At 64.6% G+C, this 54,803-nt stretch carries 60 protein-coding genes (2 of these 60 only partly in view); 38 read left to right on the plus strand and 22 right to left on the minus strand.

Annotated elements, in window-relative coordinates; translation table 11 throughout:
• Positions 1-44 carry the 3' end of an alpha/beta fold hydrolase gene (locus tag AC1DSJ_RS08445; protein ID WP_441371270.1) on the plus strand. The gene continues 733 nt to the left of window position 1, outside the view, so only the last 44 of its 777 coding nucleotides appear in the window; its start codon lies beyond the left edge, outside the window; its stop codon occupies positions 42-44.
• A gap of 106 nt (positions 45-150) precedes the next feature.
• Here AC1DSJ_RS08445 and AC1DSJ_RS08450 read toward each other — a convergent pair whose 3' ends face one another.
• Both AC1DSJ_RS08450 and AC1DSJ_RS08455 read right to left on the minus strand, forming a co-directional pair.
• Positions 151-996 (minus strand): bifunctional transcriptional activator/DNA repair enzyme AdaA, encoded by an 846-nt coding sequence (locus AC1DSJ_RS08450; protein ID WP_441371271.1) that lies wholly within the window; start codon positions 994-996, stop codon positions 151-153.
• 94 nt (positions 997-1,090) lie between these two features.
• Complete coding sequence (locus AC1DSJ_RS08455; RefSeq protein WP_441371272.1) at positions 1,091-1,828, minus strand: glutamine amidotransferase; 738 nt, start codon at positions 1,826-1,828, stop codon at positions 1,091-1,093.
• Positions 1,829-1,997: 169 nt separating this feature from the next.
• Here AC1DSJ_RS08455 and AC1DSJ_RS08460 point away from each other — a divergent pair, with 169 nt between their 5' ends.
• The 3 genes from AC1DSJ_RS08460 (at position 1,998) to AC1DSJ_RS08470 (ending at position 4,714) form a co-directional block, all read left to right on the plus strand.
• Entirely contained in the window at positions 1,998-2,435 is a 438-nt protein-coding gene (locus tag AC1DSJ_RS08460; protein WP_054425824.1) for an NfeD family protein, read from the plus strand.
• A 133-nt stretch (positions 2,436-2,568) separates the two neighbouring features.
• Positions 2,569-3,495: an SPFH domain-containing protein gene (locus AC1DSJ_RS08465; protein ID WP_156336837.1), complete on the plus strand. Its 927-nt coding sequence runs from the start codon at positions 2,569-2,571 to the stop codon at positions 3,493-3,495.
• Positions 3,496-3,520: 25 nt separating this feature from the next.
• Positions 3,521-4,714: a GGDEF domain-containing protein gene (locus tag AC1DSJ_RS08470; protein ID WP_175168450.1), complete on the plus strand. Its 1,194-nt coding sequence runs from the start codon at positions 3,521-3,523 to the stop codon at positions 4,712-4,714.
• 1 nt (position 4,715) lies between these two features.
• Here AC1DSJ_RS08470 and smpB read toward each other — a convergent pair whose 3' ends face one another.
• Positions 4,716-5,348 carry an SsrA-binding protein SmpB gene (smpB, locus tag AC1DSJ_RS08475; RefSeq protein WP_276325562.1) on the minus strand — a complete coding sequence of 211 codons (633 nt, stop codon included), beginning with the start codon at positions 5,346-5,348 and terminating at the stop codon, positions 4,716-4,718.
• 61 nt (positions 5,349-5,409) lie between these two features.
• Between smpB and AC1DSJ_RS08480 the strand changes: the two genes are divergently transcribed.
• The 7 genes from AC1DSJ_RS08480 (at position 5,410) to AC1DSJ_RS08510 (ending at position 10,935) form a co-directional block, all read left to right on the plus strand.
• Positions 5,410-5,844 (plus strand): type II toxin-antitoxin system RatA family toxin, encoded by a 435-nt coding sequence (locus tag AC1DSJ_RS08480; RefSeq protein ID WP_054425818.1) that lies wholly within the window; start codon positions 5,410-5,412, stop codon positions 5,842-5,844.
• Positions 5,834-6,199 (plus strand): RnfH family protein, encoded by a 366-nt coding sequence (locus tag AC1DSJ_RS08485; protein WP_441371273.1) that lies wholly within the window; start codon positions 5,834-5,836, stop codon positions 6,197-6,199. The genes AC1DSJ_RS08480 and AC1DSJ_RS08485 overlap by 11 nt, the downstream gene beginning before the upstream one ends.
• Before the next feature lie 208 nt (positions 6,200-6,407).
• A complete protein-coding gene (locus tag AC1DSJ_RS08490) occupies positions 6,408-7,562 on the plus strand; it encodes an acyl-CoA dehydrogenase family protein (RefSeq protein ID WP_342066553.1) in 1,155 nt (384 codons plus the stop codon).
• Positions 7,559-8,734, plus strand: coding sequence for an enoyl-CoA hydratase/isomerase family protein (locus tag AC1DSJ_RS08495; protein ID WP_441371274.1), 1,176 nt, complete (start codon positions 7,559-7,561; stop codon positions 8,732-8,734). Before AC1DSJ_RS08490 ends, AC1DSJ_RS08495 begins: the two co-directional genes overlap by 4 nt.
• A gap of 102 nt (positions 8,735-8,836) precedes the next feature.
• On the plus strand, positions 8,837-9,727 hold the full coding sequence (mmsB, locus tag AC1DSJ_RS08500) for a 3-hydroxyisobutyrate dehydrogenase (protein WP_054425810.1): 891 nt from the start codon (positions 8,837-8,839) through the stop codon (positions 9,725-9,727).
• A gap of 1 nt (position 9,728) precedes the next feature.
• Entirely contained in the window at positions 9,729-10,166 is a 438-nt protein-coding gene (locus tag AC1DSJ_RS08505; protein WP_342066552.1) for a PaaI family thioesterase, read from the plus strand.
• 79 nt (positions 10,167-10,245) lie between these two features.
• Positions 10,246-10,935, plus strand: a complete 690-nt coding sequence (locus AC1DSJ_RS08510) for a VIT1/CCC1 transporter family protein (protein WP_054425805.1) — start codon at positions 10,246-10,248, stop codon at positions 10,933-10,935.
• Between the two features lie 116 nt (positions 10,936-11,051).
• Here the strand turns inward: AC1DSJ_RS08510 and ygfZ are convergent, their stop codons facing one another.
• Positions 11,052-12,050 (minus strand): CAF17-like 4Fe-4S cluster assembly/insertion protein YgfZ, encoded by a 999-nt coding sequence (gene ygfZ / locus AC1DSJ_RS08515; protein WP_342066551.1) that lies wholly within the window; start codon positions 12,048-12,050, stop codon positions 11,052-11,054.
• 153 nt (positions 12,051-12,203) lie between these two features.
• On the opposite strand from ygfZ, the gene mltG reads away from it, so the two are divergent.
• The 13 genes from mltG (at position 12,204) to AC1DSJ_RS08580 (ending at position 24,831) form a co-directional block, all read left to right on the plus strand.
• On the plus strand, positions 12,204-13,409 hold the full coding sequence (mltG, locus tag AC1DSJ_RS08520) for an endolytic transglycosylase MltG (protein WP_441371275.1): 1,206 nt from the start codon (positions 12,204-12,206) through the stop codon (positions 13,407-13,409).
• A complete protein-coding gene (gene tmk / locus AC1DSJ_RS08525; RefSeq protein ID WP_054425801.1) occupies positions 13,406-14,029 on the plus strand; it encodes a dTMP kinase in 624 nt (207 codons plus the stop codon). The genes mltG and tmk overlap by 4 nt, the downstream gene beginning before the upstream one ends.
• Before the next feature lie 8 nt (positions 14,030-14,037).
• Entirely contained in the window at positions 14,038-15,090 is a 1,053-nt protein-coding gene (holB, locus tag AC1DSJ_RS08530; RefSeq protein WP_054425799.1) for a DNA polymerase III subunit delta', read from the plus strand.
• 68 nt (positions 15,091-15,158) lie between these two features.
• A complete protein-coding gene (locus AC1DSJ_RS08535) occupies positions 15,159-15,929 on the plus strand; it encodes a TatD family hydrolase (RefSeq protein WP_175168455.1) in 771 nt (256 codons plus the stop codon).
• A gap of 38 nt (positions 15,930-15,967) precedes the next feature.
• Entirely contained in the window at positions 15,968-16,867 is a 900-nt protein-coding gene (locus AC1DSJ_RS08540; protein WP_441371276.1) for an ankyrin repeat domain-containing protein, read from the plus strand.
• 209 nt (positions 16,868-17,076) lie between these two features.
• On the plus strand, positions 17,077-17,817 hold the full coding sequence (locus AC1DSJ_RS08545) for an IclR family transcriptional regulator (protein WP_054425794.1): 741 nt from the start codon (positions 17,077-17,079) through the stop codon (positions 17,815-17,817).
• 190 nt (positions 17,818-18,007) lie between these two features.
• Positions 18,008-18,751, plus strand: coding sequence for a transporter substrate-binding domain-containing protein (locus tag AC1DSJ_RS08550; protein ID WP_054425792.1), 744 nt, complete (start codon positions 18,008-18,010; stop codon positions 18,749-18,751).
• Positions 18,748-19,416 carry an amino acid ABC transporter permease gene (locus tag AC1DSJ_RS08555; RefSeq protein WP_054425790.1) on the plus strand — a complete coding sequence of 223 codons (669 nt, stop codon included), beginning with the start codon at positions 18,748-18,750 and terminating at the stop codon, positions 19,414-19,416. Before AC1DSJ_RS08550 ends, AC1DSJ_RS08555 begins: the two co-directional genes overlap by 4 nt.
• On the plus strand, positions 19,413-20,201 hold the full coding sequence (locus AC1DSJ_RS08560) for an amino acid ABC transporter ATP-binding protein (RefSeq protein WP_054425789.1): 789 nt from the start codon (positions 19,413-19,415) through the stop codon (positions 20,199-20,201). Before AC1DSJ_RS08555 ends, AC1DSJ_RS08560 begins: the two co-directional genes overlap by 4 nt.
• Positions 20,198-21,145 carry a formimidoylglutamase gene (gene hutG / locus AC1DSJ_RS08565; RefSeq protein ID WP_054425787.1) on the plus strand — a complete coding sequence of 316 codons (948 nt, stop codon included), beginning with the start codon at positions 20,198-20,200 and terminating at the stop codon, positions 21,143-21,145. Before AC1DSJ_RS08560 ends, hutG begins: the two co-directional genes overlap by 4 nt.
• Positions 21,146-21,453: 308 nt before the next feature.
• Complete coding sequence (locus tag AC1DSJ_RS08570; RefSeq protein ID WP_054425785.1) at positions 21,454-22,743, plus strand: Glu/Leu/Phe/Val family dehydrogenase; 1,290 nt, start codon at positions 21,454-21,456, stop codon at positions 22,741-22,743.
• A gap of 201 nt (positions 22,744-22,944) precedes the next feature.
• A complete protein-coding gene (locus AC1DSJ_RS08575) occupies positions 22,945-23,424 on the plus strand; it encodes a thioesterase family protein (protein ID WP_346552028.1) in 480 nt (159 codons plus the stop codon).
• 297 nt (positions 23,425-23,721) lie between these two features.
• Positions 23,722-24,831 carry a porin gene (locus AC1DSJ_RS08580; protein WP_175168459.1) on the plus strand — a complete coding sequence of 370 codons (1,110 nt, stop codon included), beginning with the start codon at positions 23,722-23,724 and terminating at the stop codon, positions 24,829-24,831.
• A 287-nt stretch (positions 24,832-25,118) separates the two neighbouring features.
• Here AC1DSJ_RS08580 and AC1DSJ_RS08585 read toward each other — a convergent pair whose 3' ends face one another.
• The 6 genes from AC1DSJ_RS08585 to AC1DSJ_RS08610 form a co-directional block, all read right to left on the minus strand.
• Positions 25,119-25,934 (minus strand): RsiV family protein, encoded by an 816-nt coding sequence (locus AC1DSJ_RS08585; RefSeq protein ID WP_054425776.1) that lies wholly within the window; start codon positions 25,932-25,934, stop codon positions 25,119-25,121.
• A gap of 31 nt (positions 25,935-25,965) precedes the next feature.
• Positions 25,966-26,742, minus strand: a complete 777-nt coding sequence (locus tag AC1DSJ_RS08590; RefSeq protein ID WP_054425774.1) for a lipoate--protein ligase family protein — start codon at positions 26,740-26,742, stop codon at positions 25,966-25,968.
• Entirely contained in the window at positions 26,739-27,014 is a 276-nt protein-coding gene (locus AC1DSJ_RS08595; protein WP_054425772.1) for a lipoate protein ligase C-terminal domain-containing protein, read from the minus strand. The genes AC1DSJ_RS08590 and AC1DSJ_RS08595 overlap by 4 nt, the downstream gene beginning before the upstream one ends.
• Before the next feature lie 26 nt (positions 27,015-27,040).
• Positions 27,041-27,505, minus strand: coding sequence for a GNAT family N-acetyltransferase (locus tag AC1DSJ_RS08600; protein WP_441371277.1), 465 nt, complete (start codon positions 27,503-27,505; stop codon positions 27,041-27,043).
• 18 nt (positions 27,506-27,523) lie between these two features.
• Positions 27,524-28,225, minus strand: coding sequence for a glutathione S-transferase N-terminal domain-containing protein (locus AC1DSJ_RS08605; RefSeq protein WP_441371278.1), 702 nt, complete (start codon positions 28,223-28,225; stop codon positions 27,524-27,526).
• Positions 28,226-28,359: 134 nt separating this feature from the next.
• Positions 28,360-29,265 carry a DMT family transporter gene (locus AC1DSJ_RS08610; RefSeq protein ID WP_054425766.1) on the minus strand — a complete coding sequence of 302 codons (906 nt, stop codon included), beginning with the start codon at positions 29,263-29,265 and terminating at the stop codon, positions 28,360-28,362.
• 124 nt (positions 29,266-29,389) lie between these two features.
• Here AC1DSJ_RS08610 and AC1DSJ_RS08615 point away from each other — a divergent pair, with 124 nt between their 5' ends.
• Positions 29,390-29,857, plus strand: a complete 468-nt coding sequence (locus AC1DSJ_RS08615) for an Lrp/AsnC family transcriptional regulator (protein ID WP_054425764.1) — start codon at positions 29,390-29,392, stop codon at positions 29,855-29,857.
• Between the two features lie 16 nt (positions 29,858-29,873).
• Here the strand turns inward: AC1DSJ_RS08615 and AC1DSJ_RS08620 are convergent, their stop codons facing one another.
• From AC1DSJ_RS08620 to AC1DSJ_RS08630, 3 genes are all read right to left on the minus strand, one after another.
• On the minus strand, positions 29,874-30,365 hold the full coding sequence (locus AC1DSJ_RS08620) for a glutathione peroxidase (protein ID WP_441371279.1): 492 nt from the start codon (positions 30,363-30,365) through the stop codon (positions 29,874-29,876).
• Between the two features lie 90 nt (positions 30,366-30,455).
• Positions 30,456-31,655, minus strand: coding sequence for a DUF1501 domain-containing protein (locus tag AC1DSJ_RS08625; protein WP_441371280.1), 1,200 nt, complete (start codon positions 31,653-31,655; stop codon positions 30,456-30,458).
• Between the two features lie 9 nt (positions 31,656-31,664).
• Positions 31,665-33,278: a DUF1800 domain-containing protein gene (locus tag AC1DSJ_RS08630; protein WP_441371281.1), complete on the minus strand. Its 1,614-nt coding sequence runs from the start codon at positions 33,276-33,278 to the stop codon at positions 31,665-31,667.
• Positions 33,279-33,586: 308 nt separating this feature from the next.
• Between AC1DSJ_RS08630 and AC1DSJ_RS08635 the strand changes: the two genes are divergently transcribed.
• Complete coding sequence (locus tag AC1DSJ_RS08635; protein WP_175168464.1) at positions 33,587-33,919, plus strand: hypothetical protein; 333 nt, start codon at positions 33,587-33,589, stop codon at positions 33,917-33,919.
• Here AC1DSJ_RS08635 and AC1DSJ_RS08640 read toward each other — a convergent pair.
• Positions 33,882-35,537: a methyl-accepting chemotaxis protein gene (locus AC1DSJ_RS08640; protein ID WP_441371282.1), complete on the minus strand. Its 1,656-nt coding sequence runs from the start codon at positions 35,535-35,537 to the stop codon at positions 33,882-33,884. The two genes, AC1DSJ_RS08635 and AC1DSJ_RS08640, sit on opposite strands and share 38 nt — an antisense overlap.
• Before the next feature lie 143 nt (positions 35,538-35,680).
• Positions 35,681-37,099 carry a deoxyribodipyrimidine photo-lyase gene (gene phrB, locus AC1DSJ_RS08645; RefSeq protein ID WP_476760298.1) on the minus strand — a complete coding sequence of 473 codons (1,419 nt, stop codon included), beginning with the start codon at positions 37,097-37,099 and terminating at the stop codon, positions 35,681-35,683.
• A 369-nt stretch (positions 37,100-37,468) separates the two neighbouring features.
• On the opposite strand from phrB, the gene AC1DSJ_RS08650 reads away from it, so the two are divergent.
• The gene (locus tag AC1DSJ_RS08650; RefSeq protein WP_054425752.1) at positions 37,469-38,917 is read left to right on the plus strand and encodes a CoA transferase; all 1,449 of its coding nucleotides are present in this window, start codon (positions 37,469-37,471) and stop codon (positions 38,915-38,917) included.
• Between the two features lie 118 nt (positions 38,918-39,035).
• Here the strand turns inward: AC1DSJ_RS08650 and AC1DSJ_RS08655 are convergent, their stop codons facing one another.
• From AC1DSJ_RS08655 to AC1DSJ_RS08685, 7 genes are all read right to left on the minus strand, one after another.
• Positions 39,036-39,572 carry a peroxiredoxin gene (locus tag AC1DSJ_RS08655; protein ID WP_175169446.1) on the minus strand — a complete coding sequence of 179 codons (537 nt, stop codon included), beginning with the start codon at positions 39,570-39,572 and terminating at the stop codon, positions 39,036-39,038.
• A gap of 134 nt (positions 39,573-39,706) precedes the next feature.
• Positions 39,707-41,224 (minus strand): adenylate cyclase, encoded by a 1,518-nt coding sequence (locus AC1DSJ_RS08660; protein ID WP_441371283.1) that lies wholly within the window; start codon positions 41,222-41,224, stop codon positions 39,707-39,709.
• A 31-nt stretch (positions 41,225-41,255) separates the two neighbouring features.
• Positions 41,256-41,420 (minus strand): hypothetical protein, encoded by a 165-nt coding sequence (locus AC1DSJ_RS08665; RefSeq protein WP_175168467.1) that lies wholly within the window; start codon positions 41,418-41,420, stop codon positions 41,256-41,258.
• A 260-nt stretch (positions 41,421-41,680) separates the two neighbouring features.
• Complete coding sequence (locus AC1DSJ_RS08670; protein WP_054425747.1) at positions 41,681-42,088, minus strand: DoxX family protein; 408 nt, start codon at positions 42,086-42,088, stop codon at positions 41,681-41,683.
• 209 nt (positions 42,089-42,297) lie between these two features.
• A complete protein-coding gene (gene dbpA, locus AC1DSJ_RS08675; protein WP_054425744.1) occupies positions 42,298-43,686 on the minus strand; it encodes an ATP-dependent RNA helicase DbpA in 1,389 nt (462 codons plus the stop codon).
• A 255-nt stretch (positions 43,687-43,941) separates the two neighbouring features.
• Complete coding sequence (locus AC1DSJ_RS08680; RefSeq protein WP_441371284.1) at positions 43,942-44,709, minus strand: IclR family transcriptional regulator; 768 nt, start codon at positions 44,707-44,709, stop codon at positions 43,942-43,944.
• Between the two features lie 41 nt (positions 44,710-44,750).
• Positions 44,751-45,482 (minus strand): GntR family transcriptional regulator, encoded by a 732-nt coding sequence (locus tag AC1DSJ_RS08685; protein WP_476760299.1) that lies wholly within the window; start codon positions 45,480-45,482, stop codon positions 44,751-44,753.
• A 214-nt stretch (positions 45,483-45,696) separates the two neighbouring features.
• Here AC1DSJ_RS08685 and AC1DSJ_RS08690 point away from each other — a divergent pair, with 214 nt between their 5' ends.
• The 11 genes from AC1DSJ_RS08690 to xsc all read left to right on the plus strand — a co-directional run.
• A complete protein-coding gene (locus tag AC1DSJ_RS08690; protein WP_441371285.1) occupies positions 45,697-46,560 on the plus strand; it encodes a fumarylacetoacetate hydrolase family protein in 864 nt (287 codons plus the stop codon).
• The gene (locus tag AC1DSJ_RS08695; RefSeq protein ID WP_346552018.1) at positions 46,553-47,551 is read left to right on the plus strand and encodes an ornithine cyclodeaminase family protein; all 999 of its coding nucleotides are present in this window, start codon (positions 46,553-46,555) and stop codon (positions 47,549-47,551) included. Before AC1DSJ_RS08690 ends, AC1DSJ_RS08695 begins: the two co-directional genes overlap by 8 nt.
• A 60-nt stretch (positions 47,552-47,611) precedes the next feature.
• Complete coding sequence (locus tag AC1DSJ_RS08700; protein ID WP_346552017.1) at positions 47,612-48,712, plus strand: cupin domain-containing protein; 1,101 nt, start codon at positions 47,612-47,614, stop codon at positions 48,710-48,712.
• Between the two features lie 44 nt (positions 48,713-48,756).
• Positions 48,757-49,248: an aromatic-ring-hydroxylating dioxygenase subunit beta gene (locus AC1DSJ_RS08705; RefSeq protein WP_054425731.1), complete on the plus strand. Its 492-nt coding sequence runs from the start codon at positions 48,757-48,759 to the stop codon at positions 49,246-49,248.
• A 22-nt stretch (positions 49,249-49,270) separates the two neighbouring features.
• Positions 49,271-50,539 (plus strand): aromatic ring-hydroxylating dioxygenase subunit alpha, encoded by a 1,269-nt coding sequence (locus AC1DSJ_RS08710; protein WP_054425729.1) that lies wholly within the window; start codon positions 49,271-49,273, stop codon positions 50,537-50,539.
• Between the two features lie 2 nt (positions 50,540-50,541).
• Positions 50,542-50,862 carry a non-heme iron oxygenase ferredoxin subunit gene (locus AC1DSJ_RS08715; protein WP_054425727.1) on the plus strand — a complete coding sequence of 107 codons (321 nt, stop codon included), beginning with the start codon at positions 50,542-50,544 and terminating at the stop codon, positions 50,860-50,862.
• Positions 50,859-52,208 (plus strand): NAD(P)/FAD-dependent oxidoreductase, encoded by a 1,350-nt coding sequence (locus tag AC1DSJ_RS08720; RefSeq protein ID WP_441371286.1) that lies wholly within the window; start codon positions 50,859-50,861, stop codon positions 52,206-52,208. The genes AC1DSJ_RS08715 and AC1DSJ_RS08720 overlap by 4 nt, the downstream gene beginning before the upstream one ends.
• Before the next feature lie 28 nt (positions 52,209-52,236).
• A complete protein-coding gene (locus AC1DSJ_RS08725; protein ID WP_441371287.1) occupies positions 52,237-52,644 on the plus strand; it encodes a nuclear transport factor 2 family protein in 408 nt (135 codons plus the stop codon).
• Positions 52,645-52,720: 76 nt separating this feature from the next.
• Entirely contained in the window at positions 52,721-53,521 is an 801-nt protein-coding gene (gene hpaH, locus AC1DSJ_RS08730) for a 2-oxo-hept-4-ene-1,7-dioate hydratase (protein WP_441371288.1), read from the plus strand.
• A 133-nt stretch (positions 53,522-53,654) separates the two neighbouring features.
• Positions 53,655-54,638 (plus strand): Bug family tripartite tricarboxylate transporter substrate binding protein, encoded by a 984-nt coding sequence (locus tag AC1DSJ_RS08735; protein WP_245636400.1) that lies wholly within the window; start codon positions 53,655-53,657, stop codon positions 54,636-54,638.
• Between the two features lie 164 nt (positions 54,639-54,802).
• Position 54,803, plus strand: a 1-nt sliver of a protein-coding gene (xsc, locus tag AC1DSJ_RS08740; protein ID WP_156336815.1) for a sulfoacetaldehyde acetyltransferase. The gene runs 1,811 nt beyond the window's last position; only 1 of the gene's 1,812 nt is visible here; only part of the start codon is in view: it crosses the right edge, with 1 base visible at position 54,803; the stop codon falls past the right edge of the window.

The following is a 54,803-nucleotide window of genomic DNA, read 5'->3' on the forward strand; positions in this document are numbered from 1 at the left end:
AGGCGTTTCTGGGGGAGGTGGCAAGGGAGATCGCCACGGCCTGACCGAGACGGACGGCGGCAAGGCGTATCGCCACGGCATGGCGGAGGCGGACGGCGGGAAGGAGTATCACCACGGCCTGACCGAGGCGGACGGCGCTCGGCGCAAGGATCAGGCCGCCTGCGCCTCGCGCGCGATCAGTTCGCGCTTGCGGTCGATGCCCCAGCGGTAGCCGGCCATGGAGCCATCGGTGCGCACCACGCGGTGGCAGGGGATGGCGAGCGCGATGTTGTTGGTGGCGCAAGCGCGGGCCACGGCGCGCACGGCACGCGGGTGTCCGATGCGTTCGGCCACTTGCGTATACGTGGCGGTAGCGCCTACCGGAATCTCGCGCAGTGCTTCCCAGACCCGGCGCTGGAAGGCGGTGCCGCGCACATCCAGGGGCAGGTCCAAGCCCCGCGATGGGTCTTCCACAAAGCCCACCACGGCGGCGACCCAGGTTTCAAATTCCGCATCCGCGCCAATCAGGCGGGCGGCCTTGAAGCGGTCTTGCAAGTTGCGAACCAGGGTTTCGGGATCGGCATCCAGGGCGATTTCGCAAATGCCGGTGTCGCTGGCCGCCACCAGCAGCGCGCCCAATGCACATTGCGCCACGGCGAAACGGATGTCGACGCCTTCGCCGTTCTTACGAAAGGCGGTGGGCGTCATGCCCAGGATGGCGGGCGCGGCTTCATAGAAGCGGCCGCTGGAATTGAAGCCGGCGTCATACATGGCGTCGGTGACGCTGGCGCTGGCTTTCAGGTGTTGGCGCGCGCGGCCGGCGCGCAGGGCGCTGGCGTAGGCCTTGGGCGTGATGCCCGTGACGGCCTTGAAGATGCGGTGGAAATGGTAGCGGCTCATGCCGGCCTGCTCGGCCAGCGTGGACAGATCGGGCGGCTGCTCGGCCTCGAGTGCACGGCAGGCGCGTTCGACGGCGGCGGCGTGCTGTTTGCTCAAGGGGGCGACGGCGGGGCTCATAAGGGACTCCTGACATGCGCGTGGAGAAATACGCTATGACTCATGGTCTCAAGCCCCGCCGCGCGCCGCACTCCGGATGTTGCGCGCCGTGCGTTCAGGCGGGCGCGTACGCGTCCAGGAAGCGGCGCAGCAGTTCGCTCGCCACCGGGGTTGCGCGCACGTTCGCCGTCAGGTCGGGCATATCCAGGTTTTCGGCAGCGTAACGGCGGCCGTAACGCTCCAGGTGGGCGCGGACAAAGTCGGGGCCGAATTCCGGGTGGAACTGGGTCGAAAACACGTTTCTGCCGATACGGATCATCTGGTGCTCGTCCAGATCCGAGCGCGCCAGCACCGCGGCGCCCGGCGGCGGTTGCAGCACAGTTTGCGCATGTAGCATCTGCGCGGGGAAGGTCGGCGGCAGGCCGGCCAGCAGCTTGTCGCCCGAGGCCTGCGGCAGCAGTTCCACCGTTTGCGTGCCCACTTCGCGGCCAGACGGGTTGTAGCCGACCTTGCCGCCCAGGGCATGCGCCAGCAATTGGTGGCCGTAGCACACGCCGAACATCGGCAAGCCTGCGGCGGCGGCGTCGCGCAGCCACGCGGCGGTGTCTTCGCTCCAGGGTTCCTTATCCGTCACCATGGCGGGCGAGCCCGTGATCAGCGCGGCGCGGTATTGCGCGGGCAACTGGGGGCGCTGGCCTTCATGCACGGCCACGATCTCGATGTCGTCCGTGGCCAAGCCGGCCGCCTTCGACAGTTGTTCGGCATAGCCGCCGAACTGGCTTTTAAGCGTGTCGTCCGGGTCCCCGGTGTGCAGGATCAGAACGGGTAGGGCAGTGGAAGTTGCAGCGGTCATGGATGCTTGATCGAAGAAAAGGCAGACGCGGAAAATCCGGGTGGGACCGCCGCGTCAGGGCACATCATAATCCAGTGCAATTGTTCATGACCGCCGCCGCCATTCCCGTTGCGTCCCGGAAATACGTACAATCCGCTCACGACTCATCCTTTCAGGCGACTTAAACACCATGTGGATTTGGTTGGGATTGGCCGCGCTGGCCCTCATCGGGGAACTGGCGACGGGTACTTTCTATTTGCTGCTGGTGGCCCTGGGGCTGGCGGCCGGCGGCGTTGCCGCGTGGTTGAACATTGGCCAGGAATGGCAGCTGGTGGCCTGCGGCGTCGTGTTGCTGCTGGGCCTGCTGGTCCTGCGCAAGACGCGTGTCCTGAAAAAGCGTGAAGTCAATTCGGCCCGCAATGTCGATGTGAATCTGGATATCGGCCAGACGGTTACCGTCGAGGCCTGGTCAGAACACCGCACCGCGCGCGTCTGGTATCGCGGCGCGCACTGGCAAGCGGAATTGGCCCCAGGCAAAACGCCGCATGCGGGCGAACACACCATCACCGAATTGCGCGGCTCGACGCTGGTGCTGACCCCAAGGGGCAAGCCGGATTCGGCGCAATAATCTCGGCGTAAAAAATGCCGGCGTAGAAATGTCGGCGCAGTAACACCGGGCCACGCTTCGCGCAGCCCGAGGCGGGCGCCCTTGCCGGCAAGCAAGGCCGCCTCCGCACTCACTCCAGGAGAAGTTCCAAATGATCATCGATACTTCCACTATCGTCCTGCTCGTTGTCGTCGCACTGGCGATTCTTATCGTCATCAAAGCGATCGCCATCGTGCCCCAGCAGCACGCCTGGGTGGTCGAACGCCTGGGCAAATTCGACCGCGTTCTGTCACCGGGCGCGGGCTTTGTCATCCCGTTTATCGAGCGCGTGTCCTACAAGCATTCGCTGAAGGAAATTCCGCTGGACGTGCCCAGCCAGGTTTGCATCACGCGTGACAACACGCAGCTGCAAGTCGACGGCGTGCTGTACTTCCAGGTGACCGATCCGATGCGTGCATCGTATGGCTCGTCGAACTACATCTCGGCCATCACGCAGCTGGCGCAGACGACCTTGCGTTCGGTCATCGGCAAGATGGAGCTGGACCGCACGTTCGAAGAGCGCGATTCCATCAACAGCAATATCGTCGCGTCGTTGGACGAGGCCGCGCTGAACTGGGGCGTGAAGGTGTTGCGCTACGAGATCAAGGATTTGACGCCGCCCAACGAGATCTTGCGTTCGATGCAGGCGCAGATCACCGCCGAGCGTGAAAAGCGTGCGCTGATCGCCGCTTCCGAAGGCCGCCGCCAGGAACAGATCAACATCGCCACCGGTGAACGCGAAGCCGCCATCGCGCGCTCGGAAGGTGAAAAGCAGGCGCAGATCAACCAGGCGCAGGGTGAAGCTGCCGCAGTGCTGGCCATTGCTGAAGCCACCGCCAAGGCCATCACGCAAGTGGCCGACGCCGTGCGTCAGCCGGGCGGCATGGAAGCCGTCAACCTGAAGGTCGCAGAACGCTATGTCGAAGCGTTCGCCAATGTGGCCAAGGAAGGCAACACGCTGATCCTGCCGGCCAACATGTCCGACGTTGGCGGCATGATCGCCTCGGCCATGACCATCGTGAAGTCCACGCGCAACACCTGACCTCGCGCCTTACCGCGCGCCGCCCATGATCGCTCCCGTTAATTTGCTTCTGATAGCAGCACTGGCGGGAGTCCTTTCTCTTTGCGTGCTGGGGTCCCTGGCTCGCAGCGGCATGGCGGGCATCCGCGAAACCATACGCGCCAACTTGCTCACGCTGTTGGCGTTTTTTACGTTCGGGCTACAGAACACGGCGGCGCCGCTGTGGTTGTCGGTGCTGGTGCCCAACGTGGCCGTCGCGCTGGCGCTGTGCTCGTATTACACGGGCGTCAGGCGGCTGCTGGGCTTAAGCGTGCCGCGGCATCTGATGATGCTGGGCTGCCTGCTGGCCCTGCCGGTGGTGCTGGTCTGCACCTATTTGGACTGGCAGATCGGGCCGCGTATCGTGGCGATGTCGTTCTTGCAGATGGGCTTCATGCTGGCCGTGGCGCACACCCTCCAGCGCAACATGCCTGCCCACCGCTCGCGCTATAGCTATCGCTTCCTGTGGGTTGCCGCGCTGATTTCGGCCCTGGTCTGCGCGCTGCGGGCGGCGGTCTACCTGTTCGACCTGGCCATTCCCCAGACCTTGCTGGAACCCACGGTCTGGAACATCACGTTCCTGACCTTGGGCGTGCTGACCATGCCGTGCCTGACGCTGGGTACGATCATGATCATTCACGATCGCATGCTGGCGGATCGCGAGCACGAACTGAATACCGACTTCCTGACCGGGCTGATGTCGCGCAAGGCGTGGTGGATGCAGGCCGAGCGCTACTGCGCGCAGGCGCTGCGCACGCGGCGGCCGCTGACCTTGCTGCTATTGGATGTGGACCACTTCAAGCGCATCAACGACATGCATGGGCACGCGGCGGGCGACGCGGTGCTGCGGCATTTTGGCCTGCTGGCCACGGTCACGCTGCGTACGGGAGATCATGTGGGCCGTGTGGGCGGCGAGGAATTCGGCGTGCTGTTTCCCGACCTGCGCAGCGACGCGGTGATGGAGGTGGCGGCCAGATTGCTGGACTCCACCCGGCGCACGCCTTGTGCGCACGGCGGCAGCACGATCTCGTACACGTTCAGCGCGGGCGTCGCGGATTGGGTGCCGGGCGAGAACTTCGAGGCCTTTTTTGAACGGGCGGATCGCAAGCTCTACGCCGCCAAGGCGGCGGGGCGCAACCGCATCGTCGGGCCGGGTGAGCCGGCCGAGGTGCTGGCGCCGCCCGTCCCGGCTGCTGCGTGAATCAATCGTCTTTGTCTTTGCGCGGCGCGCGCGTGTCGTGCTTCATGATGCGTTCTTTCTCGCGCTGCCAGTCTTTCTCGCGCGCGGTGTCGCGCTTGTCGAACAGCTTCTTGCCGCGGCCCAACGCGAAATCCAGCTTGATGCGGCCGTTCTTATAGTGCAGGTTCAGCGGCACCAAGGTGTAGCCGCGCTGCTCGACCTTGCCGATGAGCTTGCTGATTTCTTCGGCCTTGAGCAGCAGCTTACGCGTGCGCATGGCGTCGGGGTGGATATGGGTGGACGCCGTGGGCAGCGGGCTGACGTGCATGCCCAGCAGGTACAGTTCGCCATCGCGTACGATGACGTAGCTTTCCTTGAGCTGCACGCGGCCATCGCGAATCGCTTTGACTTCCCAGCCTTGCAGGACAAGGCCGGCTTCGTAGCGGTCTTCGATGAAATAGTCGTGCGTGGCTTTGCGATTGTCGATAATGCTCATAACGCCTTTTTGCTCATATTGCTTTTTTGCCCCTCGTGTCTTTTGCCCGGGGCTTGTTTTTTGCCTGAGGTTTCGCCTGGGGGGTTTGCCTGAGGGGTTTTGCCTGAGGGGTTTGCCTGAGGGGTTTGCCTGAGGTTTGATGGCCCTGTGGATACCCACATTAGGCTTAGGTCGTGCAGTGCCGGTAAAATCTTGCCATTCTAGCCATTTGCGATAGTCGATGCACAAAGTACAACGATCCGTCCTGGTGCCTTACAGCGCCGCCCAGATGTTTGATCTGGTTGCCGACGTGGAAAAGTACCCCGAGTTCATGCCGTGGTGTGGCGGCGCCGAGGTGCAAACCCGCGACGAGCACGGCATGCAGGCCTCTATCCTGATCAGCTTCGCGGGTATGAAGCAGCGCTTCACCACGCGCAACACCCACGTCTATCCCGACCGGATCGACCTTGAACTGGTGGACGGGCCGTTCTCCAGCCTGGTCGGCCATTGGGAATTCCAGCCCCTGGCCGAAGACGCGTGCAAGGTGTTGTTCACCATGGAGTACGCGTTTTCGAACCGCGCACTGGAAATGGTGGTGGGCCCGGTGTTCAACCGCATCGCCACCAGCTTCATTGATTCCTTCACCAAGCGGGCGCAGTCCAAGTATGGCGAATGAGCCGACCGCCGCGCCGCAGGTCGACGCCAGCGCTAACGTCAGCGTCAGCGTCTGCTACGCCTTGCCGGGCCACGTGTGGTTGCGCGAACTGAGCCTGTCGGCGGGGGCGACGGTGGCTGACGCCTTGGCGGCCAGCGGCTTCGCGCAGGCGTTCCCGGTGGTGCAGCCCTGGGAGCGCGGCGTGGGTATCTTTGGCCGCGCCACGGAACCCCAGGCGCGGCTGGCCGATGGCGACCGCGTTGAAATCTATCGGGGCTTGAGCTTCGACCCCAAGGAATCGCGCCGCCGCCGCGCTGAGCACCGCCGCGCCAAAACCGCCAGAAACGGCAGGGTCCGGCCGGCCGGTCTGTTGTAGGCGTGGGGGCGGGCCAGCCGCCTGTCGGACCCGGATAACCGGGTACACATTGTCATCATCGCGACAAGTGGCGCCGGGCCTTCCGGCGTAACATAGGCACCGTTTCGTACTTACGTTTACGTTAACGTCATGTCAAAATCGACGGGCTGGCGTTCACGAGACGGCAGCAACGCCAGCAGACAATACTGATGACAACAGGAGACAGGCTGTGGACTTGGAACTGACTGACGAGCAGCGCGCCTTTGCGCAAGCCGCCCGCGACTACGCCGAGGGCGAGCTCGCGCCCCATGCGGCGCGCTGGGACGCCGAAGGTATCTTCCCCCGCGAGGCCTTCGCCCGCGCTGGCGAAATGGGCTTTTGCGCCATCTATGCCAGTGAAGACATCGGCGGCCTGGGGCTGCCGCGCCTGGACGCCACGCTGGTGTTCGAGGAAATGGCGGCGGTGGACCCGTCGACCACAGCCTTCCTGACGATCCACAACATGGCCACCTGGATGGTCGGAAAATGGGGTCAGCCCGGCTTGCGCGAACACTGGGGCCCCTTGCTGGCCAGCGGCCAGAAGCTGGCGTCCTACTGCCTGACCGAACCTGGCGCCGGTTCCGACGCAGCATCCTTGTCCACGCGGGCGCAGCGCCAAGGCGACGACTATGTGCTCAACGGCGCCAAGGCCTTCATTTCGGGCGGCGGCGACACCGATCTGCTGGTGGTCATGGCGCGCACGGGCGGTGAGGGCGCCAGCGGCATCAGCGCCTTCGCGGTGCCGGCCGATAGCGCGGGCATCAGCTACGGGCGCAAGGAAGAAAAGATGGGCTGGAACAGCCAGTCCACGCGTCCCATCACCTTTGAGAACGTGCGCGTGCCGGCCGCCAATATGCTCGGGCAAGAGGGCGAAGGCTTCAAGATCGCCATGAAAGGCCTGGACGGCGGACGCATCAACATCGGCACCTGCTCGGTTGGCGCGGCGCAGGGCGCGCTGGACGCCGCCCGCCGCTACATGGACGAACGCCGGCAATTCAACCGCCGGTTGGCCGAATTCCAGGCGTTGCAATTCAAGCTGGCGGATATGGCCACGCATTTGGTCGCAGCGCGCCAGATGGTTCGCCTGGCCGCGTGCAAGCTGGATGCCGGGTCGCCGGACGCAGCCACCTACTGCGCGATGGCCAAGCGCTTCGCCACCGATATGGGTTTTCAGATTTGTCTGGATGCGCAACAGATTCATGGCGGCTATGGATACTTGCGGGACTATCCCTTGGAGCGTCTGGTGCGCGATACTCGCGTTCATCAGATTCTGGAGGGCACCAACGAGATCATGCGAGTGATCATTGCCCGCCAATTGTTGGAAAAAGGAGCCGACATAAGATGAATGCACCGGTGTTGTTCGAAGAAAGAAGCGCGGCGAACGGCATGCGGTTCGGGATTGCGACGCTGAACGCGCCGCAGACCCTGAACGGCCTGTCGCTGGAAATGGTGGACTTGCTGGCGGCGCGGCTGGACGAGTGGGCGCGCGACCCGGGGGTTGCGCTGGTCGTGCTGCAAGGCGCGGGCGAAAAGGCGTTTTGCGCAGGCGGCGACCTGCACGGCCTGTATCGCAGCATGAGCGAGAACCAGGGCAAGAACGGTTGGAGCAATGCCTATGCGCGCCGCTTCTTCGAGCACGAGTATCGGCTGGACTACCGCATCCACACCTATCCGAAGCCCGTTCTGTGTTGGGGCCATGGCATCGTCATGGGCGGCGGTATTGGCCTGATGATGGGCGCGAGCCACCGTGTGGTCAGTGAATCGTCCCGGCTGGCCATGCCCGAAGTATCGATCGGCCTGTTTCCTGATGTGGGCGGCAGCTGGCTGCTGAACCGCATGCCGGGCCGCATCGGTTTGTTCCTGGCGCTGACCGGCGCGCAGATGAATACGGCTGACGCATTTTTTGCCGGGCTGGCGGACTTCCGGCTGAACCACGCTGATTGGCCGAAGCTGCTGGCGTCGCTGGAAGAGCAGCCCTGGGCCGGGCAGGCCGGTGGCGCGTCCGAGGAAGCGATTGCACCGCGTTCGCTCAACGATGGCTTGCTGCGCCGCGCGCTGACGGCGCTGGAGCCGCAGGCGCCGCTTGAACCTGGCCACCTGCGCCAGCATTCTTTCCTGATCAACAACCTGTGCAACGGCAACCGCCTGGATGAGATCTACGAAGAACTCGCCTTGCTGAAAGACCACGCCGACCCCTGGCTGGCGCGCGCCGCCAAGACGATGCTGGCGGGCTCGCCGGGTTCGGTGCGCCTGGCCTTCGCCTTGCAGCAGCGCACGCGCCTGCGTTCGCTGGATGACGTATTCCGCGCCGAGTACATCGCCGCGCTGGCGTGCACCGCGCATGGCGATTTCGCCGAAGGCATCCGCGCCTTGCTGGTCGACAAGGACAAGAACCCGCGCTGGAATCCCGCCGTCATCGATATGGCGACGGACGGCTGGGTGCAGAAATTCTTTGAAGAGCCGTGGCCCGAAGGCGAGCCGCATCCGCTGGCCGACCTGGGTCAGGAAGGGCGCTAGCGCGCCGGCCGGTTCGGTAGAGGCGGACCGGCCACCCCGTTATGCAGATCACGATGGTTCCATACCTACAGCAATAGCAATAGCAACAGGAGACAAGACATCATGAGCAGTATTGCGTTTATCGGTTTGGGCAACATGGGCGCGCCCATGGCATTGAATCTGGTCAAGGCCGGACACAGCTTGACGGTGTTCGATCTGGTGCCAGCGGCCGTCAAGCTGTTGACTGATGCGGGGGCGCGCGCGGCGGCCTCGGCATCCGAAGCCGTCAAGGGCGCCGACGTCGTGATTTCGATGTTGCCGGCCAGCAAGCACGTCGAAGGGCTGTATCTGGGCGAAGACTTGCTGGGCAAGATTCCATCCAGCGCGCTGGTCATCGAATGCAGCACCATTGCGCCGGACTCCGCGCGCAAGGTGGCGCAGGCGGCCGACGTGCGCGGCATCGCCATGATTGACGCCCCGGTATCTGGCGGCACGGGCGGGGCGGCGGCAGGCACGCTGACGTTCATCGTGGGCGGTCAGTCCGCCGCGCTGGAACGCGCGCGTCCCGTGCTGGAAAAGATGGGCAAGAACATCTTCCACGCCGGTCCGGCGGGTGCGGGCCAGGTCGCCAAGATCTGCAACAACATGCTGTTGGGCATCTTGATGGCGGGTACGTCCGAAGCGCTGGCGCTGGGCGTGGCCAATGGGCTGGACCCGAAGGTGCTGTCCGACATCATCGCCAAGAGCTCGGGCCGCAACTGGGCCACCGAACTCTACAACCCGTGGCCGGGCGTCATGGAGCATGCGCCGGCGTCCAAGGGGTATGCGGGTGGTTTCGGCGTCGACCTGATGCTGAAGGACTTGGGGCTGGCGGCCGAAGCGGCGCTGTCGGCACGAGCGTCCATTCCGTTGGGTGAGCTGGCGCGCAATCTGTATTCGCTGCACAGCTCGGGCGGCTCGGGCAAGCTGGATTTCTCCAGCATCGTCAATTTGGTCAAGCGCGAGCAAGACTGACATGAGCGAGCATGTGTCGTCGCCTGACCCGGCCGCGCGGGTCAAGGCAAGTTTCGACCAGCAAAGCGTGATGCGCCTGCTGGGCGCCGGGCTGGATGTGGTGGAGCGGGGCAGGGTGGATATCGTGCTGCCTTACCGGGCTGACCTTTGCCAGCAGAACGGCTTCTTGCACGCGGGCATTTCCACCACCATTGCCGACAGTGCGGGCGGTTATGCCGCCTTCACGCTGTTCAACGCGGGCGAAGATGTGCTGACGTCCGAGTTCAAGATGAACTTCCTGGCGCCGGCCAAGGGCGACCGCTTCGTGGCCAGCGGCCGCGTGGTCAAACCGGGCAAGCGCTTGTCGATCTGCCAGGTGGAAGTTCACGCCTACGAAGGCGAACAGGCCACGCTTTGCGTGATAGGCTTGCTCACCGCGGTACGCGTGACGCCGCGATGAATCCGGCGCGCGGCGCGTCCTGCCCTTGACGGGGCGGGGCGCGCCGCGCGCTTGTCGCGTGTCGCTTGGGTATCGGGCAATGCCAGCAAAAGAACACCATCGAATTTTTCGCAGCAACTGGCTGCGTGCGGCCGTCTTGGGCGCCAATGACGGCATTGTGTCCACGGCCAGCCTGATCACCGGCGTGGCGGCGGCGCAGGCCACGCATGGCGCCATCCTGACATCGGGTCTGGCCGGGCTGGTTGCCGGGGCCTTGTCGATGGCGGCGGGCGAATACGTATCCGTGCGGTCGCAGGCGGATACCGAGGCGGCGGACTTGCGGATGGAGCAGCGGTCCCTGAAGGGCAACTCCGAGGAAGAACTGGCCGAGCTGATCGATATTTATGTCGAGCGCGGGCTGACGCGCGAACTGGCGGCGCAGGTGGCGCGCCAGCTCACCCAACATGATGCGCTGGACGCTCATGCGCGCGACGAACTGGGCATATCCATCCATAACCGGGCCCGTCCTGTGCAGGCGGCGGTGGCGTCCGCCGCATCGTTTGCGGGCGGCGCGGCTCTGCCGCTGGTGGTGGCCCTGATGGCGCCCGGGCCGCAATTGATTGGGTGGGTGATTGGGGCGTCGGTGCTGTGTCTGGCCGGACTCGGGGCGTTGGCCGCAGGGGCGGGCGGCGCGCCCAAAGGGCCCGCCGCGCTGCGCGTCACGATACTGGGCGCGCTGGCGATGGCGGTGACTGCCGGCGTGGGTGCGCTGTTCGGCGTCGCGGCGTAACGCTTCGGCTTGGGTGCGTAACGCTTCTTTGTGGGGGGCTACGCGTCGTTGTCGCAGCGTAACGCTTCGTGGTGGCCACCGTCGAGCCGGTGGCCACGCACCGCGCCAACTACGGCTTACGGGGTGATGGAGTAGGGCAGCGCCGCGGTCGCGATGCGCGGGCCGTCTACGGCACCCAGCCGCAGATCGCCTTCGGGCAAGGCGGCAAGCGTCGTTTCGAACAAGACGGATGCGACCCCGCCCAGGCTTGCTGCATCCACCACGCGGCCAATCGGCTCGCCCGGCTGGGTGGCGTCGAAAACATCCACGCCCGCCAGCGTCGCGCCTTGCTCGCCGGCGTCGGCAACGGTGCCATACGCCATGCGGCGCTTGACGGTGCCACGGTAGTGGCTACGCGCCACGACTTCCTGGCCGGGGTAGCAGCCTTTGGTGAAGCTCACGCCTTGCACCAGTTCCAGGTTGACCGTTTGCGGGATGAAAACGTCCTGGGTAGCCGTGGCGATCCAGGGGATGCCGGCCGCCAGATCGGCCACTTGCCATTGCGCGGCGGGGGCCAGGCCCAGCACGCCGGACAACGCGGCCGACTGTTCCAGCTGTTCGTCGGACGCTATCCACCACCAGCGCAGGCGCGCATCGGGCGTGGGCGCGGCGATCCAGGTGCCGGACGGCAGGTCCACGCGCTGCCAGGCGGCGCGCGGCAAGGGGCCGGTTACGGCTTCCAGTGCAGCGGCATCTTCCTCCGTCACCTGCACCCCGGCTACATTCAGCAAGGTGGCGGCAAGCTTGACCTTGGCGCGCAGCACAAACATGGACAAGCGCTTGAGCAGCGCTTGCGACAAGTCTTTGCGGATCAGGCCGTAGAGCTGCGGAGCGTCATCGCCAGCGGCGGCGCCGCGCCACATGACCAGCGTGGCCAGCAGGCGGCCCTTGGCGGTGCAGTAGCCGGCCAGGCGGGCGGCGTCAGCAGGCAGGCCGGTGACGTCTTGCGTCAGTTGGCCGTGCAAAAAGGTCAGGGCGTCTGCGCCGGATGCGCTGAAGACTTGAAAATCTTCCAGCGGCGCGCATTGCGCGCAACCTTCGGCGCGGACAGGAATCGAAGAGTAGAAAGCGTGCATGTCGGCGGAGTGATCGCGTCATCAAAGTGCAGATGATAGCCGCCTTCCTGCGGGCAATGGGCCATCCCCTCGCGGGGAAAAGGGCCGCCCCGTGCACTCTGACCCCTCTTTTGCCGCGACAGGTCCGCCTGATCCATTAAACTTCCGGGACTTATGAAGAAGCGACTCCGTTTTTACGTCTTGTGGTCTTTCCTGCTCATCGTGATTGCCGCTGCGGCAGCCGTGGGCGCCGCCTGGAGCTGGATGCATCGGCCCATGCATTTACCGGCCGACAGGATCGATTTTGTAGTGGACCCGGGCAGCAGCCCGCGTACGGTCGCGCGCGCGCTGAATGCCGTGGGCGTGCCGATGTGGGAACCCGGCTTTGTCTGGATGGCCCGCCTGACCGAGCAAGACAAGCTGATGAAGGCTGGTGGCTATCAAGCCATTAACGGCGACACGCCGTGGCTGCTGCTGGAACGGCTGGCTCGTGGCGACATGACCCAGCGCCAGATCACGTTCCTGGAAGGCTGGACGTTCCGCCAGATTCGCCAGGCCCTGCGCGAGAACCCGGACGTCAAACAAACCTTGGGCGACACCAGCGATGAAGCGCTGATGGAGCGGCTGGGTTCCGACATCAAGCACCCGGAAGGCCTGTTCTTCCCGGACACCTATATCTTCACCCCCGGCAGCACCGACTTCGATCTGCTGCGCCGCTCTTACCAGGAAGGCCAGCGCATCTTGCAGGACACCTGGGCCAAGCGCCAATCGGACCTGCCCGTCGCCACGCCCTATGAAGCCTTGGTGCTGGCGTCCATCATCGAAAAGGAAACCGGCCATGGGCCGGATCGCCGCCGCGTGTCGGGCGTGTTCACCAACCGGCTGAAGATCGGCATGCTGCTGCAAACCGATCCCACCGTGATCTACGGCATGGGCGAGGCCTATCAAGGCCGCATCCGCAAGCGCGATCTGCAAACGGATACGCCGTGGAATACCTATACGCGCCCGGGTTTGCCGCCCACGCCCATCGCAGCGGCGGGCCGCGCGGCGCTGCTGGCTGCGGTGCAGCCCGAGCAACACAAGTACCTGTTTTTCGTGTCGCGGGGCAATGGCACGAGCGAGTTCGCCGAGAACCTGTCCGGGCATAACCGCAATGTGTCCCGCTACATCCTGGGCCAGGGCGCGCGTCCGAACGCGACGCCGGCTCCGGCCGGGGCCCCGGCGGCCGCGCCGGCCGCTTCCACGAACGCCGCGCCTTCCTCTGACGCCAGCGCGGGCCGCGGCACTGGCACGGGCACTGGCACTGGCACTGGCACGGGTACTGGCGCCAGCGCCGACTCCGATTCCGATTCCGACTCAGCACAAGGACAAGATCAATGACCTCACGCGGACGCTTCATTACGCTGGAGGGCGTGGACGGCGCGGGCAAGAGCACGCACACCGACTGGATCGCGGACTTCTTACGAGCGCAGGGCGTTGAGGTCGTCTCGACCCGCGAACCCGGCGGCACGCCGCTGGGTGAAAAACTGCGCGCCCTGGTGTTGACCGACACCATGGGCCTGGACACTGAAACACTGCTGATGTTCGCGGCGCGCTGCGAACACGCGCGCCAGGTGATTGAGCCGGCCTTGGCGCGTGGCGCCTGGGTGGTGTGCGACCGCTACACCGACGCAACCTACGCCTATCAGGGCGGCGGGCGCGGCTTGGGCGCCGAGCGCGTGGCCGTGCTTGAGCAATGGATGCAGGCCGGCCAGCCCGACCGCACCTGGCTCTTCGATGTGCCGCTGGACGTGGCCCGTGCCCGCCTGGCCAATGCGCGCGAACCCGACCGCTTCGAACGCGAAGGCGCAGCCTTCTTCGAGCGCACCCGCAACGCGTATCACGAACGCGTAAAGGCTGATCCCGACCGTATTCACGTCATCGATTCCACCCAGTCGATTGCGCAGATCCGCACCGAGCTTGAAGCCGGGCTGCGGGCGCTGCTGGCCGTGAAGGCGTGAGCGCGGGCATGAGCGCACCTCAATTCCTGCCCTGGCAGATGGAGACGGCGCGGGCCTGGCTGGGCAACCGCGACCGCTTCGCCCACGCGTGGCTGGTGCATGGCCTGGCCGGCATCGGCAAGCTGGATTTCGCGATCGCCGCCGCCGCCAGCCTGCTCTGTGAAACGCCCGATAACGGCCTGGCCTGCGGCCATTGCGCCGCCTGTGCCTGGTTCGCCAGCGGCAATCACCCCGACTTGCGCCGCATCCGGCCCGAGGCGGTGGCCGTGGAAGAGGGGGCGGATGCCGCCGCTGATGCCGCGGAAGACGCTGAACCCGCCACGGGCGCGGCCAAGCGGGCGCCGTCCAAGGAAATCCGCATCGATCAGATTCGGTCGCTGGAGTCCTGGTTCAACACGGCGACCCACCGGGGCGGATGGCGCGTGGCGCTGCTGTATCCGGCGCATGCGCTGAATGTGGTGTCGTCCAACGCCTTGCTCAAGGTGCTGGAAGAGCCGCCGCCACACACGGTGTTTCTGCTGGTGGCCGACGCGCCAGACCGCTTGCTGCCAACGCTGGTGTCGCGCTGCCGGCGTTTGCCGCTGCCTGCGCCCGACCCTGACACCGCGTTGCAATGGTTGCGTGCCCAGAATGTTGAACCTGCCCGCGAATGGCTGGCGGCTGCGGGCGGCGCGCCTTTGGCTGCGCTGCGCTTGGCGCAAGCGGGTGACACGCCTTGCCCACCGTGGTTGCAGCAACTGATCGGCCCCTTGGCCCAAGGCCAGACGCCAGACGTCGGCACGCTGGCCGAGTCGCTGGAAAAAGTGCCCGCCACCGAATGGATCGACGCGTTGCAACGGCTGTACACCGACCTGATGCTGGCCAGCGCGGGCGCGCCCGTGCGTTACTTCCCGGCATTGGCGGCGGGCGTGGCCCAGGTCGCCACGCGCATGAATACCGCGCGCGTGGCGGAAGCCGCACGCTGGCTGACGCGGCAACGGGCGCTGGCCACCCATCCGCTGAACGCCAAGCTTTTTGCGCACGCCACCCTGCAACGCGTGGTGCTATCCTGCCAGGCGTAAGTCTCTGATCCAGCGGCGTTTTGCCCGAAAACGGGCAGGGCGCCGCGGTCTCTTTATGTAGTCAAAACATGTACGTCGATTCCCACTGTCATTTGAATTTTCCCGAGCTGGCGGCCGATTTGCCGGGCATTCTTGATCGAATGGCCGCCAACCAGGTCACCCACGCGCTGGTCGTCAGCGTGAACATGCCGGAATGGCCTGGCCTGATGTCGCTGGTCGAGCCGCAGCCCAATTTGTGGGCCTCGGTGGGGGTGCACCCCGACTACGAAGACACGCCCGACCCTGAACCCGAAGAGCTCGTCCGCCTGTCGGCCCACCCCAAGGTGGTGGCCATTGGTGAAACCGGGCTGGACTATTACCGCTTGTCCGAGCCCTTGGATTGGCAGCGCGAACGCTTTCGCCGCCACATCCGTGCCGCGCGCGAGACGGGCTTGCCGCTGATCGTGCACACACGCGCCTCGGCCGAAGACACGGTGCGCATGCTGAAGGAAGAGCAGGCGGCTGAAGTGGGCGGCGTGATGCACTGTTTCACCGAGAACTGGGAAGTCGCGCAAGCGGCGTTGGACCAGAATTTCTATATCTCGCTGTCGGGCATCGTCACGTTCAAGAATGCGCAAGTGGTGCATGAAGTGGCGTCCAAGGTGCCGCTGGACCGCTTGCTGATCGAGACGGACTCGCCGTATCTGGCGCCGGTGCCGTATCGCGGCAAACTGAATGATCCGTCCAAGGTGATCCACGTGGCCGAGAAGATTGCCGATCTGCGAGGCATCACGGTGGCCGAGGTGGCGCGCGCATCAACTGATAATTTCTTCCGTCTTTTCAATAAGATAAAGAAATAAGTTCATCTAATTTATTTAAAGTCACTTCTAGGATAGCCATGACCGCCTACGCTCCGACCGCCCGTCACGTCTTGTTGTCGCGTTGCCGCGGCGCGCTGCTGGCGCTGGCCATCGGGCTGGCGGCGCCGATGGCGCACGCCGCCAATCCTGGCGATTGGTGGGTCTATGTGGCCAACGACTATCCCGACGACATCAAAGACCTGCTGGCTCACGGGTCCGATCCCAACGTGCGCTACAAGAACGGCCAGCCGGCGCTGATGCGTGCGGTGGTCGATGGCGCCTGGAAGGTGTTTGACGTGATTGCCGCCGACAAGCGCACCGACGTCAACGCCGAGAACCCGGCGGGTGAAACCCCGCTGATGTACCTGGCGATTGCCGGCCAGACCGAGCGGGCCAAGAAGCTGATTGCGCGCGGTGCGCAGGTGAATCGTCTGGGCTGGACGCCGTTGCACTATGCGGCGTCCAAGGGGCAGATGGAAATGGCGCGCATGCTGCTTTCCAAGAAAGCCATGGTCAATGCGCCGGCGCCTGGCGGTGAAACGCCCTTGATGATGGCGGCGCTGGGTGGCAATAAAGACATGGTCGATCTTCTGGTGAAGGCGGGCGCCGATGTGACGACCCGCGATCTGAAAGACCAAAGCGCGGCCGACTGGGCGCGCAATGGCAAGTCGGCAGCGCTGGCCACCGAACTGACGGCCATGGTCGCGCGCGCCGACGACGCCAAGCGCGCCCGCCGCGCCACGAATCCTGTGCCGGCGGAAGCCGAGCCGGTGCCGGTGCAGGACACCGCCGCGCTGCCGCCCGCGGTGGCGCCGTCGGCGGATGCTCCGGGCGCTCCGGCGCCGGCCGCGTCAGCTCCCGCCCCAGCCACCCCCAACGTGGGCGGCGTGTCGGGCGTGCGCCTGAACAACTACGACGACAAGCCCGCCGCGCCTTAAGTCAGACGCCACGGCAGCGGCCGAGCCCAGGCTCGGCGCCGCCCCGCTTGAAATGCTCGAAAGGGACAGATCCAAAGACCGCTATGCGGTCTTTTTTTTCGTACTCTTCCTGGGGTTTTCCCTGTTTATTCTCAACTGTCGGGAATAAAAGAAAGGATAACCACCACAAATTGATAATCTCAGCGCCTTATTGCTAGGAGTTGAGTGTGATGTCGGATTCCTCGGTGGGGGCGGGCGCAGATCGCGTTCTCTACGTGTTGGCCACGCTGGCCCGGCACGATGGCCCCCTGACGATCGCCGCGCTGGCCGAGAAAACGGGTCTGGCTCAAAGCACCCTGTATCGCCAGGTGGCGCTGCTCAAGCGCTGGGGTTTCGTGGCTGAACACGAAGGGGAATACGGACCTGGGCCGTTGTGCGTGCAACTGGCCTGGGGCTTTGATCAATCGTCGTTTCTGATCCACGAAGCGCAGCCTGACATGGCGTCGCTGGCGGCGGCCTCGGGTGAAACCATCGGCTTGCTCGTGGCGGTGAAAGATCAGGCCGTCTGCCTGGACATGGTCGAAAGCCAGCATCCGCTGCGTTGCTCGTTCACCAAAGGCCGTGGCCTGCCGCTGGCGCGCGGCGCCTCGGCCAAATCCCTGCTGGCCTTCATGCCCTTGGCCCGTTTGCAGGCCGCGCTGGCCTATCTGGCCGACGAAGCCGGCGTAGACGCGGCGCGTCTGGCCGATGAACTCGAAGCCATCCGCGAGCAAGGCTACGCCGTGACCGATAGCGAAGTGGATGCGGGCGTGTGGGGCGTCAGCGTGCCGATTTTTCAGCGGCCCAACCAGGCCGTCGCATCCATCACGTTGATGGCGCCGTCGACCCGCGCCGCCCAGCGTCCCGACGCCTTGATCGCCATGACGGTTGCCGCCGCCCGCCGTATTTCCGAACGATTGAAGGTGCATTGACGCGCCAAAAACGGAATCTGCACCGCCGCTACATTTCCTTGAATTCCACGCTGTAGCTTTTTTTCACCCCCCGTTTTTCGACGTACCGCATTCGCCGCACCGTATTCGCCACGCCATTTCTGCCGCCTCACTTTTCGCTATTCCTCTTCCGCCGTACTCATCGCCGTACCTCTTTCCCATAGGACTGACCATGACCACTCGCCGCACACTGCTGACTGCCGCCCTGACGCTGGGCCTGGCCTGGAGCGCTGGCTCCGTGCACGCCCAGGAAACCATTCGTGCCGTCACCGACGCCACCTTCCCGCCGATGGAGTTTGTCAAAGACGGCAAGCGCACGGGTTTCGACATCGAACTGGTTGAGGCGCTGGCCGGCGCCATGGGCAAGAAAGTCGAATGGATCGACATCGACTTCAAAGGCCTGATCCCCGCGCTGCAAGCCGGCCGCGCCGACATCGCCGTGTCCGCCATTTACATCACGCCCGAGCGCAGCAAGGTCGTTGACTTCACCGACCCCTACTACGCAGGCGGCCTCGTGGTGCTGACCAAGACGGACAGCCCCATCAAGACGCTGAAGGATCTGGATGGCCGTAAGGTGTCGGTGCAGGTGGGCACCAAGTCGGTCAACTATCTGAAGGAACACTTCCCGGCCGTGCAGCGCGTGGAAGTCGAGAAGAACCAGGAAATGTTCAACCTGGTGCAGATCGGCCGCGCGGAGGCCGCCGTGACCGGCAAGCCCGCCGCCAAGCTGTTCGCGCAAAGCACGACGGGGCTGACCGTGTTGAACGATCAGATCACAACCGAGGACTACGGCATTGCCGTGCCCAAGAGCAAGCCCGAGCTGACGCGCGACCTGAACGCCGCGCTGCAAAAGCTGAAGGCCGACGGCAGCTATCAGGCCATCGTGAACAAGTGGTTTGAGGCCCCCGCGAAATGAACCTGGAATTCGCTCCCGTCTTCGCCGACTTCGACAGCCTGATGCGGGGCGCGGTGGTTACCGTTGAGGTAACCGCTGGCGCCTTGTTGCTGGGCTGTGTCATGGGCCTGCTGGTCGGCGTCGGCCGCCTCAACCCCAAGCGCTACATCATCTATAACCTGTGCAGCACGTACCTGCTGTTCTTTCGCGGCACCCCTTTGCTGGTGCAACTGTTCATCTGGTTCTTCGGCCTGCCGCAGTTCGGGGTGACGCTGCCGGCGTTCGCGTGCGGCGTGTTGGGCCTGGGCATGTATTCCGGCGCGTACGTGTCGGAAATTGTGCGCGGCGCAATTCAGTCGGTTGACCGCGGCCAGACGGAAGCGGCGCGCTCGCTGGGCATGTCGTCGGGTCAGGCGATGCGCATCATCATCCTGCCGCAGGCAGTGGTGCGCATGATTCCGCCGCTGGGCAATGAGTTCATTGCGCTGATCAAGAACTCGGCGCTGGTGTCGCTCTTGACCATTCACGATCTGATGCACGAAGGGCAGAAGATCATCAGCGTGTCGTATCGCTCGCTGGAAACGTATCTGGTGGTCGCTTTGATTTATCTGGTCCTGACCACGGCCGCGATGGTGATTTTGCGCAAGGTGGAACAACACCTGCGCGCCGGGGGGATGGTGCAATGAACCAATTTGGCGCTCCGCAGGAAATGATCCGCATCCGCGGCCTGCACAAGTCTTATGGCGAACATGCCGTGCTGAAGGGCATCGATTTCGACGTGCTGCCTTCGCAGGTGGTGGTCGTGATCGGGCCCAGCGGTTCCGGCAAGAGCACCTTGCTGCGCTGCTGCAATGGTTTGGAAGTGGCGCAGGCCGGCACCGTGGACATCTGCGGTCAGACCTTGCTGGACGATGGCGAACTGCTGCCCGAGGCGGCGCTGAACCAGCTGCGCATGCAGGTGGGCATGGTGTTCCAGGGCTTTAACTTGTTTCCGCACTTGTCGGTGCTGGATAACGTGACGGTGGGCCCGCGCAAGCTGCGCGGCATGGGCCGCGACGAGGCCAATGCGCTGGCCGAAGACCTGCTGAAGAAGGTGGGTCTGTCGCAAAAGACCGCCGCCATGCCCGCCAGCCTGTCTGGCGGACAGAAGCAACGCGTGGCGATTGCCCGCGCGTTGGCCATGCAGCCCAAAGTCATGTTGTTTGATGAGCCGACCTCGGCGCTGGACCCGGAGCTGGTGGGCGAAGTGCTGCAGGTGATGAAGCTGCTGGCGCGCGAAGGCATGACGATGATGGTGGTGACGCACGAAATGGGCTTTGCCCGTGACGTGGCCGATGTGGTCGCCGTGATGGATGGCGGGGTGATCCTGGAATCCGGCACGCCGGAAGTGATCTTCAGCCAGCCGCGCGAACCGCGCACCCGTGAATTCCTGCAAGCCGTGCTGAATGCGGGGCAGGGGGCAGCGGCATGAGCGCGGTGCAGTTGGACAAAACCCTGTGGAAGGCGCGCGACGACAGCGCCGAACAAGGCGACACGCGCCGTCTGGCGCACATTGTCGAAGCGGCCGCTGGCCAGGTGGAAAAGGGCGAGCCGGTGTTGCTGGGCTTTGCCTGCGACGCGGGCGTCGCCCGTAACCAAGGGCGTATCGGCGCGGCGGAAGGCCCGGCTGGCATCCGCAAGTTCATGGCGGGCTTGCCGGCGCATGGCTTGACCCGCTTGCTGGATGCGGGCGATGTCACCTGCGAAGGCGACCAGTTGGAGGCGGCGCAGGAGCAACTGGGCCTGCGCGTGGCCGATCTGCTGGCGCAGGGCGCCCGCCCGGTGGTGTTGGGCGGCGGGCACGAAATCGCCTGGGGCAGCTTCCAGGGCCTGGCCCGCTGGCTGGAATCCCGAGGCGACAACGAGCCCGTGCTGGTGCTGAACCTGGATGCGCATTTCGACCTGCGCACCGGACGCCCGGGCAGCTCGGGCACACCGTTCGACCAGATCGCCCACTACTGCGAGGAACGCGGTCGGCCCTTGCAATACGCCTGCCTGGGCGTGTCGCGGCTGGCCAATACGCCGGCGTTGTACGCGCGCGCCGCCGAAGTGGGCGCCGTGTGGGTCGAAGACCGTGACATGCAGGAACGCCACCTTGAAGCCCGCCTGGCCAACGTCGACGCCTTGCTGGCGCGGGCGCGCCACGTGTACCTGACGATCGACCTGGACGTGCTGCCGGCCGGCGTCATGCCCGGCGTTTCGGCGCCTGCGCCTTACGGGGTGCCGATGGCCGTGGTTGAGGAAATCGTGCTGCGCGTGAAGGCCAGCGGCAAGTTGCGGCTGGCCGATATGGCGGAATACAGCCCGCGTTTCGACATCGACGGGCATGGCGCGCGCGCGGCTGCCCGGCTGGCCTGGCAGTTGATGTCGGCGTGATGGCGATGCGGAATTCGCATCGCTTTTTGTAGTGACGCAGGCGGTGCAAGCAAAAGGGGCGGCTTCCAGGGAGGCTGCCCCTTTTTTCATCGATGCCCGCAAAGCAAATACATGCGCGACTTGCGGCTGGCCGAGGGTGGACGCGTCCGGATTGCCGGCTTAGGATAGGGGCAGCTTTAAGACCGGGCTTGTGACCCGTACGGTATCCGCAACATTAATACGTCCCCATTTAATATATTTTATATTTAAATGGGGACGCTATTACTTTCGTGGATAAAATGGCGCAACTTTGTCAGGAGATCATGCTCATGTCTCACACACCCACCCATGCCTTGCCGTCTTATCTGAATGCCGATGACCTCGGCCCCTGGGGTAATTACCTGCAACAAGTCGACCGGGTCACCCCGTACCTCGGCTCTCTGGGACGGTGGGTTGAGACCCTGAAGCGCCCGAAGCGCTCGCTGATCGTCGACGTGCCGATCGAACTGGACAACGGCACCATCGCCCACTTCGAGGGCTATCGCGTGCAGCACAACGTGTCGCGCGGCCCGGGCAAGGGCGGCGTGCGTTTCCACCAAGACGTGACCCTGTCTGAAGTGATGGCGCTGGCCGCGTGGATGTCGGTCAAGAACGCCGCAGTCAACCTGCCGTACGGCGGCGCCAAGGGCGGCATCCGTGTCGATCCGCGCAAGCTGTCGCAATCCGAACTCGAGCGCATGACGCGCCGCTACACGACCGAAATTGGCGTGATCATCGGGCCGTCGAAAGACATTCCCGCCCCTGACGTGAACACCAACGCCCAGACCATGGCCTGGATGATGGACACGTACTCCATGAACGAAGGCGCCACCGCCACCGGCGTGGTCACCGGCAAGCCGATCGCGCTGGGCGGCAGCCTGGGCCGTGTCGAAGCCACCGGCCGCGGCGTGTTCGTCGTGGCGTGCGAAGCCGCACGCGACCTGAACATCGACGTCTCGAAGGCCCGCGTGGTCGTGCAGGGCTTCGGTAACGTGGGCGGCACCGCTGCCCGCCTGTTCCATGAAGCCGGCGCCAAGGTCATTGCCGCGCAAGACCACACCGGCACCGTGCACAACGCCGAAGGTCTGGACGTGCACAAGCTGCTGTCGCACGTGTCGCAACACGGCGGCGTGGGCGGCTTCTCGGGCGGCCAGGCCATGGACAAGAACGAGTTCTGGACGCTGGAAACCGAATTCCTGATCCCGGCAGCCCTGGAAAGCCAGATCACCGTCGACAACGCCGCCAAGGTGCGCGCGAAGATCGTGGTCGAAGGCGCCAACGGCCCGACCACCCCGGAAGCGGACGACATCCTGGCCGAACACGGCGTGTATGTCGTGCCGGACGTGCTGGCCAACGCCGGCGGCGTGACGGTGTCGTACTTTGAATGGGTGCAGGACTTCTCCAGCTTCTTCTGGAGCGAAGAAGAGATCAACCAGCGCCTGGAACGCATCATGCGCGAAGCCTACGCCGCCGTGTCGCAAGTGGCCAAGGAACATAAGGTCACGCTGCGCACCGCTGCGTTCATCGTGGCTTGCACCCGGATTCTGCAAGCGCGCCAAGTGCGCGGCCTGTATCCGTGATGTCTGAATCGGCGGTGCGTTCCTGAACGCGCCGCTGAGGAGGCAGAGGAAGACAAAAACAGAAATCGCCCCGAAAGGGGCGATTTCTATTGCGCGGGCGGAATCCTTCAACTGGGGAAAATGGGGGCGGCACGGATGCCGGAACCTGCATAGAATGTGCCGTTGCCCGCCTTGGGCCCGGCCCCTTTGTCTGGAGTACCCATGACGCATGCCTTGCCGTCCACGACCCTTGCCGTGGACCCCGCCTGGATCGACGCCTACGGCCATCTGAACGCCGCCCACTACGTGGGTATCTTCGACCGCGTCGGTTTTGAACTCTTGGGTCAGGTTGGCGTGGGGCTGGACTACACCGAGGCCACGCGTTGCGGTATCTACACGATGAACATCTACGTGGCCTACCTGCGCGAAGTGCTGGAAGGCGACCCCCTCATGCTGCGCATCCGTCTGTTGGAAGCCGACAACAAACGGCTGATGTGCATGATGGAGCTGATCCAGACGCGCGACGGCTACCTGGCCGCCACCATGGAGCAGCTCTCCTTGCACGTGAACCTGGATACCCGGCGCGCCACCCCGTTCCCCGAAGCGCTTGCCCAGCGGCTGGCGCGCACCGTGGAAGAACATGCTGCACATCCGCTGCCGAAGGAGTATCGTCGGCTTCTGCCATTGAAGGGCGCGCGCTGACACGCTACCTTCCTGGCGTCGGTCTTTCCCCCTTTTCCTTTCCAGCAGTTGCTGTTCTGGCAGTTGCCTTCCTAGCACGATGAAATGACGCCTTTGCGAGCCCGTTGGGGGTCGCAAAGGGTGTGTAGTTAAGGCCACAACGAGGCACTTTTTTTTCGAGATCTGGGACGAGTAGCCCTTGCGTCTGGAAAACTGACACATTGCGTCCCTAGAATTTGTTCCTGCCATGTGCCGCACGCCGCTTGCGATGCAAGCCAAGCCACCTGCGCATGTATGTTCAATCAAAGGGAATATGTAATGAAAAAGACTCTGCTCGTCACCGCGCTGTTCGCCGCCTTGTCCGGCGTGGCTCAAGCCGAAACGTCGGTGACGCTGTACGGCCTGATCGACACTGGTATCGGCTACCAGCGCATCAAGGGCGATGGCTACCACGAATCGAAAGTCGGCATGGTCAACGGCGTGTCGAGCGGCTCGCGTTGGGGCCTGCGTGGCGCCGAAGATCTGGGCGATGGCCTGAGCGCCGTGTTCACCCTGGAAAGCGGCTTCAACTCCGGTAACGGCCAGTCGGGCCAAAGCGGCCGCCTGTTCGGCCGCCAAGCCACCGTCGGCCTGAAGGCTGATTCGTGGGGCCTGCTGGAATTCGGCCGTCAGACCAACATTGCGTCGAAGTACCTGGCAGCGATCGACCCGTTCGCCGGCAGCTACGGCCAGGCTAACGTTGGCGTGGCCTTCAGCGCCGCCAACACGGTCCGCTACGACAACATGGTGCAGTACTCGACCCCGTCGTTCAGCGGCTTCCAGTTTGGCGTTGGCTACTCGTTCAACGCAGCTGACACCACCGCCGCCCAAACCGGCTTCAAGACCGCCGACAACACCCGCGCCATCACGACCGGCCTGCGTTACGTCAACGGCCCGCTGAACGTGGCTGCCACGTACGACCAGCTGAACCCCGCCAGCCAGCTGAACAACGACGCGACGCCCAAGTCGTGGTCTATCGCCGCCGCCTACGACTTCGAAGTGGTCAAGCTGGCGCTGGGCTTCGGCCAGACGCGTGACGGCTGGTTCACCGGCCAAAGCATCAACTCGTTCGGCAGCGGCAGCCCCACGGCCAGCAGCTTCGGCACGAACGTGGCCGTCTCTGGTTTCAAGGCCAATTCGTACCTGGTCGGCCTGACCGTGCCGCTGGGCGCCAGCAGCATCCTGGCGTCGTGGCAGCGTGCTGACCCCAACGGCAACCCGCTGACCGCCGGCAACGACTCGACGATGAACGTCTACAGCATCGGCTACACGTACAACCTGTCCAAGCGCACCAACCTGTACGCGCTGGGTTCGTACGCCACCGACTTCGCGTTTGTTGACGGCGTCAAGAGCTCGGTCGGCATCGTGGGTGTCCGTCACCGCTTCTAAGCGCCTGACGTGAGCGGGCGGCGCGCCATCGGTGCGCGCCGCCGGCTCCTTCATGCCGCGGTTGTATTGAGCGGACTGGGCGTCTTACCCGGCCACAGACGCGAAAAAAGCGGCCACCTCCCTAGCTCCACCCCCAGTCCGCTCACCCGAACCCCGGCCTCGAAGAGGCCTTGCGCCGCCTGGCGCGAGCAACCACCGGCAACGGGCTGCATGCCCGGTGCCGGTTGTCGCATTTCAGGTGCAGCACCATCGCAGCGGCTGGCAGCCGGCTGTTCATGCGCCAAGGATCACGACTTCGGCAACAGCTCCGGCTTCAAAATGCCGCGCAGGTCCGCGTACGGAATGCTGAGTTCCGGCTCGCCGTGCGAGTAGGGCGCGATGGAATAGGCGTCGTACTTCACCACGATGCCGTCGCGGGTCAAGGCGTAGTTGTCGCTTTCCTGGAAGGGCCACATCTTGTTGTAGCTGGCCGGGTCGCGCTTGGCGTCGGGGTTGCTGGTGAGCCATTTTGCGTGCGCGCGCTGCAAGGCGGCGACGTACTCTGCGCGGCGGCCCGGAATCAGGGCTTCGTCCAGGCTCATGACGCGGCCCCGCGAACGTTCCCAATTCAAATATTGCGTCGCCGGGATGCCGTGCGCGGCGCCGGTCAGGAACTGTTCGGTGTGCAGTTCAATCGACACGATGTCGCCCACGGTGTCTTTCACGCTGGCCTTGAAGTAGGTGGCGTCGCGCGGTCGCGCCGTGGACCAGAAGTACTGCGTGTATTCCGACAGCGTGTCGTAGGCGCCGCGCCGGTTGGCGTCGGTGCCGGTCATGTAGGCCAGCACGTGGTCAACCAGCGCCGTCAACTTGGGGTTGCCGGGAAAGGCGACGCTGTCGATTTCAATGTGGGGGCAGTCGCCCTCGCAGCCGGGTTTGTTCGATGCCCACTTGATGCGTTCGGTGGACAGGTCGCCCACCTTTTCCGCCGTGGTGCTGCTGGTGGTGGGCGTGGCGAGCGTGATGTTCGCCGGGGGCGCACTGCTGCAGCCGGCAAGCGCCAGCAGAGCCGCGCCCAGAATCAAACCGCTTATCGCGCCTTGCGGCGTGAACGTGCGACGCATTGAACTACCTCCACAAATTCATCAACTGCCGTCAGGGCACGACGCCGGTCCATTCGGCTGAAGAGAATTTCTCGTCAGCCTGTTGCTGCGCTTTGGCCAGCGTATCGCTGCCAATCTGCCCGGGGGTCAGACGATGCAGGCTGGCAAAAGTTTCCAGCATGCGGTCAATGATGACCTCGCGCGCCAGGCCCGTCTGCGTGCGCAGCGGGTCCACGCGTTTCTTCGCGCTGGTGGTGCCTTTGTCAGACAGCTTCTCGCGGCCGATACGCAAGACTTCGACCATTTTATCGGCGTCGATGTCATAGGACATGGTCACGTGGTGCAGCACCGCGCCCGCGCGCCGGGCTTGGGCGGCGCCGCCGATCTTGCCAATGTCGGAGGCGATGTCGTTCAGCGGCTGATACCAAGCCTTGATGCCCAGGCCTTGCAGCGCGGTCAGCACCCAGGCGTCCAGGAAGGCATAGGACTCCTGGAAGCTCATGCCGTGAACCAGGGCTTGCGGGGCGCTGAGCGAATAGGTGATGGAGTTGCCGGGTTCGATGAACATCGCGCCGCCACCGCTCACGCGGCGCACGACTTCGATGCCGTGGCGTTTGGCGCCTTCCGGGTCGACTTCATTTTTCAGGGATTGGAAACGGCCGATCACGACGGCGGGGGCGGCCCATTCCCAGATGCGCAAGGTCGGCGGGCGTTGGCCTGCGCCGACCTCATCGGTGATGACGGCGTCCAGCGCCATGTGCAGCGCGGGCGCCTGGGGGGCTTCATGAATCAGTTGCCAGTCGTAGTCGTTCCAGTCAGTGCGCGTCATGCAAGCGCCCTCCGCAACACTACAGCCACGGCTTCGGCGGAAAAGCCGAACATCTCGGCGTCGGCAGGCAGGGCGGATTGCACGGCAACGGCCAGTTCCAATTCGCCGGCATCGGCCGGCATGCCGTTCAAGCCGGCGTTGATGGCCTCAAGCGCTTCGGGCGGCTCAAGAAAGAAGTCGCCGCTGATGCGCACATTGGCCAGGCGGCCGTCGCGCACTTCGAGATCCGCAACGACCAGTTTGCCGCCGGGGACTTTGTATTCGCCATGCATGGGCTTTCCTTGAATCAGTACAAACACTACAGGCTGAGTTTCATGCCGTCATGGGTGGCCACGAAACCCAGGCTTTCATAAAACCGGCGCGCATCCGGGCGGGCGCGGTCGGTGGTCAGTTGAACGATGCCACAGCCTTGCAGGCGGCATTGCTCGATTGCCCATTCGAACGTGGCGCGTCCCAGGCCCTGGCCGCGTGACGACGACGCGATGCGGACGCTTTCGATTTGCCCGCGCCATTGTCCCAGCCGCGACAAGCCGGGTATGAACGATAACTGCAAACAGCCGACCAGGTGTGAATCCTGCTCAACCACGGCCAGGAACTGATTGGAATCCTGCGCAATGGCCGCGAACGCCGCGGTGTAGCGCGGGTTCAGCGGAACCGAGGCGTCCTCGCGCGTGGCGCCCAATTCGTCGTCGGCCAGCATGGCGACGATCTGCGGCAGATCTTCCTGGCGTGCGCGGCGAAAAACCCGTTGCGGATGAGACATGGCGCGTGCTCCAGAGCGTTAGCGGGGCAGGTTCTGCGAGGTCTGGCCGAACAGGATGCGGCGCGATTCTTCATCACTGATGGACGGCGCGGTATTGATGGTGTCGGCCAGCGCATAGGCGCGTTGGGTGGCCGGGCGCGCGGCGATGGTGTTGAACCAGCGTTGCAGGTGCGGGAAGTCCTTCAGGTCTTGGCCCTGTTTGGCGTGCGGCACGATCCAGGGGTAGGCCGCCATGTCGGCAATGGAGTAGTCACCGGCGACGAATTCGCGGTCGGCCAGGCGCTTGTTCAGGACGCCGTACAGGCGGTTGGTTTCCTTGACGTAGCGGTCGATGGCGTAGGTGATGCGTTCTTGCGCGTAGCCGGAAAAGTGGTGGTTCTGGCCGGCCATGGGGCCCAGGCCGCCCATCTGCCAGAACAGCCATTGCGAGACTTCGGCGCGGCCGCGCACGTTGGCGGGCAGGAACTTGCCGGTTTTCTCCGCCAGGTATTGCAGGATGGCGCCCGACTCGAACAGGGAGATCGGCGCGCCGCCATCGGCCGGGTCTTGGTCAACGATGGCGGGGATGCGGTTGTTCGGCGCGATGGCCAGGAATTCGGGTTTGAACTGATCACCGCGGCTGATGTTGACCGGGTGAATTTGATAGGGCAGGCCGGTTTCTTCAAGGAACAGCGTGATCTTGTGGCCGTTGGGGGTGGTCCAGTAGTAGAGATCGATCATAGGGTGTGTCCGCAGAGTCATGGCGCCGCCGGCGGGGCCGGCGGATGGAAAGGCCATGATAGCGGGGCCGTATGCGCAGCCCCCCGAATAACCGGGGCCGGGGGCGGGTTTCTACGTGTGCGCGGCGGGGGGCTTCAGACCGCACCCGGCCGCGCCCGGCCCGGCAGCCGCCACGTCCAGTTCAAGCTGACGCCGGCCGCGGCCACGAAGATCAGCGCCACCCCGATCACCTGCGTGGCGTCCATGCGGTGACCGTAGACCGCGAAGTCCAGCATGATCGCCACGGCCGGGTAGATGAAGCTCAGCGCGGCGGTCGACGTCGTCGGCAGCTTCTGGATGGCCGAGTACATCAGGATGTACATCAGGCAGGTATGGATCACGCCCAGCGCCACCAGATACCCCCATTGCAAGGGTGCTGCGGGCAGGGCATTGAAATCCGCCATCGGCAGCAGCATGATGGCCCCAAGCGTGACCTGCACCAGCGCCAGCACCTGAGGCGGAATACCCTTCAGCCGCTTGACGATGATGGCGGTGACGCCATACAGCGCGGCGGCCCCCAGGCCCAGCATCAGGCCCGACAGATAGGCCGCGCCGCCCGCGCCCGCGGTGTCCGTCAGACGCAGCACCAGCAGCAGGCCGGCAAACGCCACGACGGACCACGCCAGTTTGCCGCGCGTCGGGCGTTCGCCCAGGAACAGCACGCCCAGGCCGATCAGGAAAAAGGGTTGCACGTTATAGACGGCGGTGGCCAGCGAGATCGACGCCAGCCGGTAGGCGGAAAACAGCAGCACCCAGTTCAAGACCAGTGCGGCGCCGGCCACCAGCGCCAGGGCCAGCGTTTTGGCGGTGAACAAGCCGGGCTTGAGCAGGCCCCGCGCCCAGCAATACAGGAACAGTGACAGGGCGCCGAAGACGCAGCGGAAGAAGACGACGTTCCAGGCGCTTTGCCCGGACTCCAGGACGAAGACGCCCAGCGTGCCGGATAAGGTCATGGCGGCGGCCATTTGCGCCAGGCCTAGGCGTTCTGATGCGGGGTTCATGAGGGTTCTCCGGCGGGCCAGTTGGCCACAAGGTGCGATGGAGAAATTATCCCAGGCGGATCAACGCGGTTATATGATGTTCGCGTGGTGCTTTTGACGTCAAACCTTGTTTTAGGTGGAATTTATGCAAAACGACCTAAAAAACGAAAACCCGGTCTTGGACGGTATTGACCGCCGTCTGGTGGAGACCCTGTCGGCCAATGCGCGCACCACCACGGCCGATCTGGCCCGGCAGGTGGGTATGTCGGCGCCCAGCGTGGCCGACCGCCTGCGCAGGCTGGAAGAATCGGGCGTGATCCGCGCCTACACCCTGGACGTGGACCCCGTGGCGCTGGGGTACACGCTGGAAGCCATCGTGCGCATCCGGCCGTTGCCCGGGCAATTGCGCCACGTCGAAGGGCTGATTCAAGAGATTCCGGAATTCGTCGAATGCGACAAGGTGACGGGCGATGACTGCTTCATCGCCCGCGTGGTGCTGCGGTCTATCTCGCACCTGGATGGCATTCTTGAACGCGTGACCGAGTTCGCCGAAACCAACACCGCCATCGTCAAGGCGCATACCGTGCGCCGCCGGTTGCCGCCATTACGCTAAGACGGCGGGCGCCGTGTCAGACGGGCGCGGACAGCGCCCGCTCGATATCGTCCTTCAAGCCGGCGGGCGTATCGGTGGGCGCATAGCGCTTGATGACCTGCCCGTCGCGGCCCACCAGGAACTTGGTGAAGTTCCACTTGATGCCTTCGGTGCCGAAGACGCCGGGCTTTTCGCCTTTGAGCCAGCGGTACAACGGGTGCGCGTCGGCGCCGTTGACGTTGATCTTGGCGTACATCGGGAAGCTGATGTCGTACTGCGTTGCGCAGAAATTGCGGATCTCGGATTCGCCGCCGGGCTCTTGATGGCCGAACTGGTCGCAGGGGAATCCCAGCACCGTCAGGCCGTCATCGCGCAGCGACCGGTAGAGTTCTTCCAGGCCTGCATATTGCGGCGTGAATCCGCACTTGGACGCCACGTTCACCACCAGCAGCACGCGGCCCCGGTAGGTGCTCAGGGACTGTTCGGCCCCGTTGATGTCGCGGGCGGAGAAATCGAAGATCGTGCTCATGCGGGCTCCTGTTTCAGGCGCGGGAAGCGATTGCGTCAATGCGCCGGATTGCTCGCCGAGTGTAGCCCCTGCGCCTTGATGACGGGGCGCTCAGACCAGCTTCAAGTCCACGGGCGCCACGCCCGGAAACACTTGCGCCAGACGCGCCTTGTCCAGCCCGTACAAGCGCGCGAACAGGCCCGCAAAGACGGCGCGGTACTCGTTCAAGACCGGGTAGTCGCGGTCCTGGAACAGGGTTTCGTGTTTGACGGCGACTTGCCGCCCCGCAATGCGTCCGCCCTGGACATTGCCGCCCATCACCCAATACACCGTGCCGTGCCCGTGGTCCGTGCCTTTGTTGCCGTTTTCGCGAAACGTCCGGCCGAATTCGCTGATGACGACGACCGTGGTTTGCCGCCACGCCGGCCCCATCGCGTCCGCATACGCCGCCAGCGCGCGGCCCAACTGCCCAAGGCGGCCCGCCAACGCACCCTTGGCCGCGCCCTGGCCCACGTGCGTGTCCCAGCCGCCGACGTCGACAAAGCCCAGGTTGTAGCGGTCGGTCATGAAGCGGGCGATGCGGCGCACTTCTTTTTCCAGCTTGTCTGTTGACACGGCATTGCCATTGGCCGCCTGCATTTCGGCGTCCAGGTCTTGCCGTGTGGCGCCCATGATGCGCTGCCCTTCGGCCACCGAGGCGTCCAGTTCCGTGTGGCGGTACATCGAGGCGATGGCGCGGTTGTCGGCCTCGCTCAGGCGCGATTTGCGGTTGGCGCCGCCCAGGTCAATGTTGGGAACACGCGCGTCGCCCCGTAGAATCTGCGGCACTTCGGACGTGAAGGCGGCAGGCTGCGCTGCCGACCCGTTCAGCGTGGCGGTCAGCCGGTTAAGAAAGCCTGAACGGTAATTGCCGCCGCCTTTTTCGCCGCCTCGTCCCAGCTCGATGCTGTTCTGGGTTTCGAAATGGCTGCGGCTCAAGTCGTCCGTGCCTGCAAACGGCACGAAGGCCAGTTGCTTCTTCTGATAGAAGGGCATCAGGCTGTCGGCCAATGCGGGATGCAGGCCCCAGCCGTCTGCCAGAGGCAAGGCCGCCTCCGCGCCGCTGCCGGGCCGGCCAATGGCGATGCTGGGCCGTGATTCGTAATAGAAGTCGCTGGTGGTGGGCACCAGCAGGCTGGCGGCGTCGTAGGCGCCGCGCATGAAGACGACCAGCAGGCGGTTGCTCGACGCGGCGGGCGCGGCGTACAGGCGGCTGCCGCCCAGTAGCAGCGGGGCGGCGGCCATCATCTGAAGCAAGTGGCGGCGGTCCATGGGGTTCTCCTAGCGGCGCATGAATTCTGGCGAGGCCAGCAGGTAGGTATTGGCGTCTGCGGGCGTTTTCGCTTGCGCGATGGCGTCACGCGTGGCGGGTGACAGCGTGGTGAACAGGCCCTGTTCAGACGCCGACGTCAGCAGGTTCGGCAGGCGGGGCAGCACCAGCGGCTGCGTATCGTCGGGAAGACGGTAAAACACTTGCGGGGCGGCGGCGATGGTGCGTGCAATTTCAAAACGCTGCGTCATCTGGCCAGAACCCGACCAGTCAGACATGGCCAGCGGATAGCCATCGGGTGTGGGCCGCTGGTAAAGCCCTTGGCCCATTTGGCGCAGGATGGCCATGGCCGCTTTGGGGTTACGCACAGGCGGCAAGTCGGCATAGGTAAGACGCAACGACGACAATACGTAGTGCACCGGGTCCTTGAACACGCCCGTCTTCAGCGATGCCGTGAATTCAGCCGAGGTAAATAGCGTTTGCAGCGTGGCGGCAATATCGCCGTCTTGCGCCAGAAACGTCTTGGCCATCCGGTCGACCAGCGCAGGCGCGGGCGCATCGCCCACGAAGTACGCCGCCAGTTTGCCGCTGATGAAATGCGCCGTGGCGGGCTGGCGCGCCAGCAGGTCGAGAGCGTGGTCCACTTCGTCCAGGCCGCCGCCGCGAATCTTCTGGCCCAGAAACACCTTGTCGCCCGTGTCGTGGCGCCCGGGGTGAAACAGGAACAAGCCGTCTTGCACCAGTTGGCCACGCAGCTCAGGCTTTACCTTGGGCGGCTTGTCGTTGTTGTGCACGCCCAGCCCGGTCAGGATGCGGGCCAGTTCCTGCACGTCGGTCTGCGTGTAGCCGCCCTTGACGCCCAGCGTATGCAGCTCCATCAGTTCACGCGCGTAGTTCTCGTTGATATGGCCAACGGTATTGCGCGTGTTGTCCAGGTAAACCAGCATGGCGGGCGACCGGGTGGTGGCCCGCAGCATGTCGCGAAATTTCCCCAGCGCATGCGGGTGGATGGCGCGCGCTTCGTACTGGGGCAGATAAGTGCCGACGTCATTCTTGCCCGCAAAGACATTGAAGTGGTTCATCCAGAACCACGTCATCTGTTCCTGCAACTGATTCGGCGAGTACAGCGCGCGCCATATCGTGCGGTACGCGGTTTCCTCGGCGCGAACCCGCGAAATTGTCCGCGCTTCGCGCTGCGCTTTTTGCTTGGCGTCGGCGTCCAGGCCGCGCGCATCTTGGCGGATCTTGCGCTGCCGGGCCTGCGCGTCCTGATCAGACTCGTGGTTGATCGACAAGTCGTCGATGCGTTGCTGCACATCAAAGGGCAAGGCTGCGTGGGCGTCGGGATGCAGCTGGCGTTGCAGATAACGGTCGGCGCCCAGCTCGTGGATGCGCGCAAGCTCTGACGGGGTCGCGCCCCAGGTGATGCGGTTGACCAGCGCCGCGTCATGCGCGGGGGTGCCAGCGGGCTTGGGCGCGTTCGCCTTAGTTGCGTTCACATCGGATGCGTTCACATCGGGCGGCTGCCCCCGCGCGCGGGAGGCGGGCGGCAGCCAGAGCAGCAGCGGCAACAACGACGAGCGCAGCAGAGACCGGCGAAGTGAGTTGGGGCGCAAAAGCATCATCGAACCAGTACCTTTCATGCGACGACAACCAGGGGCGATAAACACGGGTGACAACGCCGTGGCGACAACCCATGGCGATAACGAGTGTGACCGCATCATCGCGCAAGCGTTGCTTGCCGTGCGCGTATTGAAACGCAAGGAAACCGTTGCTTGCTGTGCGCGTATTGAAACGCAAGGAAACCGTTCCTTCAAACCGCCATCCGCAAGCGGCGCGTCATATCCGGGCACGCGCCGGGGCCATTGCCGCCGCGACGGCAGCGCCGTCCTATCATGGCGTTCAATATTTGCAGACTACCGGGAGCCCACGCATGGAAGGAATGATTGATCGTCTGGAAGGGATGCTTGCCAAGGGCACCGACAACCTGCTGTTGCGGTTTTCCCTGGGCAAGGCCTACGCCGAGCAGGATTGCTTTCGCGAAGCTGAAACGCATCTGCGCGCGGCGCTGGCGTTTGACCCCACGTATTCAGTCGCGTGGAAATGGCTGGGCAAGGCCTGCCTGGGCTTGGGTGACAAAGCGGGCGCACGCGCCGCGTGGGATAGCGGGCTAAAGGCGGCAGAGGCGCGCGGAGACAAGCAGGTCGAAAAAGAACTGCAAGTCTTCATCAAGCGGCTGGATAGGGAAGCTGCCGCGCAAGGCTGAGGGGGCGGGCCGGTTGCGCGGGGGCGCTGCCGCCCACCCGGAACACCTCAATCGCGTGACGCAACTGTGCGCCGCGCGTGCGCAAGTTGTCTACCGCCAGCGCGGCTTGTTCCACACGCGCGGCATTGCGTTGCGCCGCATTGTCCGTTTCCGAAATGGTGCGGCTGACGTTGTCGATGCCCGTGTGCTGCTCGGTGGATGTGGCCGCAATCTCGTTCATGATCTGCGTCACCTGCTGCACCGACGCCACAATATCCAGCATGGCTTCGCCCGCGCGTTCCACATGCCGCACGCCGTCGTTGACGCGTTCGTTCGACGCTTCGATCAGCGCCTTGATTTCGCGAGCGGCCGTGGCGCTTTTCTGCGCCAGGCTGCGCACTTCGGTCGCCACCACGGCAAAGCCCTTGCCGGCTTCGCCTGCCCGCGCGGCTTCCACAGCGGCGTTCAGCGCCAGGATGTTGGTTTGGAAGGCGATGCCGTCAATGATGCCCACCACTTCCGCAATGCGTGACGAGCTTTCCACGATGCCGTGCATGGCGGCCGTGGCATCGTGCACGACCTGGCCGCCGCGTTTGGCCACATCCGACGCCTGGCTGGCCATCTGATCCGCGCCTAGCGCATTCGACGCATTCAGCTTCACCGTGGCGGCCAATTGCTCCATGCTGGCCGCCGCCTCTTCCAGCGACGCGGCCTGGTGTTGCGTGTGGGCGGATAAATCTTCGTTGCCGTCGGCAATTTCCGAGGCGGAATGCAAGGCGCTTTCGATGCCGTTGTGCACGTCGCGCGTAATGCTGACGAGGCTTTTGCGCATGACTTCCAACGAGAATTTCAGCGCGCCGATCTCATCGCGCAAGCCCGCAGGCGGCATGGCCGTGCTGAGATTGCCGGCGGCGATCTGCCGCGTGAAGTCGGTAGCCGTCCCCAACAAGCCTGTGATGGATCGCGCAAAGCCCCAGCCCGACGCAAATATCAACACGACGCCCGCGGCCAGCGCGCCCGCCGCCATGGCGAGTTCTTCGGGCGGCAGGCGGTCAATCATCGCGTACAGCGCGACGCCGCCCGCGCCCAGGAAGAGGGTGGACGCCAGCATCGCCCAGGCCAGCATGCGTGAACGCACGCCGGTCAGGCGCCAGAATTTCAGCCGCGCCAGCACCCCCATCAGCCCGGTGGGCCGCGCTTGGCCGCGATGCAGGCGCACGCTACGCGCGGTGCCGTTGCGCAGCCGCGCATACAGCGCATCGGCCGCGTCAATTTGTTCTTGAGTGGGTTTGACGCGCACCGACGCATAACAGACCGTGACGCCGCGTTCGATGATGGGTGTGACGTTGGCCAGCACCCAGTAATAGCCGCCGTCTTTGCGGCGGTTCTTGACGACGCCGGTCCAGGATTCCCCGCGCTGGATGGTGCGCCATAGGTCGGCAAAGGCGTCTTCGGGCATGTCGGGGTGGCGCACGATGTTGTGCGCGGCGCCCACCAGTTCTTCGCGTGTGAACCCACTGACTTCCACGAACGCGGGGTTGGCGTAGATGATGCGGCCACGGGCGTCGGTGCGGGAGATCAGGTACTGCTCGTCGTGCAGCGTGTATTCCTTGTCGTAAACCGGCTGATTGTTGCGCATGCGTCTGTCGTCCTGTGATGGGCGGGGGGCGTGGTGCAGCCGGGCATCATCGGGGAGGGGGGCGTGCGCGAGGTTGATCTACATCAAAATATTGGGATGTTATGCAAAACGTAAGTCGGTGACCGACGGTGGCTGCCGCGGCGTCACACGGCAGGCAAATTGCCAAAGGCCTCCAGCGCGCGCAGCCGGCTTTGCGCCAGATCAACGATAGCGGTGGGGTAGCCCGCCGCCGCGCGTTCCATCGGGCTGGGGTCATGAATGGCCTGGTCGTCCAGGTGCGCCAGCTCGGGCAGCCACTCGCGCAGGAACACCCCCCGCGGATCGAAACGGCGGGACTGCGATAACGGATTGAAGACGCGGAAGTAAGGCACGGCATCGGCCCCCGTGGACGCGCTCCATTGCCAGCCGCCATTGTTTGCCGCCAGGTCGCCGTCCACCAGGTGTTGCATGAACCAGGCTTCGCCCAGCCGCCAATCGATCAACAGGTTTTTCGACAGGAACATGGCCGTCACCATGCGCAGGCGGTTATGCATCCAACCCAGCGCCAGCAACTGCCGCATGGCGGCGTCGACGATGGGGATGCCGGTTTGCCCCTGTTGCCACGCCTGCAAGTCGGTGGGCGCATCGCGCCATGGCACGGCAGCGGTTTCCGGTTTCATGGGCAGGTGCATCGACAACGACGGGTAGGCGGCTAGCAGATGCTGATAGAACTCGCGCCACAGCAGTTCGTTGATCCAGGTAGCGGCGCCCGCCTTGCCGCTATCCAGCTCGCCGTGGTTGGCGGCGAGCGCCGCGCGCAGCGCCTGGCCGGGCGACAGCACGCCCGCTGCCAGGTATGGCGACAGGCAACTGGTGCCGGGCAAGGACGGAAAATCGCGTTCGTCTTTATAGGCGTCGATGACGCCGTCGGCAAAGGCTTCCAGCCGGTCGCTGGCGGCGGCTTCGCCCGCCGGCCATAGCGCGCGGATGGCCTCGGTGGCAGGCGCAAAGCCGYCGAACGCATCCGGCAGCGGGTCGGCCTTCCAGGCGGGCGGGGTCTGCGCCTTGGGCGGGGGCAGGGCGCGCAACGGGGCGGTGCGCAAACGCTCGCGGCAGGTGCGCGCATAGGGGGTGTAGACGCGGTAGCACTCACCTTTGCCCGTCAGCACCGTGCCCGGGCGCAGCAGCGACGCGCCATGGTGCAAGGTCCAGTCCACGCCGATCTCGGCCAGCGCAATGCCCACGGCCGCATCGCGGCGGCGTTCATTGATGGCCCATTCCGTGTTGGCATGAACCTGGGCAATGTCGTGCTGCTTGCAGAACGCAGCAATGGCGTCGGGCGCGTGGCGCCAGTCGTCAACGGTCAGCAGCTTCAAGGGGATGCCGATGCCGCCCAGATCACGCTGCAACTCGTGCAGGTTACGCAGCCAGAAGTCCACCTTGGCGGGCGCGTCATCATGCTGGCGCCATTGCCCGGGCGACGCGATGAACAGCGCCGTTACCGTGCCGTTCTCGGCGGCGGCGGCAAGCGCCGGATTGTCGTGCATGCGCAGGTCGGTGCGGAGCCAGAGCAGCGTATTCATGAAGGGCGATCCAGGGCGGAAGAAGGGGGCGGGCGGCAGCGTTATCGATGCGCTGTCCAGGCGTTTTTCATTGAGGCTGGCATTCTATCTTGGCGCCGCGCCTGGAAGACGATGTAAAAACTACGAGTAGATGTGACGGCCGCGTGCGCGTATTTCGCGCGTCACACCGCGCCAAGCGTGCACATTCCGGGTGGCGAAACCCGCCCGCTCCCCGGGGCGCGGGCCGCTGCCCCGTCTTCCATGCATAGCGCGTCTGGCGCGGGGCGCGTGGCGGTCAAACCGTGAAACACGCTGAGCTCATATACGTATTGACGCGATATGTGCCCCCGCCATGTAATTCATCCAACGACTAGAGCCGAGTTGAACGCTATGGGAAATCTGATGGATTTACGCCCGTCCTTTCTACGGGGACGCACACCCGCCAGCAAGACGTCTCGCGACGTACTGCAGAAACTATGGCGTTCATTCGATTTGCCGGACGAATCGCTTGAGCATGTGCTGTTGACCGGCGCCAACCCCGTGCTGCCGTCTTCATTCGCGGTGGGTGCTGCGGCGCAGGTCAGCATGGCCGCCGCCGCCATGGCCGCCGCCGAGCTCTGGCACCTGCGCGGCGGCGCGCGTCAGCAGGTCAGTGTCGACATGCTGCACGCCGCCCAGGAATGCCGCAGCCACTTCACCATCAACGGCGTGACGCCCAACCCCTGGGACCCGATCAGCGGCTTGTATCGCTGCGGCGATGGCGGCTGGGTTCGCATCCACGCCAACTTCGCGCATCACCGGGATGGGGCGCTGGCCTTGCTGGGATGCCCAATTGGCGAAGACACCACGCGCGAAACGGTGGAACTTGCGTTGTCACGCTGGAAGGCCACTGACTTCGAACAGGTGGCCGCAGACGCCGGGATGGTGGTGGCCGCCATGCGCAGCTTTGACGACTGGGACCGCCACGGCCAAGGCCAGGCTATTGCTGCGCAACCCTTGATGACGATCGAACGCATCGGTGAGGCCGACCCCCGGCCCTTGCCGAAGTACGGGCACGACGCCCGGCCGCTGAAGGACATTCGCGTACTGGACCTGACGCGCATCATCGCCGGCCCCGTGTGTGGCCGCGCGCTGGCGGCCTATGGCGCCGACGTGATGCTCGTGAATTCACCGCACCTGCCCAACATCGACAACATCATCGACACGAGCCGCGGCAAGCTGTCCGTGCTGGCGGATCTGGACACGGCGGATGGCCGTATTGCGCTGGGTAACTTGCTGCGCAGTGCGCATGTGTTCGTGCAGGGCTATCGGCCGGGCGGACTGGCGGCGTTGGGCTTTGGCCCGGAGGACGCCGCAAGAATTCGTCCGGGCATCGTCTATGTGTCGTTGACGGCTTACGGCAATGCGGGTCCATGGGCCAACCGCCGGGGCTTCGATTCCCTGGTGCAAACGGCCACGGGCTTCAACCATGCGGAAGCGCAAGCCGCGGGGCAGGAAGCGCCCAAGCCCTTGCCAATGCAGATTCTGGATCATGCGTCGGGGTATCTGATGGCGTTTGGCGCGCAAGTGGCGCTGGCGCGGCAGGCCACCGAAGGCGGCAGCTGGCATGTGCGCGTGTCGCTGGCGCAGACTGCGCATTGGCTGCGCAGCCTGGGCCGGGTGGATGGGGGGCTGGCCTGTAAGATGCCCGGCTTTGACGGCTTGCTGGAAACCGAACACTCGGGCTTTGGCGAGCTTGTAGCCGTGCGCCATGCCGCCAATTTTTCAGAAACGCCCGCGCGGTGGACGCGTCCGTCCAGCCCGCCCGGATCGCATCCGACCGTCTGGCCGTTCAACTAAGCAACTCAGTCACTAAGTTACGGCCAGGCGGTTAGCCTCTGTGGCCTATCGCTTGGCCTTATTGCTGGGGGCCTTATTGCTGAGGGCCTTACTGCTGGTGGCCTTACTGCTGGCGGCCTTACTGCTTGGCCTTCCAGTCGCGCAGCGCGCGCATCGTGTTGGACACGTGCGACTCGGGGTTCATGTCCGTGAATTCATACAAGATTTTGCCTTGCGGCGAGATCACATACGACACGCGCTGCGCGTAATCCGGGCGCTTGTCGTGCACGGCGTCATAGGCCTTCATGATCTTGCCGTCGCCATCGGCGGCCACCGCGAACTTGCTGCGGCACTCGCTAACCGAAAATTTGTTCAGGGTGTCGATGTTGTCGGTCGAAACCCCGATGACGGTCGCGCCTAGCGACTTGTATTCGTCGGTGGCTTCGGCGAAGTTGTGCGCTTCAATCGTGCAGCCTTGCGTAAAGGCGGCGGGGAAGAAATACAGCACGACCGGGCCTTGCTTGAGCGCCTCGTTCAGCTTGAAGGTGAAGACGTTGCCGCCCAGCGACGCCTGGGTGCTGAAGTCGGGCGCGGGGGCGCCGACATTCAGGGCGGCTTGGGCGGAAGTGGCGGCCAGCAGGCCGCAGAACATCAAGCAGGGGGCGAGGCGCTTCATGCGGTTCATGGGTGTCTCCGATATTCAATCAATCTTTTGCGGCGGGCCGCGGCGAGACGCCTACTGTAGTCCTGCCGCGATGACGGGTCCAGTGCAGCGGGACCCGCGCACGGGGTTCAGTTCCGGGATTCAACTCAGTCGCGATTCGGTCCGCCCCGTCCATCGTTGCCACGCGGCTGATCCCTGCCGCGCCCGTCGTCGCCGCCTTGTTGCCGCTTCTGCGGCTGCTCACGGGCCTGTTGCTGACGGGCTTGTTGTTGCTGCTGTTGGTGCTGCTGTTGCTGCTGTTCGCGAGCTTGTTGCTGGCGCTGCTGCTGTTGCTGGTCTCGGGCCTGTTGTTGGCGAGCTTGCTGCTGCTGTTGCTGTTCACGCGCCTGCTGTTGGCGCTGCTGTTGTTGCTGGTCTCGGGCCTGCTGTTGACGGGCTTGCTGCTGCTGCTGTTCACGAGACTGCTGTTCGCGCGCTTGCTGCTGGCGGGCTTGATCCTGCTGCTGCCTTTGCTGGTCGCGAGCCTGCTGCTGCCGCGCTTGCTGCTGTTGCTGGTCGCGGTCCTGCTGTTGACGCGTTTGTTGATCCCGAGCCTGCTGATCCCGTGCCTGCTGCTGACGGGCTTGTTGTTGCGCCTGCTGATCCCGCTGCGCCTGCTGCCCATCGCGCGAGGGCTGCTGCTGCGCTTGCGCTTGCGGCGGCCGTCCCGGTTGCGTCTGGATGACGTTCTGCCCTCGGGGCTGATCACCGCGATTGGGATTGCCGCGATTCGAGTCGCCACGATTCTGGTCACCCCGATTCGAGTCACCCCGGTTCTGCTCACCCCGGTTCACATCATTGCGGTCACCGCGATTCCCGTCGCCGCCGGGCCGTTGCCCTTCAGGCGGGCGTCCATTGCCGGGATGGTCCACAAACGCTTGCGGCGGGCGGCCCTTGTTGTGGTCATAGAACTGCGCGCGGTTGTTCCCGGCGTCGCGCACGAATCCACGCTGCATGTCGGTGGGTGGCGCGTGCCGGTCGTTGCGGGCCGCCACTTCGCGCGGGTCGGCCGCGCGCCGGATGCCGTCAGGGCCGCCGTGATAGCTGACCCGCCGGTTGTCGACGTTGTTGATGACGACGTTGTGGTTGTAGACGTTGGTGACGCGCGTCACGTTCACATTCGTGACGGAGCGGTTGTAGTAGAAGCGGTCGCGCTTCCAATAGCCGCCCACATAGCCCAAACCGACGTAGCCGAAGCCGTAATTGATGCCGCCGTAGAACCCCACATGAGGGCCCCAGTAGCCTGCATTCCACACATAAAGCCCGTTGGCGAAGCCCCAGTAGCCAGGCGTCCAGAGCGCGCCGGTATAGGGCGCCAGCACCCAGGCGCCAGGCACCCAGAAAAAGCCGTAGCGGTTGCGGCTCCAATAGCCTGGCACCCACATATAGCCATCGGCTGGCGCGGGCGGCTGCACGTAGACGGGCAGCGGCGGCGGCGGTTCGGGGCTGCGGTCCACCAGCGCCAGGTTGGCGTTGGCGGGGTCGCCATTGTCATAGACGGGGGCAGCGGGCGCCGGGGGCGGCGGGGGCGGTGCATACGTTTGCGCCGCCGCGCTCGCGCAAACTGCCAGCAGCGCCGTGAAGGCCAAGGGTTGCAAACGGGAAATCCGGGCTAAGGATGTCATGGCAGTTCCTCATCGCATCCGATGCGAGGGCTCAATATCCGCGGTAGTAATAATGCGGCGCGGGATACGCGGGGTAGTAGTAGTGCGGCGTGTAGTAAACCGGCGCGGGGCGATAGTACGCCGGGCGGGCCGGCACCACCACACAACCGGTCAACGAACTGGCCATCACCAGCATTAGCAGCAGACTCTTCTTCATTTCGGTAACTCCCTACCTTGCGCCAGGCGTGGCTCACGCCCTTGGTGCGCTGGTAAGGATTAGGCCATACCAGCAGGCCAGGAGTTCTTCGTTGTAATCGTTCCGAAACAGCTTTCGCGTGACCGATGTTTGCGCCGGCGTGACGGCCCATGTCGTTGGTATCAATCTTCGCTGCAAAAGCAACGGGGCCGCCTGAGCGACCCCGTTGTCTGGTATCACTTGGCGTCGTGTTGTGTCACGCCGGCAAGGTCAGCCAAGCGTTAGTTCCAGCGGCCGCCATTGCCAGCCAGGCTGAAACGGCCGGCGCCCATGAAGGCGATGGCCAGTGCGGTAAAGAAGAACATGCCTTGCAGCTCCAGCGCCCAGCCACCCGTGTTGGTGATGGTGCCAAGCTGGCCGGTGTGCGCGAGCAACACCGCCACGATCATGTTGATGGCGATGATCAGGCCGCCCAGGCGGGTGTAGACGCCGATGATGAGCAGCACGGGGGCAATGATTTCGCCCACGTACACGCCATAAGCCAGAAAGCCGGGCAGGCCATGCGAAGACAGCATGCCGCTGATGCCGGTCACGCCGCCGCCCATGAGTTTGGACAGGCCGTGAAGCAAAATCAGAATGCCGAGGGTCAGGCGCAGGATCAGCTTGCCGGTATCGTCGGACTTGATCATGGTGAGTTTCTCTTGTGATGGTTAAGGGGACAGCGGCTCGTTGGAGCACGCCGTTAACCTTTGGTTCCGCGTCCTGGCTCCCGCGATGGATGCGGCAGCCAGGTCAGCCGGGGCCATTATGGCAAAACCCACGCAAAATCATCAAGCTATCGCCAGCGAATGGCGAATGGCCAAGGGCGGGCAGGAATGGATTCCTGCCCAAGCAGCAATCAAAACTCTTCCAGGAACCGCATGCGGAAGCGGCGGCCCTTGATGTTGCTGTTGGACACCCGCGAAAACACCTGCTTGGCGATCTGGCGGTCCAGCGCCACATAGGAATTGAATTCCGTGATGTTGATCTTGCCGACTTGTTCGAACGTCAGGCCGCCATCACCCGTCAGCGCGCCCAGCAGGTCGCCCGGACGCAGCTTGTCTTTCTTGCCGCCCTGAATGCACAGCGTCACCATCGGCGCGCGCAAGGGGCGGTCTGCTTTGGGCTTGAGCGACTTGATGTCGCCCCACTTCAAGGGCGAGCCCTGGTATTGCTCAACCAGGTTGGCCCAACGCATTTCATCGGGCGAGCACAGGCTTAGCGCCAGGCCCTTTTGATCACCGCGGCCGCTGCGGCCGATGCGGTGCACGTGGACTTCGGTGTCTTTCGTGACATCCACGTTGATGACCGCGCCCAGGTTCTGGATGTCCAGGCCACGCGCCGCCACGTCGGTGGCGACCAGCACGGCGCAGCTTTGGTTGGCGAACTGGATCAGGATTTCATCGCGTTCGCGTTGCTCAAGATCGCCGTTCAGTGCTTGCGCGCTGATGCCGTCGGCTTGCAGGCGTTCAACCAAGTCGTGGCTGCGAATCTTGGTATTGCAGAACGCCAGCGTGGACACGGGGCGGAAATGCGCCAGCAGACGGGCTACCGAGTCCAGACGGTCTTTGCCGTCGATCTCGTAGAAGATCTGTTCGATGCGGCTGGCGTCGTGCTGCGCTTCCACCTTGACCTCGGCGGGGTTGCGCAAAAAGCGCGCGCTGAGCTTGCGGATGTTGTCGGGGTAGGTGGCCGAGAACAGCAGCGTCTGGCGCTTGGTGGGGCAGTGCGAAGCAATGGCTACGATGTCGTCGTAGAAACCCATGTCGACCATGCGGTCGGCTTCGTCCAGCACCAGCGTCGTCAGGCCAGCCAGGTCCAGGCTGCCGCGTTCCAGGTGGTCTTGAATGCGGCCGGGCGTACCCACCACCAGATGCGCACCGCGCGCCAGGGATTCCGCCTGCGGGCGGGCGGCCGCGCCGCCGCACAAGGTCAGGATCTTGACGTTCGGGATCAGGCGCGCCAGACGGCGCAGTTCTTGCGCGACCTGGTCAGCCAGTTCGCGCGTGGGGCACACCAGCAGCGCCTGCGGCGTCAGTTGGGTGGTGTCCAGCTTTTGCAGCACGCCCAGGCCGAACGCCGCGGTCTTGCCGCTGCCGGTCTTGGCTTGCGCAATGATGTCGCGGCCTTCCAGGATAAGCGGCAGGCTTTGCGCCTGGATGGGCGTCATTTGCTCGAACCCCAGGCTTTGCAGGTTGTCGAGCAGGGCGGGCAAGAGGGGCAGGGTGGAGAAGGGCGTGTTGGTCACAATAGGGCGGATCGCAAAAACCGCGAAAAACTGAATCGACCGACAGTGTAATCCCTGAGTTGCTTTCGCCGTCGCACGTGGGCGCATCGGCATGCAATACCCGCGTATGGGGAAAATAATCAGGGACGCAATAGGGGGGCGTCGATAGGGGGCGTAATAAGGGGGGCGCCAATAGGGAGGCGTCAATAAGGACGTCTTCCACAAGTACGCCTTCAGCAGGGCGCCCTCAGCCAGCGCGGCGCCATTCCGGCTGCGTCAGTCCGTATCCGCTTGCGGCTCGTACGTGCCGGCTAGCGCTTGGGCAGCCTCTTGCATGCGCGGCAACCAGGCCCGCGCGCCATCAATCGACAAGCGCGCAACCGGCGCATGCAAGGCTACGGCAGCAATCACCCGCGTGCCGTGCAGAATCGGCACCGCCATGCACACGATGCCCAACAGAAATTCTTCGCGGTCAAAGCTCGCGCCTTCTTTCTTGATCGTGCGCAGTTCGTGTTCCAGCGATGCCACGTCGCACAAGGTGTTGGGCGTATAGCGGGGCAAGGGGGCGGCCGCCAGCAGACGGGCGCGCGCTTCGCGCCGCATGTGCGCCAGAAACAGCTTGCCGCTGGCCGAACAATGCAGCGGCACGCGTGACCCGGTCTGTAGGTTCACACGCAGCGGCCACGCGGTTTCCACACGATCCAGATAGATGACCTCGTCACCATCCAGCATGGTGCAGTTGCAGGTTTCGCCGATCTCATCGACCAGGCTGTCCAGGATGCGATGGCGTTCGCCGCGCAGCGGGGAATTCAGCAGCGTCTCGCGCGCCAATGCGCTGAGCCGCGGGCCGCTGACGTAGCTTTTGCCGGCAGGCTCGCGCAGCAGCATGCCGGCGTCGACCAGACGCGTCAGGATGCGCAGCACCGACGGTTTGGGCAAGCCGGTGGCGTCGGTCAAGGCGGCCAACGACACGGGGCTTTCAGATCGGGCGACCTGTTCCAGCAAGGTCAACGCCCGCAAGGCGGCAGAGGATTCGTCTTTCATCTTTCAGGGTTTGAAAGTGATCGGATGGGGGAGCAGACAACTCACGCGCCATCATCGCCCAGCAGCGGCCGCGCGCATAGTGCGCCACGCAAAGACTCCAGCAGCACCCGCTTGTTTTCCCGGCTGCGATACGCGTGTTCGCGCATCAGGTTTTCGGCGCGCACGGCTTCGCGGCGGGTGATGGCGCGCAGCAGGTCTTCATGATCGGCTTGCGCGCGCAGCACAAACGGCGTTTCCAGCAGCGACGGGGTAGACGGCAGCGTCAGCGCGGCGGGGCCGGCAAGCGGGGTCTTGTTGTTGTGCTCCAGTGCGGACAGCAGGGCGCGATTGCCGGCGGCTTCGCACAGAATCTCGTGGAACCGGCGGTTGATCTGGCCCCAGGCGCGCGCGTCCACCGTGGTGTTGGGGTCGCGGCGGGCGGGCGCCAGCAAGGCGCGTCCTTCCTCTACCGCTTCCGACAGCGCGTCCAGCACGTCTTGGGGTGCGCCGCGTTCCGCTAGCAGGCGGGCGGCCATGCCTTCGARCACGCCGCGCACATCCACGGCGTCGCCAATCTCTTCCACCGTGAAGGCGCGAACCCGGAACCCCCGCGAAGGCAGGCGTTCAAGCAGGCCTTCCTTTTCCAGCTCGGTCAGCGCAATGCGCAGCGGCGTGCGCGACACGCCCAAGCGTGCGGAAAACTGCAATTCCACGACGCGTTCCCCGGGCTGCAACGCACCGGAAAGCACCATGTCCCGAAGTTCGGAAATAACTTTGTCGATCTGAGCGGCCATAGCGTGGCGTGGGCTGAAGATTGTCTGAAAGGGCTCCCAGTGTACCTAGAAAATTGCATGCAATAAGCCAAAAAATAGATCTTCCTGTCTTGCGATTTATCAAAATTGCATGCAATAATTCGGAAAAACAGCGGTACTAGGCGTTTTAAGCCTAGTAATGCATGCAAAGACGCAAACCATTGCATGCCATTGAGCCGAAAGCACAGGAGACAACATGAAGCTCATCAGCTTCGTAGAGGCAGGCCGCCCCGGTTGGGGCGTGGTGCGTGATACCGACGTCGTGGTGCTGACCCAGGTCTGGCCCGACGTGATGACGGCATTGACCGCGGGCGTGGACCAGATTGCGCAAGCGGCCGACGCGCCGGGCGTGCCCTGTACGCCCTTGGCCGGCCTGCAATGGCTGCCGCCCGTTCCCGCGCCGCGCAAGATTCTTTGCGTGGGCCTGAATTACGGACGGCATGTGGCCGAAGCAGGACGTGAACTGGCGGCGCACCCGTCTTTGTTCGCCCGCTTTGCGGACAGCCTGGTCGGGCACCGCGAACCCGTCTGGAAGCCGCGCGCCTCCGACAGGTTTGATTACGAAGGCGAACTGGCCGTCGTCATCGGCCGGGGCGGACGCCACATTCCCGCAAGCGATGCGCTGTCGCACGTGGCTGGCTACACCTGTATGGCCGAAAACTCGGTGCGTGACTTTCAAAAGCACAACGCGCAGGTCACGCCGGGCAAGAACTTCGAGCGCAGTGGCGCGATTGGCCCTTGGCTGGTCACGGCGGACGACATTGGCGACCCCGCGCGGCTACGCGTCAACAGCCGCTTGAACGGCGAAGTGATGCAAGACGGCGACGTGTCCGACCTGATCTTCCCCATCCCTGAACTGATTGCCTACATCAGCACGTTCACGCCGCTGTCTCCGGGCGACGTCATCGCAACCGGCACGCCGGAAGGCGTGGGCTCCAGCCGCAAGCCGCCGCGCTTCATGGCTGCCGGCGACACGCTGGAAGTCGAGATTCCCGGCATCGGAACGCTGATCAACACGGTGGCGGACGAACCCGCCCAACAAGGAGCTGCGCATGGCTGACGCGCTGCGGTATCTGACGGAACGGGACGTGGTCTCGGTGCTGAACATCCATCGCGCCATTGATGCGCTGCAAGACATGCTGGTGGCGCAAGCCCGCGACCAGGCGCGCAACCTGCCCAAGACGCTGGCCACATGGGGCGACGGCAGCTCCATGCATGCATTAGGTTCCGTGCAGACGGGCGAGGGCGGGTACGCCGGGTTCAAAACCTGGGTGCACACGAAGGCGGGCGGCGGCTCGTTGTTCAGTTTGTTCGATGCGGCCACGGGCGCCTTGCGCGCCATTATCGAAGCGCGTGCGCTGGGCATGTTGCGCACGGCGGCCATCAGCGGCGTCGCCACGCGAGCGCTGGCTCCGCAAGACGCAACGCGCGCTGCGCTGGTCGGCACCGGCCCGCAAGCGGTCACGCAATTGGCGGCCTTGGCCGCGGTGCGTGATTTGCGTCAGGTGCGGGTGTACAGCCCCACGCCGGAAAAGCGCCGCGCGTTCGTGGCGAGCGTGGCGGGCAAATATGCGTTCGACGTCCAGGAGTCCCCCAGCCTGGAACACGCGTTGGCGGGCGCCGAGATCGTCACGCTGATCACGCGCGCGGTTGATCCTTTCGTGGATGCGGCCCTGTTGGCGGGCTGCCGGCACCTGAACGCCGTGGGTGCGATCTTGCCGTCCAAGGCCGAGTTTGCGCAAGACGTGTTCACGCTGGCCGACCGCGTGGTGGTGGACGACCTGGAGAACGCGCGTAAAGGGTCGCGGGAACTGCGCGAACGCTATGGCGCCGACGGCGCGCCGTGGCCGGATGTGGCCGTGCTCGGCCAACTGCTGGCGCAAGGTGACGCGCGACCCCCTCAGGCACGGCTGACGATCTTCAAGGGCATGGGCATGGGTTTGTCGGATCTGGCGATGGCGCGCGTGGTGTTTGAGCACGCTCGCGAGCACGGCTTGGGTATCGAACTTCCCCCCCAAACCCGCGAAAACCTGCTGCTGGCGCAGCCCTGAACCGCATTCAATCAACAAGACACAGCCGGCCGGCAGCGCTGGCGGCAAGAGGAGACAAGCATGTTCGTCGACATCAGCGGGGCCGCACCCCGCGAACAAAACAAGTGGCCGTCCATCGTGATCCCGAAAGAGGATATTGATCTGGAAATTGCGCGGCTGATCGACGCGCCCCGGCCGGACAACGGCCGCCGCGCGTCGCTCATCACCCACCCCGAGGCGACCGCGCCGGGCTTGGGTCTGGCGCCCGGCACGGACGTCACCATCAATGTGGTGAACCCGGGCGAGCGTACGTTCAACCTGCGCAAGAACTCCAACATGCTGGAAATCTGTATCAGCGGGGAAGGGGTGGCTACGGTGGCGGGCCGCGATATCCGGGTGGGGCATTGGGACGTCTGGAACACGCCCGCGATGCAGGTGCATTCGTACCGCAATGACGGCAAGACGCCGTGGGTGCGTTTGTCGTACTCCAACGCGCCGCTGCTGGAAAAGCTGGAGATCCATTACGTTGAAGAGTTCGACGGCGCCGTGCCCCCCGCAGACGCGAACACCCAGCCCGTGCCGGCCCGCGCACCCGACGCCGCCCGTTCGCGCGACCTGGCGCTGCGCGAACAGATCACGCCCGAGGGCGCCTGGCTGATGGGCTACGAGTGGCTGATAGATATCGACGTGCTGGAATCGAAAGCGCTGCATTGGCCTTGGGAGGCCGTGTCGCGCTACCTGCCCACCGTGGAAGACATGGCGCGCGGCTACAACGGCCGCCGTCTCTTCGTGCTGTACAACCCGGCGACCGAACGCCGCATCGGCACCACGCACAGCTTCTTCGCCACGATTTCGTCGTCGCCGCCTGACAACCACCACGTGCCGCACCGCCATAGTTCGTCGGCCATCAATTACTACCTGCGCGGCAACGGTTACAGCAAGGTCAACGGCACCCGGCTGGACTGGAAGGCGGGCGACTTGATTTTGTCTGCGCCCGGCTGGGCCATGCACTCGCATCACTCGGGCACGGAAACCACGTCTGCGCTGACGGTGCAAGACCACCCGCTGCAAATCGCCATGGAATCGCTGATCTGGCAGGAGCGCATGCAGGAACCCATTTTGGCGCTGGGCAGCCAGAGCGGCTTTGAAAGCAACCGCGCGCAGTTGGCCGCGGCGTCCTGAGCGCCTTCCGGCCCCGTTCACACGCATTGATATCTGGATTCCCCATGACCTTGATTGAACTGTCCGACGCCCCGGCATTGCGCGCGCAACTGCGGGATTTCTACGACGACTACGCCTACTGCCTGGACGAAGGCAGGCTGGAGGAGTGGCCCGATTTCTTCACCGAAGACTGTCACTACCGCGTGCTCTCGCGCGAAAACCACGACGCCGGCCTGCCGCTGGGCCTGATCTATTGCATGAACAAGAACATGGTGCGCGACCGCGTCACGGCGCTGCGCGAGACCACGATGTTCGAGCCGCGTTCGCTGCGCCACTTCATCAGCGGCGTGCGCGTCATGGAATTGCAGGGCGACCACATCGTGTCGCAGGCCAACTTCGCCGTGATGGAGTCGCTGTCTGACCGCGAGCCCACCTTGAATATGGTGGGCCGCTATCTGGATGTGCTGCGCGTGACGCCCGACGGCCTGTTGCTGAGCCGCCGCGACTGCGTCTACGACAACTACCGCGTGCGCACCTCGCTGATCGTTCCCATCTGAATCCGCTGCAAGGAAACCCGTCATGACCTGTTCCGATTCCGCCGTGCTGGACACGCCTGCCGCGGCCCCCATTCATCTTGAACGCCGCTGGCCCAAAGAGGGCTACACGCGCATCCCCAACTGGGTCTACACGGACCCGGCCATCTTCCAAAAGGAAATGGATGTGTTCTTTGCCGGCCAGACCTGGAACTACGTGGGCCTGGAATGCGAAGTGCCCGAGACCGGTTGCTACAAGCGCAACTGGATCGGCAACCGCCCGGTGGTGATGGTGCGCACCGAAACCGGCGAGGTCAATGTGCTGGAGAACCGCTGCGCGCATCGCGGCGCGCAGATCTGCTGGCAAAACACGGGGCGCGTGACGGACTTCACCTGCCCGTATCACCAATGGAATTACGACCTGCACGGCAACCTGCAAGGCGTGCCGTTCCGTCGCGGCGCGATGGGCAAAGGCGGCATGCCGAAGGACTTCGACCCCAAGCAGAACGGCATTCGCAAGCTGCGCAGCGTGAACCGGGGCGGCTCGATCTGGGCCACGTTCTCGGAAGAGGCGCCCAGCTTTGAAGACTATTGCGGCGCGGAAGTGCTGGCCGAGATCGATCACATGTTGCCGGGCAAGCCGCTCAAGCTGTTGGGCTATAGCCGCCAGCTGATTCCCAGCAACTGGAAGATGTACCTGGAGAATCTGAAGGACCCGTACCACGCCACCTTGCTGCACACGTTCTACATCACGTTCGGGTTGTGGCGCGCGGATTCGAAGTCGGAATGCATTCCCACTGGCGGCGGCGCGCATAGCGTCATGGTGTCGCACAACGAAGGCAAGAAGAAGACCGAAGCCACCACGGAAATGAGCCGCTTTCGCGACGACCTGGAACTGCTGGACCTGGAAACCGTGACGCCGCGCGCCGAGTTCAACCGGGGCCGGGTGGGGGGCGCGTGGGTGTTTCCCGCCGCCCAATTCGGCATCCAGGCCAATTCGCTGAAGACCCGCCACGTCATCCCGCGCAGCCCGACCGAGCACGAACTGGTGTTCACCTATTACGGCTACGAGGACGACGACGAGGAAATGACCCGCCTGCGGCTCAAGCACGCCAACCTGTTGGGGCCGGCCGGCTTTGTGTCGATGGACGACAGCGAAATGCTGAACCAGGTGCAGATCGGCGTGACGGGTTACCCCGAGGCGCGCGGCATCGTCGAGATGGGCGGCCGCGACACGGAACCTGCCGACTACATGGTGACCGAAGTGCTGATCCGGTCGTTCTACGACTACTACCGCAAGGCGATGGGGCTCTGATCATGGACATCTGGAAACCCGTTGCCTTGGTGACGGACATCTCGCCGGATACCGGCACGCTGCGAGTCGTGCATGAAGGTGAAGGCGTCTGCCTGTACGACTTGCAGGGCGAAATCTGCGCCACCCAAGACCGCTGCCCCCACGGCAACGCCAGCCTTGCCGACGGCTATCTGGAAGACGGCACCATCGAATGCCCGTTGCACCAGGGCGTCTTCGACATTCGTACCGGCAAGCCGCAATGCCCGCCGGTCACAACCGACCTGCGCCGCTACGAGGTCCGGGTCGAAGCCGACACGGTGTATCTGAAGGCGGAGGCCGCGTGAGCGCGCGCGCGATCGTCATCGTGGGCGCAGGGCAGGCGGGTGGCTGGGCCGCCACCACCTTGCGCAGCCGCGGCTACGACGGCCGCGTGCTGCTGCTGGGCGAAGAACCCCATGCGCCCTATGAGCGGCCGCCGTTGAGCAAAGCGGTGCTAAGCGGGCAGGCTGCGGCTGATAGCACCGAACTGTTTTCCACGGCGCGGCTGGCGGACTTGGATATCGAGTTCCGGCCGGGCATCGCCGCCACGCGCTTGCGGGTGGACGACAAGCAGGTGGAGTTGTCGGACGGCGCATCGGCGGGCTACGACAAGCTGATTCTATGTACCGGCGGGCGGCCCGTTGTTCCGGCGTTGCCCGGCGTGTCCAGCGCCGCCGTGCATGTGCTGCGCACGCGCGATGATGCGATGCGCCTGCGCGCGCAGCTGGGTCCGGGCAAGCATGTCGTCATTGTGGGCGGAGGATGGATTGGCCTGGAAGTGGCCGCCACGGCGCGCCAGTCGGGCAGCCGCGTCACGGTGCTGGAACAGGCGGGGCGCTTGTGTGCGCGCAGCGTGCAGCCGGGCGTGTCCGCGCACCTGGCCGCGCTGCATGCCGCGCATGGCGTCGAGGTGCGGCTGGGCGCCAGCCTGTGTGCGGTGCATCCGCAGCCGGACGGGCGCGCAGTGGCCGAGCTGGCCGACGGGTCCGCTATCGCGGCGGATGCCGTGGTGCTGGGCGTGGGCCTGCAAGCCAATGACGCGTTGGCGCGCGCAGCAGGCATTGAATGTGAACGTGGCGTGCTGGTCGATGCGTACTGCCGGACGTCTGCCGTGGACGTGTATGCGGCGGGCGATGTGGCGGTGTCGGTATATGGCGGGGCGGTCCATACCGGGGCGGCCCATGCCGGGGCGGCCCTTGCCGGGGCGGCCGATAGCGGGGCGGTCTCTGTCGGGGCGGCCCAAGCCGGGGCGGCCCATGCCGGGGCGGTGCATACCGGCGCGATCGGCCGGGTGCGGCTCGAATCCTGGCAGAACGCGCAGGACCAAGGCACCGCTGCCGCGCTGTCGGCGCTGGGCGAGTCCGTGCCGTATACGCCCAGCGGCGCGGTCTGGTCCGAGCAGTACGACGCCATGGTGCAGATCGTGGGCTTTCCCGCGCTGGCGGCAAGCGAAGTGCTGCGCCCGCAGGCGGAGAGCCGCGCCTTGCTGTCGGTGGCGCTGGATGCCGGGAGCCGCATCGTGGCGGCCGTCGCGGTTGACGCACCCCGGGAGTTGCGCCAGTTGCGTAAATGGATCGCGCAAGGCGCGGTCCTGGACCCGGCGTTGTTGCAGCGGCCTGACGTGCCGCTGGCCAACGCGCAAATCGGATAACGGAGCACAAACCCGCATGGACCATGCAATGCAATCCCTACACATCAAGGCCGCTTGCGAAGCGGTTGTGCTGACGTTCTTTCATGCGCTGGACACGCGCCAGCATGACGTGGCCGCCGCCTTGATAGCGGACGACGGCGTCTGGATGCGGCAAGGCCAGCGCTTGTCAGGCCCGCGTGACGTGCTGGCGGCGCTGAACGCCCGTGCCGCCGAGCGCAGCACCTGTCACGTGATCACCAATTTACGGCTCGTCGATGGGGACGATACGCGCGCGACTGTCGGCTACTTCCTGACCGCCTATGACAGCGTGCCGCAAGAGCAGGGCGGCGCGCCCCGGCTGGTATCCATCCGCGAATGCCAGGACGTGCTGGTGAAGACAGCGGGCGGATGGCGTTTGGCCGACAAGCGCAGCCGGCGCCATCTGCCGCCGGAATAAGCCTCGGCATCACCCGCCGCAATAACACCCCAACAACACCCCAATACCACCCACACCAAGCCCCCAAGGAGACCCCATGGATGCCACAACTATAAAAACACTGGCRCTGCGTCTGGACGAGGCCGAGCAGCGGCGCAGCCAGGTGCGTCAGCTGTCGCTGGACCACCCGGACATCACCATCGCCGACGCCTATGCCATCCAGCGCGAATGGGTCGCGCACAAGATCGCATCGGGCCGGCGGCTGGTGGGCCACAAGATCGGCCTGACCTCGCGCGCGATGCAGTTGTCGTCGCAGATTGACGAGCCGGACTACGGCGCACTGCTGGACGACATGCTGTTTGCCGATGGCGCCGAGATTCCGCGTGACCGCTTCATCGTGCCGCGCCTGGAAGTAGAGCTGGCGTTCATTCTGGACCGCCCGTTGCAGGGCCCGGGCGTTACCTTGTTCGATGTGCTTGACGCGGTGCGCTATGTGATCCCGGCACTCGAGATCATCGACGCACGCTCGCATCAGATCGACCCGGATTCCAAACGGCCGCGCAAGGTGTTCGACACCATCGCCGACAACGCCGCCAACGCGGGCGTGGTGATGGGCGGGCGGCCCGTGCGCGTGGGGGAGGTGGACCTGCGCTGGGTAGGCGCCTTGCTGTCGCGCAATGCGGTGATCGAGGAAACCGGCCTGGCGGCGGGTGTGCTGAACCATCCGGCCAACGGCGTCGTGTGGCTGGCCAACAAGCTGGGCGAACACGGCGTGGTGCTGGAGGCCGGGCAGATCATTCTTAGCGGCTCGTTCACCCGGCCGGTATTCGCGCAGGCAGGCGACACGTTCCATGTGGACTACGGTTCGCTGGGCGCGGTGAGCTGCCGCTTCGTTTAACGCAACTTTTCATCCGGCATTCAACGCGATTTTCAGGAGCGACCCCCGACCCCGCTTTCCCATTTGAATAAGCGCGCCGCATACACCTAAAACAGCACGGGCGCGTGGCAGGCATCCCCTCAGGAGACAACAAGTGAAACCCCTCAAGACCTTGATTTGCATGGCGGCCGCCGCCTGCGCAGCCTTACCTTCCGCCGCCGCTCTGGCGCAACAGGCCAACTGGCCCACCCACGCCATCACGCTGGTCGTGCCATTTGCGGCGGGCGGTGGCGGCGATACGCTGGCGCGCCTGGTCGCCGAGCCGCTGTCGCGGGAACTCGGCCAGTCGATCATCGTGGAAAACCGCCCGGGTGCCGGTGGCAACATCGGCACATCAATTGCCGCGCGCGCCAACCCGGACGGCTACACGCTGTCTTATGGCACCAACGGCACGCAGGCCACCAACCACTGGCTGTACAAATCACCGGGCTACGCACCGGCCGACTTCGAACCGATATCGCGCTTTACCGTCATCGCGGCCGCCCTGGTTGTGAATGGCACCGACGACCGTTTCAAATCGCTGGCGCAGTTGCTGGACTACGCCAAGTCACACCCGGGTGAGCTGACCTGTGGCTCGGCCGGCAACGGCACATCGTCCCATCTGGCCTGTGAACTGCTGAACCAGATGGCGGGTATCAAGGTCATGCATATTCCGTACAAGGGCGGCGGCGCGGCCATGACGGATTTGCTGGGCGGGCGGATCTCGTTCCTGATCGACGTCATGCCCAACGTGTCGGGCCAGATCGCGGCGGGCAAGTTGCGGGCGTTGGCGGTGACGACGCCTGAGCGCGTGGCGTCCAACCCCGACATTCCCACCATGAACGAGGCGGGCGTAAAGGGCTACGAGTTCTTCGCCTGGGATGGCTTGTATGCGCCCAAGGGCACGCCGGTTGCCGTGCTGGACAAGCTGAACGCCGCGGTCAACCAGGCGCTGCAACGGCCGGACGTGAAGAAGGCGCTGGAATCGCGCGGGGCCATTCCGTCCCCCACCACGCGTCAGGTGCTGGGTGAATTTGGCGCCGAGGAATACACGCGGCTGGGCAAGGTTGTGAAGACTGCGGGCGCGGCAATCGACTAAGCACTTCCAATATCTGCAATTTCCGCGGCGGTCGCCGGGCCGCCGTGCGGATTTTGCAGAAAATGGAACGCGGTGGGCTGTGACCCGCCGCCTTTCTCCGGCAGTATCGGATCACACCGGCCACGATGCACGCACGCAAGCGCCGGCCTGCCAGGAGAGAGACCA

It is taken from the genome of Achromobacter sp. 01N37 (genome assembly GCF_056399725.1).

Excerpts from the sequence above, each read along its gene's own strand:
- AC1DSJ_RS08450 (WP_441371271.1), bottom strand. The coding sequence starts at position 996 with ATGAGCCCCGCCGTCGCCCCCTTGAGCAAACAGCACGCCGCCGCCGTC.
- AC1DSJ_RS08455 (WP_441371272.1), bottom strand. The coding sequence starts at position 1,828 with ATGACCGCTGCAACTTCCACTGCCCTACCCGTTCTGATCCTGCACACC.
- AC1DSJ_RS08460 (WP_054425824.1), top strand. The coding sequence starts at position 1,998 with ATGTGGATTTGGTTGGGATTGGCCGCGCTGGCCCTCATCGGGGAACTG.
- AC1DSJ_RS08470 (WP_175168450.1), top strand. The coding sequence starts at position 3,521 with ATGATCGCTCCCGTTAATTTGCTTCTGATAGCAGCACTGGCGGGAGTC.
- AC1DSJ_RS08480 (WP_054425818.1), top strand. The coding sequence starts at position 5,410 with ATGCACAAAGTACAACGATCCGTCCTGGTGCCTTACAGCGCCGCCCAG.
- AC1DSJ_RS08485 (WP_441371273.1), top strand. The coding sequence starts at position 5,834 with ATGGCGAATGAGCCGACCGCCGCGCCGCAGGTCGACGCCAGCGCTAAC.
- AC1DSJ_RS08495 (WP_441371274.1), top strand. The coding sequence starts at position 7,559 with ATGAATGCACCGGTGTTGTTCGAAGAAAGAAGCGCGGCGAACGGCATG.
- mmsB (WP_054425810.1), top strand. The coding sequence starts at position 8,837 with ATGAGCAGTATTGCGTTTATCGGTTTGGGCAACATGGGCGCGCCCATG.
- AC1DSJ_RS08505 (WP_342066552.1), top strand. The coding sequence starts at position 9,729 with ATGAGCGAGCATGTGTCGTCGCCTGACCCGGCCGCGCGGGTCAAGGCA.
- AC1DSJ_RS08510 (WP_054425805.1), top strand. The coding sequence starts at position 10,246 with ATGCCAGCAAAAGAACACCATCGAATTTTTCGCAGCAACTGGCTGCGT.
- ygfZ (WP_342066551.1), bottom strand. The coding sequence starts at position 12,050 with ATGCACGCTTTCTACTCTTCGATTCCTGTCCGCGCCGAAGGTTGCGCG.
- mltG (WP_441371275.1), top strand. The coding sequence starts at position 12,204 with ATGAAGAAGCGACTCCGTTTTTACGTCTTGTGGTCTTTCCTGCTCATC.
- tmk (WP_054425801.1), top strand. The coding sequence starts at position 13,406 with ATGACCTCACGCGGACGCTTCATTACGCTGGAGGGCGTGGACGGCGCG.
- holB (WP_054425799.1), top strand. The coding sequence starts at position 14,038 with ATGAGCGCACCTCAATTCCTGCCCTGGCAGATGGAGACGGCGCGGGCC.
- AC1DSJ_RS08535 (WP_175168455.1), top strand. The coding sequence starts at position 15,159 with ATGTACGTCGATTCCCACTGTCATTTGAATTTTCCCGAGCTGGCGGCC.
- AC1DSJ_RS08540 (WP_441371276.1), top strand. The coding sequence starts at position 15,968 with ATGACCGCCTACGCTCCGACCGCCCGTCACGTCTTGTTGTCGCGTTGC.
- AC1DSJ_RS08545 (WP_054425794.1), top strand. The coding sequence starts at position 17,077 with ATGTCGGATTCCTCGGTGGGGGCGGGCGCAGATCGCGTTCTCTACGTG.
- AC1DSJ_RS08550 (WP_054425792.1), top strand. The coding sequence starts at position 18,008 with ATGACCACTCGCCGCACACTGCTGACTGCCGCCCTGACGCTGGGCCTG.
- AC1DSJ_RS08555 (WP_054425790.1), top strand. The coding sequence starts at position 18,748 with ATGAACCTGGAATTCGCTCCCGTCTTCGCCGACTTCGACAGCCTGATG.
- AC1DSJ_RS08560 (WP_054425789.1), top strand. The coding sequence starts at position 19,413 with ATGAACCAATTTGGCGCTCCGCAGGAAATGATCCGCATCCGCGGCCTG.
- hutG (WP_054425787.1), top strand. The coding sequence starts at position 20,198 with ATGAGCGCGGTGCAGTTGGACAAAACCCTGTGGAAGGCGCGCGACGAC.
- AC1DSJ_RS08570 (WP_054425785.1), top strand. The coding sequence starts at position 21,454 with ATGTCTCACACACCCACCCATGCCTTGCCGTCTTATCTGAATGCCGAT.
- AC1DSJ_RS08575 (WP_346552028.1), top strand. The coding sequence starts at position 22,945 with ATGACGCATGCCTTGCCGTCCACGACCCTTGCCGTGGACCCCGCCTGG.
- AC1DSJ_RS08580 (WP_175168459.1), top strand. The coding sequence starts at position 23,722 with ATGAAAAAGACTCTGCTCGTCACCGCGCTGTTCGCCGCCTTGTCCGGC.
- AC1DSJ_RS08585 (WP_054425776.1), bottom strand. The coding sequence starts at position 25,934 with ATGCGTCGCACGTTCACGCCGCAAGGCGCGATAAGCGGTTTGATTCTG.
- AC1DSJ_RS08590 (WP_054425774.1), bottom strand. The coding sequence starts at position 26,742 with ATGACGCGCACTGACTGGAACGACTACGACTGGCAACTGATTCATGAA.
- AC1DSJ_RS08595 (WP_054425772.1), bottom strand. The coding sequence starts at position 27,014 with ATGCATGGCGAATACAAAGTCCCCGGCGGCAAACTGGTCGTTGCGGAT.
- AC1DSJ_RS08600 (WP_441371277.1), bottom strand. The coding sequence starts at position 27,505 with ATGTCTCATCCGCAACGGGTTTTTCGCCGCGCACGCCAGGAAGATCTG.
- AC1DSJ_RS08605 (WP_441371278.1), bottom strand. The coding sequence starts at position 28,225 with ATGATCGATCTCTACTACTGGACCACCCCCAACGGCCACAAGATCACG.
- AC1DSJ_RS08610 (WP_054425766.1), bottom strand. The coding sequence starts at position 29,265 with ATGAACCCCGCATCAGAACGCCTAGGCCTGGCGCAAATGGCCGCCGCC.
- AC1DSJ_RS08615 (WP_054425764.1), top strand. The coding sequence starts at position 29,390 with ATGCAAAACGACCTAAAAAACGAAAACCCGGTCTTGGACGGTATTGAC.
- AC1DSJ_RS08620 (WP_441371279.1), bottom strand. The coding sequence starts at position 30,365 with ATGAGCACGATCTTCGATTTCTCCGCCCGCGACATCAACGGGGCCGAA.
- AC1DSJ_RS08625 (WP_441371280.1), bottom strand. The coding sequence starts at position 31,655 with ATGGACCGCCGCCACTTGCTTCAGATGATGGCCGCCGCCCCGCTGCTA.
- AC1DSJ_RS08630 (WP_441371281.1), bottom strand. The coding sequence starts at position 33,278 with ATGATGCTTTTGCGCCCCAACTCACTTCGCCGGTCTCTGCTGCGCTCG.
- AC1DSJ_RS08635 (WP_175168464.1), top strand. The coding sequence starts at position 33,587 with ATGGAAGGAATGATTGATCGTCTGGAAGGGATGCTTGCCAAGGGCACC.
- AC1DSJ_RS08640 (WP_441371282.1), bottom strand. The coding sequence starts at position 35,537 with ATGCGCAACAATCAGCCGGTTTACGACAAGGAATACACGCTGCACGAC.
- AC1DSJ_RS08650 (WP_054425752.1), top strand. The coding sequence starts at position 37,469 with ATGGGAAATCTGATGGATTTACGCCCGTCCTTTCTACGGGGACGCACA.
- AC1DSJ_RS08655 (WP_175169446.1), bottom strand. The coding sequence starts at position 39,572 with ATGAAGCGCCTCGCCCCCTGCTTGATGTTCTGCGGCCTGCTGGCCGCC.
- AC1DSJ_RS08660 (WP_441371283.1), bottom strand. The coding sequence starts at position 41,224 with ATGACATCCTTAGCCCGGATTTCCCGTTTGCAACCCTTGGCCTTCACG.
- AC1DSJ_RS08665 (WP_175168467.1), bottom strand. The coding sequence starts at position 41,420 with ATGAAGAAGAGTCTGCTGCTAATGCTGGTGATGGCCAGTTCGTTGACC.
- AC1DSJ_RS08670 (WP_054425747.1), bottom strand. The coding sequence starts at position 42,088 with ATGATCAAGTCCGACGATACCGGCAAGCTGATCCTGCGCCTGACCCTC.
- AC1DSJ_RS08680 (WP_441371284.1), bottom strand. The coding sequence starts at position 44,709 with ATGAAAGACGAATCCTCTGCCGCCTTGCGGGCGTTGACCTTGCTGGAA.
- AC1DSJ_RS08690 (WP_441371285.1), top strand. The coding sequence starts at position 45,697 with ATGAAGCTCATCAGCTTCGTAGAGGCAGGCCGCCCCGGTTGGGGCGTG.
- AC1DSJ_RS08695 (WP_346552018.1), top strand. The coding sequence starts at position 46,553 with ATGGCTGACGCGCTGCGGTATCTGACGGAACGGGACGTGGTCTCGGTG.
- AC1DSJ_RS08700 (WP_346552017.1), top strand. The coding sequence starts at position 47,612 with ATGTTCGTCGACATCAGCGGGGCCGCACCCCGCGAACAAAACAAGTGG.
- AC1DSJ_RS08705 (WP_054425731.1), top strand. The coding sequence starts at position 48,757 with ATGACCTTGATTGAACTGTCCGACGCCCCGGCATTGCGCGCGCAACTG.
- AC1DSJ_RS08710 (WP_054425729.1), top strand. The coding sequence starts at position 49,271 with ATGACCTGTTCCGATTCCGCCGTGCTGGACACGCCTGCCGCGGCCCCC.
- AC1DSJ_RS08715 (WP_054425727.1), top strand. The coding sequence starts at position 50,542 with ATGGACATCTGGAAACCCGTTGCCTTGGTGACGGACATCTCGCCGGAT.
- AC1DSJ_RS08725 (WP_441371287.1), top strand. The coding sequence starts at position 52,237 with ATGCAATCCCTACACATCAAGGCCGCTTGCGAAGCGGTTGTGCTGACG.